Origin of the sequence: Veillonella caviae (assembly GCF_003992125.1) — a bacterium.
In the GTDB taxonomy this organism is placed as follows: Bacteria; Bacillota; Negativicutes; order Veillonellales; family Veillonellaceae; genus Veillonella; species Veillonella caviae.
Map to the genome: position 1 here is coordinate 1 of NZ_RQUY01000006.1, position 57,671 is coordinate 57,671.

Here is a 57,671-nt window from a genome sequence, read left to right on the forward strand (position 1 = left end):
TGGAATGAGCTACATATGTCTACAAATTTTCCAACTTATTGGGATTAGTCACACACACTTTTTGTCCTATAACCCCGGATATAGCTTTTATAAAATGACCGTAATGTGCAAGCGCATCAGCCGCTAGGGAAGTAAATTCATCTCGGATAGGGGATTTTTGTCTTTTCGTAGTAATTGCCGTTGGTGTTTTTAGTAATCGGAACGTTGGGGAAGTAAATTCATCTTGTAGGACATGTTTTTTTATGCTGCGGATATAGCTTTTATAAAATGACCGTAATGTTTTTGGTGTAAGTTGTATTTGACAAATATCCGTTTTTTACAATATACTGAGTATTATTAAAGCATAGTTATATGATAGGTTTTAAATTCCCGAATGTATGAGGGAATAAGAATGCGCCTACAGTAGGCGAGGAGGTTAGTATGAGCGATAATAAACAGAAAGAGCATCATTGTCAGTGTGGTCATCATCACCACGAGCATAATCATGAACATGGTCATCATCACGGACATAGTCATCATCACCATCATGAGCATGACCATCATCATGAGCACGGACATGACCATCATCACGAGCATGAGCATTCTCATGACCATAGTCACGGAAAAGCTATGCCAACTGATAAATGGGTACCACACACGCATGCGCCAGGTGAGGTGCATGAGCATGGTGTAAATGATTACATGCAAGCTGTTGCGGAATATCGTAAAACATGGCCTACGAAACAAGATGTGATTGAGCAAACTCCAGATCCTGCTGTGCGTGAAATGATTCTTCGCATGGAGCAGCTTGGTTGTGATACTGTATTTGACCGTTTTGATAAACAACAACCGCAATGTACATTCGGTATTGCTGGCGTATGCTGCCGAATTTGTTTCATGGGTCCTTGTAAAATTACCCCTAAGAGTCCTCGCGGCGTTTGTGGTGCTGATGCAGATCTCATTGTGGCTCGTAACTTAACACGTGCTGCTGCAGGTGGTTTAACGCAACATGGTGCGCATGCTCGTGAAATTTTGATTTCTTTGAAAGCTGCCGCTACTGGTGAATTAGATATTCCTATTATGGGGGAAGAAAAAATCCGCACTGTATGTAAAGCCTTTGATATTCCAGAAGAAGGTCGTACAGTCCATGAAGTCGCAAACGATTTAGCAGACGTGCTATTGGAAGATTTGAGCCGTGCATTGCCTGGGGAATATAAAACAATTTCGGCATTGGCACCAGCTGAGCGTCGCGAAGTGTGGAAAAACTTAGATATCTTACCGATTTCTGCATATAATGAGGCATTTGATGCATACCATCGTACATGCGTAGGTACTGATGGGGATTGGAAAAGTAATATGCAACAATTCTTGCGTTGTGGTCTTGCTTTCACATTTACTGGCGTAGTAGCAGCAGATATCGCTACTGATGCATTGTTTGGTTTAGGTGGTCGCCGTACATCTAAGGTTAACATTGGTGCTTTGAAAAAAGGTTATGTTAATATTGCGGTTCATGGTCACTTGCCAACATTAGTATCTCAAATTTGTACTATCGGTAATTCCGAAGAATACCAAGAAAAAGCGAAAGCTATTGGTGCGAAAGGCATTCAATTCTATGGTATTTGTTGCTCTGGTTTGTCCAGTATGTATCGTTATGAAAATGTGATTCCATTGTGTAATGCTGTAGGTGCGGAGCTTGTTCTTGGTACTGGCGCCCTCGATTGCTGGGTTGCGGATGTACAAGATGTGTACCCTGCTATTATGGATGTAGCTCGTTGCTTTAATACAAAAGTAATTACTACTTCTGATGCAGCTCGTTTACCTGGGGCTGAACATATTGGTTATGACCATCACCACAGTAATTTGAGTGAAACAAAACAATTGGCTAGAACTATTCTTGATCGTGCGTTAGAAGCTCATGAAAAACGTAAAGGCATGCCAGTATACATTCCACCATATGAAATTTCCGCAGAAGTTGGTTTTTCTCCAGAATCTACAGTGAAACATTATGGTTCTTTTAAACCGTTGGCAGATGCCTTGAAATCTGGCAAAGTGCGGGGCATCGTAAATATCGTAGGCTGTTCTAACCCTCGTGTTATTTATGAAAAAGCTACTGTTGATATTTGTGAAGAACTCATCAAAAATGATTGCATCATTCTCACTAATGGTTGTGCATCCTTCCCATTGATGAAATTAGGCTACTGTAATACAGATGCTATTAAGAAATGCGGTAAAAACCTTCAAGAATTCCTTGGCGATGATCAACCACCTGTATGGCACGTAGGGGAGTGTGTGGATAATGCTCGCTCCTCCGGTATTTTCGCTGGTATTGCTGGTGAATTAGGTTTTAATTTGCCACAAATGCCGTTTGCTATGTCCAGCCCTGAATGGTCTAATGAAAAAGGCATCGATGCATCACTGGGATTCCGTTTGATGGGGATTAACACATACCACTGCGTTGAGCCACCAACACAAGGTTCTGATGCGGTAACAAAATTCTTAAAAGAAGATACAAAAGAACTTCTTGGTTCCGTTATGTATGTTAACACTGATCCTGCTGTAGTGGCAGCAAAAATTATTGATGACATCAATAAAAAACGGGAAGCACTTGGTTGGCCAGTATAATTATATATAACTGACTTATAGGTTTTGATTAGTATTGTTAATGGTGAAAGCAGTCTCCAGTGAGATAGCTTGTGGCTGTTTTGAATCTTAGAGATATATTTAGAATATATAATTAAAAATAACCAATTCTTCTAATCGGAAGAATTGGTTATTTTGGTGTATTTGTAAGTTTTTACACATTCATATTCGCGCCTTTACGAACGTAGAACCAGTAGCATACAGCTACGGTTACAATATTAAACGCGAGAAGGACAGCGAAGGCTGGGTGAATGTTACCAAATGTGGTGTAAGTGAAACCGAAGATTTTTGGTGTTATGAAGGCACCGTAAGCAGCTACGGCTGCGGTAAAGCCTGTTACGAGAGAACCTTGTAAGCCATCTGTGAAGATATGTGGAATCATACGGAACGAAGCCCCTGTAATGAAACCGGTAAATACGAAGGTGATAACGGACATCGCGAAGAAGAATGGGAAGCTGTGTAAATCTACACCTACTGCGATGAGAGCGGTGCTTACGCAGAGGCCGATGAGACCAAGGAAGGTAATTTTCGTACCGCTGTTGATTTTATCAGCTAACCAACCGCCTACAGGGCGAAGTCCAGCAGATACGAGGGGACCTACGAATGCAATGTAGGCGAATGGAATTTCAGGAAATTCTTTGCCTACCAATAAGCCGAGGGCGGCGGCATAGCCGGAGAATGCACCGAAGCCGCAAGTATAGATTAATGTCATTGCCCATGTATGTTTATTGCCGAAAATTTGAGCCAAGCTTTTAGGATTTGGTTTGGCTAATGGCAAATTATCCATGAATTTCAAAATTAATGCTAATGTAATAATGAGCGGTATTACCCACATAAGGGCTGCATTGGCAAGATATACAGCATCGCCATTGATGATGGCTGGTGTAACGCCGAATACACTTCCTAGGGCTGCACTGCCCATGGCAAATGCTGCTAAGAAGTAGAGAATGGAAATGCCAAGGTTGCCGATACCACCGTTGATGCCGAGGGCTGTACCTTTTTCCGATTTAGGAAAGAAGTTACCGATATTCGCCATCGATGCGGAGAAGTTGCCTCCCGCCAGACCGATAAGAGCGGTTAAAACCATAAATGTTTCATACGAGGTTGTTGGGTCTTGTACCGCTTGGCCTAACCACACTACTGGGATGAGAAGAATCAAAGTGGAGAAGAATGTCCAGTTTTTACCACCTACGAGGGCGGGCATATAGGTGTACACAAATCGCAAAGTGGCACCTACGAGTCCAGGAAAGGCGGCGAGGGTAAATAATTGATCTGTTGTAAAATTGAAGCCAGCTCCATTTAACTGTGATGCAATGGTACTCCATAAATACCAGACACAGAATGAAAGCGTGAGGGCCAACGTGGACACTACGAGGTTTTGTTTGGCGATTTTCTTGCCATAAGACTCCCAGAAATCCTTGTTGTCTGGTTGCCAATTTGCCACGATATCGCGGCGTGATGTAAATGTGGTACTTGAGCTCATAAGAAATTTCCTTTCCATTCTTTATACTCATGATTACGGTTACTTTCACACATAGTAGAATCTATAGGCTAGTCATAGTATAATAAACTTATAAAATATATGGCTTTACTATATACGGCTTTACTATGTGCACGGATTCTCAGTTAACATCGTTATCAAATGGATTAACATAATGAAGATATGCAGCTGTGATTAAAATTACACGTTTATCATACTAAAGATAATATAATATGAATGTGAGAAATAGCACACTTATTTGAGAATAAATACGTTATAATATGGATTAAGGATGCGCGGTGATGGTATGAAGAAAGAATTGATAAACCAATTACTCGCTTTGCCAGGTGAAACAATTAATTTAGTAAAAGGTGAATTTTTGTTTCATGAAGGTGATATAGCAGAACATTTTTATATAGTTCTTTCCGGACGATTGAGTATAAAAAAATTTGAGGCTAGTGGTCATATTTTTGCACTTCGTCTCGTAGGTCCTCAAAATGTAATGGGTGAGATTCCGTTATATGAGGAAAAACAACGAACCTATGTGTTCAATGCTATTGCTCGGGAAAATAGTTCTGTTTATGCTATTCGCTATTCTGTATTAGAGGGGGCTATTGCTAAGGACCATTCATTGGCTATTGCGATGATGAAGATTTATACACTTCATATGCGGCGGCAACAAGCTAAGTACAGAGATTTGCTGCTATATGGCAAAAAAGGCGCATTCTATTCTACATTATTGCGTTTAGCCAATAGCTATGGTATTCAGCGTGACGATGGTATATTCATCGATATCGCCTTGACGAATCAAGAGTTGGCTGAATTTGCAGCCACATCTCGGGAAAGTTTGAACCGTATGCTCAGTGAGTTGCGTAAATTGGGCTATGTTGCCTATGATAATCACCACTTAGTCATTCGAGATTTCGATGCTCTTATTGCATTGTTAGATTTAGATGTTGATAGTATTGATTCTGATATTAGCAATATAGAATGATGTAAGACCCTTGTTGTTGGCTTTGCTAACGCAAGGGTCTTTTTGTAGTTTGTAAGGAGGATTACGATGAGCTTGTTATCACAGAAATTCAAGTTTCTTCGCAAAAAAGACGTATCTCGTAGTGGGCATCAAATCACAGAAGAAGGGGGGCGACAGTGGGAAAATTTTTACCGTGATCGCTGGTCTTATGATAAGGTGGTTCGCACTACGCATGGCGTAAACTGTACTGGTTCTTGTAGTTGGAATATTTACGTTAAAAATGGTGTAGTAGCATGGGAAAACCAAGCTACTGACTATCCTGAAACTCCTGATGATATGCCGGATTATGAACCTCGTGGATGTCCTCGTGGAGCTACTTTCTCTTGGTATTTGTACAGTCCGTTGCGTGTGAAATATCCGTATGTGCGCGGTGAATTAGCTGAATTATGGCGTGAAGCGAAGAAAAACGCTAAAAACCCTATAGAAGCGTGGAAATCTATCGTTGAAGATCCTGAAAAATGTAAAAAATACAAATCCGCTCGCGGTATGGGTGGTTTCGTGCGTTCCACATGGGATGAAGCTACAGAAATTACGGCTGCATCCTTACTCTATACAGCGAAAACATATGGACCTGACCGTAATGCAGGTTTTTCTGTAATTCCTGCTATGTCCATGTTGTCCTATGCGGCAGGTGCTCGTTTCCTCAATTTGATGGGTGGCACGCCCTTGTCCTTTTATGATTGGTATGCAGATTTACCGCCATCTAGCCCTCAAGTTTGGGGGGAACAAACGGATACACCTGAATCTGGTGATTGGTACAATGCTGGTTATATCATTACTTGGGGCTCCAATGTGCCGTTGACGCGTACTCCGGATGCTCATTTCTTGACAGAAGTGCGCTACAAAGGAACTAAGGTTGTCTCTGTATCCCCTGATTATGCAGAATCGACGACGTCTTCTGATGCATGGCTTAATGTGAAAGCTGGTACTGATGCGGCTTTGGCGATGGCTATGGGTCACGTTATTTTGAAAGAATATTACGTTGATCAAGAAACGAAATTCTTCACTGACTATGCGAAAGCTTTCACGGACATGCCATTCCTTGTACGAGTAGAAAATATCAATGGTGCTGTACAACCAGGTCGTTTTCTCAATGCTAAAGACCTCGGCAGAAATGAGGAAGGCGCTGAATTCCAACATCTTCTCATCGATGACAATACGAATACCCTCGTTGTGCCAAATGGTACATTAGGAGATCGTCATAGCCATCCTGAAAAATGGAATTTGCGTTTAGAAAATCGAGATACTGGTGAAAACATCGCCCCTCGTTTGTCTGTATTCGACAATCGCCAAGATGTAGTGATGGTTAAATTGCCATATTTCGGTGACGAACAACACGAAGGTATTATTGAACGCGCTATTCCTACCATTACGGTACAAACTGCAGAAGGGCCTGTACAAGTGACGACCGTATATGATTTGATTTTGGCGAATTACGGTATCGACCGCGGTATTGGCGGTGAAGCGGCTAGCAGCTATGAAGAAGATGCTCCATATACGCCAGCGTGGCAAGAAAAAATCACTGGTGTATCTGCTGCTATTGCTATTCGTACAGCTCGTGAATTTGCTGATAATGCAATCAAAACTAAAGGTCGTTCCATGATTATCATGGGCGGTGGAATTAACCATTGGTATCATGCAGACGTCATTTATCGCACCATTTTGAACATCATCATGTTCTGTGGCACAGAAGGTGTTAACGGCGGTGGTTGGGCTCACTATGTAGGGCAAGAAAAATTACGTCCTGTTGAAGGCTGGGCTGGTATTATGACTGGTAATGACTGGAGTAAAGCGCCACGTTTACAAAATGGTACATCTTGGTTTTACTTTGCTACAGAACAATATCGTTCTGACTGTATCGATTTGGCAGATCGTACCTCTAAATTAGCTACACCTCGGTATCGCCATCCTGGTGACTACAATGTTATGGCTGCTCGCTTAGGTTGGTTACCATCGTATCCTACGTTCAATAAAGGAAGCCAAGAGCTCATCAACGAAGCTCGTGCTGCTGGTGCTGGTTCCGAAACGGAGATTAATCATTTCGTAGCTCAAGCGTTGAAGAATAAAGAATTACAATTTGCTATCGAAGATCCAGCAGCAAAAGAAAACCATCCGCGCAATCTATTTGTATGGCGTGCGAATCTTATCGGTTCTTCCTCTAAGGGGCACGAATATTTTCTTAAACATTTACTTGGTACAAAACACGGCGTTTTAGAAGATGATGATGCATCAGTAAAACCAGAGGAAATTAAATGGCGTGAAGCTGATGGAGCAGGTAAATTAGATCTTCTCATCGATATCGATTTCCGTATGGCATCTACAGCACTCTATTCTGATATCGTATTCCCAGCGGCAACTTGGTACGAAAAAGAAGACTTATCTTCTACAGATATGCATCCATATGTACACGTATTCCAAGCTGCTGTTGATTGCGCATGGGAAACTAAATCCGACTGGGATACATTCCGAACATTAGCTGAAACGGTATCTCGTGTAGCGAAGGAGTCTGGTTTTACTGAATACGAAGATATTGTAGCAGTACCATTGCAACATGATAGTCCTGGTGAAATTGCGCAACCAGAAGGCAAGGTTCTCGACTGGAGTCGCGGTGAATGTGAGCCGATTCCTGGCAAAACTATGCCAAATTTAGTTCATGTAAAACGAGATTACAGTAAAATTTTTGAAAAATTCATCGGCTTAGGTCCAAATATAGAACAAAAAATGGGTGCTCATGGTTTGTCTTGGGATGTATCCGATGCGTACCAATCCTTGTATGAACAAAATGGTACCATTGATAACCCAGAATTCGTATCTCATGGACGTCCGAGCATTTACGAAGCTCGAGAAGCATGTAATGTAGTATTAACATTGTCATCTTGTACGAATGGTAAATTAGCCGTTCGTTCCTGGGAAGCGATGGAGCAGAAAACAGGCATTGAAGGGTTACAAAAAAATGCCATCGGTCGTGAACAAGAACAAATCACCTTTGATGATATGGTAAAACAACCACGCTTTATCATCAGCTCTGTAACAAGTACTGGCAAAAATGATAAAAACCGCCGTTACTCGCCGTTCACTACATCTACAGAAGATAAGGTACCATTCCGAACCGTTACAGGTCGTCAATCCTATTACTGTGATCATGAAATTATGCGCGATTACGGCGAGGCTATGGCCTTGTATAAACCTGTATTGTCCTATAAGCCAGTACAGAAGGATTACAAAATTGAAGGCGTTCCGGAAATTACATTGAAATACTTAACACCGCATCATAAATGGTCTACTCATAGTATGTATTTTGATAGCCAACAATTGCTCACCTTATTCCGTGGTGGTCAAACTATTTGGCTTAATGAAGACGATGCAGCAGAAATTGATGTGAAGGACAATGATTGGGTGGAAGCTTTCAACAAAAATGGTGTCGTAGCAGCACGTGCCGTTGTATCACCACGTATTCCACGCGGCATTTCCTACATGTACCATTCCCAAGACCGTCACATTAATGTGCCAGGTGCACAAGTGAAAAAACAACGGGGCGGTACACATAATGCACCAACTCATATTCATATGAAACCGACTCACATGATCGGCGGTTACGGTCAGTTGAGTTACGGATTTAACTATTATGGCCCTACTGGTAACCAACGGGATATGACCATTGTGGCTCGTAAATTGAAGGAGGTAGATTGGCTTGAAGATTAAAGCTCAAATATCTATGGTCCTAAATTTGGACAAGTGCTTAGGCTGTCATACATGCTCTATTACTTGTAAAAATACATGGACGAACCGCGAGGGTGCAGAATACATGTATTTTAATAATGTAGAAACGCGTCCTGGTGTAGGATATCCTAAAAATTGGGAAAACCAAGAAAAATGGAAGGGTGGCTGGAGTCTCGACAAATCTGGTCATCTAGCGCTCGCGACAGGTTCTAAAACAAATCGTTTAATGAAATTGTTCTATCATCCAGAACAACCAGAATTGACCGATTATTTTGAACCTTGGACTTACGACTATGAAACATTGATTCATTCTGGTCGTAAAAATAATCAACCAGTAGCAAGACCTCGCTCTCTTGTGACGAAACAAAAAATGGAAGTCACTTGGGGACCTAATTGGGATGATGATTTGGCAGGTGGCGAACATGCTCGCGCTGACGTGAATCTCAAAAAAATGGGCGACCATATTGTATTTGATTACGAAGAGGTATTCATGCGTTATTTGCCACGTCTTTGTAATCACTGTTTAAATCCTGCTTGTGTAGCAGCGTGCCCATCTGGGGCTATCTATAAACGTGATGAAGACGGCGTAGTTCTCGTATCCCAAGACGTATGTCGCGGTTGGCGTCATTGCGTCCCTTCTTGCCCGTACAAAAAAATCTTCTATAATTGGGAAACTAACAAAGCAGAAAAATGCGTGTTCTGCTATCCACGATTGGAAAATGGGTTACCTCAAATCTGTGCTGAAACTTGTGTAGGTCGTATGCGCTATGTAGGTGTTGTATTATACGATATGGACAAAGTAGAGGAAATGGCGAGCACTGTTAATGAGCAAGATATTTATGAACATACAGTAGACTTGTTGTTAGATCCCAATAATCCAGCTGTGATTGATGCAGCTCGTGAAGCAGGAATATCAGAGGCTTGGCTCAAAGCGGCTCAAAAATCTCCAGTATATAAATTGGTAAAAGAATGGAAGGTGGCATTGCCATTGCATCCAGAATATCGTACATTACCAATGGTTTGGTATATACCACCGCTTAGCCCAATTTTGCAACGAGTTACATCTGATGTGTATTTACCAGATGCTCACGAAATGCGTGTACCTGTTCAATATTTGGCAAATATGTTTACTGCAGGCAATGTGGAAACGTTGAGCAATACATTGCAACGGATTCTTGATATGCGTGAATATATGCGCCGTCGTGAAACGAATGATGAGCCAATCGCTCACGACGTAGATTTAACGGAAAAGCAAATGTATGCTATGTATAAATTATTAGCTCTTTCTAAATACAATGATCGCTTCGTTATCCCTACGGATATTGATATGTCTCAGGAAGGTCGTCAACACATGCAACACAATCGTGGCTTTGCATGTCCTACAGGGGGATGTAAATAATGAAAGATGCTCAAAAAATTGCTCTCATTGCATCCTTCTTGCTTCGATATCCTGATGCAACCTGGTACGATGAGATTGGCGAATGGAAAGTGGATACTCACACTGTTGGACATCCGCAACTTCGACAAGGTCTTCTCGAATTCTTTGATTACATTGAGGAAATGCCTAGGAAAGCATTTGAAGATCAATATGTCCGCACTTTTGATTTTAGTCAAAATACAACCATGTACTTGTCTACCTATGAATTGCAAGGTACAGGGGAACAAGCAGAAGAACTGGTAAAATTCAAAGCCTTTTTCCTTGAAAATGACTATGATTTGCCGAAAGAAATGCCTGACTATATTCCGGCTCTTCTCGAATTATGCGCCGTTATTGACGAAGAAAAAGCTCGTGAAATTTACGATTATTGTAAGCCAAAATTAGAATACATTCGGGAACGCTTTATTGAAGCTAAATTGCCTTATGCATTCTTGTTTGATATTATTTTATCTGTTGCTAATGGATTGGAGGACGATGGACGATGAATCTATTTCTTTGGGGGGCATTGCCTTACATTGCTTTCACATTTCTCATCGTTGGGACTGTAGTTCGTTTTTTATATTTTGAAAGAAATTGGACTACTAAATCTAGCGAATTTTTAGAGAAGAAACAATTGCGCATCGCCAATCCATTATTTCATTTTGGTTTGCTGTGCGTTATCGGTGGACACGTAGTGGGCGTGCTGATACCAAAAACATGGACTGCTATGATGGGCATTGATGATCATATGTATCATCAAGGTGCCCTATACATGGGGGCCATAGCGGGTTTGCTGTTCATTGCAGGGTTCTTGTTACTCATGAAACGTCGTTTTACCGTGCCTGCTATGAAAGCTAACACATCTACCACGGATAAATGGTTATATCTGTTCCTAACTCTCGCTATTTTTAGCGGCATGGCAGGAACACTATTAAATGCCTCTGGCTTCTTTGACTATCGTGTGTCTATTGGACCTTGGTTTAGGAGCTTATTATCCTTTATGCCTAATCCATCTTTGATGGAAGGTGTACCATTTATGTTTAAATTCCATATGTTGGCATGGATGGCCGTGGCAATTTTATTCCCATTTACACGGCTCGTACATTGCCTCAGTGTACCGCTTAATTATCTAACACGTCCGTTTATTGTGTACAGAAAACGAGATAAGTTCTAGTACAGTGTACAAACCGCCACTGATTTCCACTACGCGTATGGCCTTTAGCCTACGTAAAGTTGAAAACAATCAGTGGCGGTTTTTTCATTTTAACATCTCATTTTATGTTCTATATGGCGTAACTAATGACGCCTATAAAACGCATATTAATATAGGAAATGCCTAAATTTTAGGATACAATAGAGATATACAATTATATAGTTAATTTGAAAGTAGGTATATTATGGATACATCGTGGAAACGATTGTTGTATTTAATATGTGCCATTCAAATAGGTGCAGGTATTACCATTGTAGGCATCCTATCGTTTATACCTTTATATTTAGTTGAGTTAGGTCTACATGATCCTGGTGAGGCAGCTGTGTGGGCTGGGCTTGTGTCTGGTGTAACTCCTTTTATGGTAGCGCTTAGTGCACCTTACTGGTCTTTGCAGGCTAATAAACGAGGGCCACGCCCTGTTATGATGGCTATTTTAGCTACCTTGGCTACGGCAGTAGCGTTATCTGGTTTTGCACAAACACCGATGCAGTTATTAGTGTTGCGTACATTACAAGGCTTAGTTGGTGGATTTGTTCCTATAGGTTTGGCGATTATCGTTTTTGCCATACCAGAGGAAAAACATCCTTGGGCAATGGGACTATATCAGGCATCACTTGTGATGGGGCTTGTATTTGGACCATTATTAGGTGGTTTGGCTGCAGATGTATTTGGTTATCGCACACCATTCTTTATGTTCTCTGCTCTATCAGCAATATGTTGCTTAGGTGTATACAAGTGGATGCCTACGCTTAGTTTTCCACATAAAGAACAAGAGTCACAGTGGTCATTGTTGCGATATTTCTTAGGCATATCAAAGGTAAGAATGTTAGCCATATTGATGTTTTTATGTAATTTTGGCATTACTGGGATTGGTCCTATTTTGCCGCTGTATATTAAACATTACATGCCTGTCGACGAGTCTTATCTTGCTACTATAGTTGGTATTATTATTTTTGGAGCTGGTATATGTAGTGCATTAGCATCATTATCTATTGCAAAAATGACGAAACTGATGGGTATGCATCGGATATTATTGATTGCTACCATCGGCGTATCAATCTTTTTTATTCTTCAATATATGATGCCCGATGTATGGAGTCTTGGTATTTGTCGTAGTATAGCAGGTTTTTTTATGGGCCTCATTACGCCAGTAGCAAATACATTGATATCTTTATCGGTACCAGTAGAAAGAAAGGGGATTGTATTTGGCGCGCTATCTGGTTTTGTGATGATGGGCAATGTATTAGGTCCCATGATTAGTGGTATGGTTGCAAATTGGTTTGGCTATGGTATGGTTTTTTGGATGACTGCTGCTATATTTGCAGTAGCTGCCATTTCGGTAGGACGTAAACAATCGTAATATTATGATTGGATATAATTTTGATGACTATATGATTGTTAATAATAACATGGTGCCGTCTATACATAATTTGATGCCATACATAATGAGTATAGTGCCACAGATGCGGTTAATCCAAATGAGATGGGATATTTTGATGTTCTTCGCTAATAGATAGATAATAGTTGCTAATGAACAAAACCATATCGGTGTCATTGCAAGAAAACCAGCAAAAAAATGGTAAATGTATTCGCTAGGTATATTGGCACGAAAAGCACCGAGCATCATGGTGGCGTCAATGATGGCTTGGGGATTGCCCCAAGTGACGATGATGGACATAGTGATAATTTTTTTTATAGGAATATTGGTGTTCACCTTTTCTAGGGAGGCTTCATTGCGAATCACAGTATATCCCATATAGGTGACGATGGCGCCGCCTACTATGAGGATCACTAATTTTAACAGAGGCCACATTTCAATAAGGGCACCGATACCAAAGAAAGCGGCAGTACTCAAGGTCATATCGAATAAACCAACGATAGCTATCGTTATCATAATGCGTGACCAAGGTTGGACTAAAGCGGTGTTAATAACAAATAAATTTTGCATCCCTATAGGCGCAAAGGTGGCGAGCCCGATGAGTAGGCCTTGTAAGAAATACATAGAATCTCCTTATAATTAACCTGTTTTAATTAATAAATGGCAGAACCCTTAATATATTGATAATTTATGGTAAATGATAAGTGAATAGTAGATATACGAAAATTACCCTCATATATAGTGAGGGTAATTTTTTATATATTCTATTTTACCATAAACCAATTATATGTTGTGCCACTAGGCTAACAATGGCGATGGCAATCCAGCAAGCAGCTCCTAAAGCAAGGGCAGAACCACCAGATTTGAGAAGTTTTACAATGTTGGTGTTTAAACCGATAGCTACCATTGCCATGGTGATAAAATACTTGGAAATAGTTTTAAATATATCGAGGAAGTGAATATCCACGTTCATATAGGATAAGATAGTTGTAATTAATGAGCAAATTACAAAATATAGTACGAATTTTGGGAATATAGAGGCTACATTGACGGAAGCGGCATCACCAGAGTTGGCAGCTACTTGTTTTGCCTTATATACTTGATAACTAGCAAGGCCTAAGCAAATTGGAATAATAGCCAATGTACGGGTCAATTTAACGATGGTAGCGTATTCGAGAACTTGTGTGCCTGTTCCTTTCATACTATCCCAAACGGCAGCGGTAGCTGTTACCGATGATGTATCGTTAACGGCGGTGCCTGCAAATAGACCAAATCCCATATTGGATAGATGCAATGCATCTCCAAGCGGTGGGAATACGAATGCGGCTACTACGTTGAAAAAGAATACTACAGAAATGGCTTGTGCAATATCTTGATCATCAGCATTGATAACAGGTGCTGCGGCAGCAATGGCAGAACCACCACAAATTGATGAACCAACCCCGATGAGCACCGCTGTATTGGACTCTATATGAGTCATTTTGAAAATGATATAAGATACAATCAATGATGTAGCAATGGTGGAAATAATAACAGGTAAGGAAATCCAACCTACATGCAAAATTTGCGTAATATTGAGCCCGAAACCAAGTAAGATAACGGCCCATTGTAAGATTTTCTTCGATGTGAAAGCAATGCCTGCGCCTGTTTTTTCTCGTTTCCACGATGTAAATAGAGAACCTATTATTATACCTAGAATGATAGCAAAAATAGGACTCCCTATAAGATGAAATTGTTGTCCTAATAACCAGCAAGGAATGGCGAGAATAAAGCAAAGGGCAATGCCAGGAAATGTTTTTGTATTGATACCCATCATAATACCTCCTATTGTACATACAGCATCTCTGTGGTGTAACGCAGGGGTGCATTTATATTTATGAGTTAATAGTACCACATTCATGGGAATTAAATCCAATTGAAAAATTTCGATACATAGAATTTAGTATGAAAGTAAAGCTGTTATGTATACATAGCTTTTTTTTATGTATAGTTTTATAATCCATAGTGTAACTTATAAAAATAAATGCATAGTTTAGGGAAATGCCAAAGCTGTGTAATTGCGAGGTGCTCTATGATTAATATCAATAAAATGATTGAACATAATAAGGCGTATGTAGCTACGCATCCTGAATTGTCTATGAAAGGGCTTACAAGTCATCCTACGAAAAAGTTGGCTATAGTTACATGTATGGATACGCGTCTTGTGGGAATGTTGGAAGAGGCACTTGGATTTGAGCGTGGTGAAGTGATTGCTATTAAGACAGCTGGCAATAGTGTAACCCAACCGATTGATAATGTTGTACAAAGCCTTCTCGTTTCTACTTATGGTATGGGAATCGAAGATGTGCTCGTTATCGGTCATGAAAACTGTGGGATGATTGATTTTTCTGCAGAACAATTTATGGAATCTATGAAGGCGAAAGGCATTAGTGAAGATGCTATTCGTATGATTGAACCTGGGCTTATCGATTGGATGGACCGTTTTCACATTTCCGAAGAAAATGTAAAATACACCGTACAGTTTTTACGTCATCATCCATTATTTCCTAAGGGAATGGGGTTTTATGGGGGAATGATGGATCCTGATACAGGAGAGTTCCGATATATTGAGGTTTAATAGATTTGTATTAATGTCCCCCATACTATTTCGTAATTGATGTATGGGGAGCAATTCCCTTGTATTTGGCCATTATGGAGCATCCTTTTTGTTAAGCTGCATGATAAAATATAGTTGACTAAATATCTGTGACGGCGGTATACTGCAATTAGATTGTTAACCTAGATGTGCAATATGGTTTTCAATGACGATGGTTTTACTGATGAGAAACAGCCTATAATTGATGGTCAAATCACATTTTTGTAATGATATGTGGAGAATAGTAGGCTGATGAATCGATTTCTATAAGACATATGTATTCTTAGGAGTGCTAGAGAGGAGCAGTTATGAAAGGTTTAGCTTTGTCGGTCATTGGCACGGATACGGATGTAGGAAAAACGTTTGTTACAGGGTTGTTAGGGGCCTTGGCGGTGGCGGATGGCTTCGATGTGGGCATGGTTAAGCCCGTATCATCTAGTGCAGTGCCATTTCCTGAGTGTATATCCACAGATGAAGATAATTTAGCGATTCATTTAGAGAGCAAAGATGCTACGTATTTGATGCGTGCTGTGGGGATTCCTGAGTCACGTCGACATGAAGTGAATCCATATGCACTAGCAGGGGATTATTCACCACGCTTAGCTGCTGAATTAGCTGAGGTGGATATCGATTATGATGAGGTAGTTCATCATATTCAACATGTGGTGCCGAACTATGACATTACTTTCATAGAAGGAGCCGGAGGTATTACAACACCTCTCATTGGGGATTATACGTTTTCAGACCTTATGAAAGATATTGCCTATCCTGCATTAGTTGTTGCAGATGGACGTTTAGGGTCCATTAATCGTGCCGTACTGACTTGTGCATATGCTAAGCAGCATAATATTGATGTAAAAGGCATTATTGTTAATGATACTACATTGGTAGACCCATTTTTGTTGAAAACGAATATAGCCGATATGGAACGATATACAGGCGTTCCTGTGCTTGGTGTGTTGCCACCTTATAAAGGACCAGACCAACAAAAAGTGCTCCTCGGCTGGGGGCGGTCTTTCTTGGATACAGAGCGTATTTGGACGGCTATTTGGGGCGATAATTTTAAAGGACAGTAATACATTAAGAGTAGGATGTTATTAGAGAGCTTAAATTTTGTACTTGCTATGTATGGATGAATAATAGTTAGTGGAGATTAATCGATAATAGTTGATATAGGTTGATAAATAACAATTAGTATAGTTTAGTGTGGGTTACTACATGAGGTGACAAAATGGCGGAACGGAAACTTTCACAAGTAGCAAAATGGGATCATGAATTTGTATGGCATCCATTTACACAGATGCAAGACTGGTTGGCACAGGAGCCAGTGGTTATAGAACGTGGCGAAGGAGTTTATTTAATTGACGAAAATGGTAAACAGTATTATGATGGCGTATCGTCATTGTGGGTAAATATTCACGGTCATAATCACCCTACGTTAAACCGAGCATTGAAAGAGCAAGTCGATAAAATCGCGCATAGCACATTGTTAGGGCTCGTGAGCCCTCCGTCAGCACAATTGTGTAAAGAATTAGTAGAATTAGCACCAGAAGGGCTAAATAAAGTGTTCTTGTCTGATGATGGTAGTACGGCCATTGAAATTGCCATCAAAATGGCGTATCAGTATCGTCAACAAGTGGGGCAAACAGAAAAAACGAAATTTATATCTCTTAATGCAGGGTACCATGGCGATACATTAGGCACCGTGTCTGTAGGGGGTATCCAATTATTCCATCAAGTATTCCATAATTTATTATTCAAACCGATTACATTGCCGTCCCCAGGGGTATATCGGGATGTAGCAGATCGGGAGGCGGCTTTTGAAGAATCCTTAGCAGAATTGGAACGTATACTTGATGAAGAAGGCCATCAAATCACAGCTCTCGTTATGGAGCCACTAGTGCAGGCCGCTGCAGGGATGCTTGTTATGCCTCATGGTTATTTGAAACGAGTTCGTGAACTCACTGCAGCCCACGATGTATTCCTCATCGTCGACGAAGTAGCTACTGGCTTTGGACGGACCGGTACATTCTTTGCTTGTGAACAAGAAGGCGTGTCGCCTGATTTCATGACGCTATCTAAAGGGATTACTGGCGGTTATATGCCATTGGCGGCTACTTTGACAACACAACGCGTATTCGACGCATTCCTCGGTACCTTTGAAGAAAAGAAAACATTCTACCATGGTCACTCTTATACAGGGAATGCGTTGGCCTGTGCTGTTGCATTAGCATCGTTACAAGTATTCCGCGATGAAAAGGTAATGGAAGGGCTTCCTCGCAAAATCGAGGCTTTTACCAATGCATTGAAACCGATTGAACAATTGGAACATGTGAAAGAAGTGCGTCAACGAGGACTTATTGTTGGTATTGAATTGGAACAAGATGTAGCGACTCATACACCATATCGACCTAATGACGCAGTAGGCGCTAAAGTGGCCGTTCTCGCTCGTGAACGTGGTCTTATCTGCAGGCCTATCGGAGATGTAGTTATCCTCATGCCTCCATTGGTATCTACGGTGGAACAAATAGAGGACATGGTGCGCATTGTTGGTGAAAGCATCCGCATTGCTACAGAAGAGGAACATGTGTTGGAAGGTATGAGGCCGATTATTTTGTAATTGGCAGATATTGTTATCTTATTTTACAAATAATATTAATATGTTGCTTTAAAGCCTTAATCTACTAGACTTGGTAGGTTAAGGCTTTATTTTCATGACTAACCTCCCTATATATGTTAAGATAGGTACATAAGGAGGTCATAGTATGGACATTTATGTAATTATGCAAGTCGTCATTTTGTTTGGCGCTATTTTCCTCGGAGTACGTCTCGGCGGTATGGGTATTGGTTATGCTGGTGGCCTTGGCGTAGTGTTATTGAGTTTAGGTATGGGAATGTTCCCAGGGCAGATTCCGTGGGATGTTATTCTAGTCATCATGTCCGCTATTGCAGCCATTTGTGCATTACAATTGGCAGGAGGGCTAGATTACTTGGTACGGATTGCAGAAAATCTTTTACGCAAGAATCCAAAGCATATCAATTATTTAGCTCCAACGGTGACGTATTTCTTGACGATTTTAGCGGGCACAGGTCATACGGCGTTTTCCATGATTCCCGTTATTGTGGAAGTGGCAAAGAGCGAGAATATCAAGCCTTCGGTACCTTTATCCATTGCCGTAGTAGCTAGTCAAATCGGTATTACCGCCAGTCCTGTATCGGCAGCGGTAGTCGCAATGAGTGGATTTTTAGAACCTTTTGGCGTTAGTTATCCCATACTCCTTGCTATTTGTATTTCCACCACTTATGTAGCAGTGCTCATTACAGCTTTTATCATGTCCAATCTTAGTAATAATGATTTATCTACTGACCCTGTGTATCGTGAACGTTTGGCTGCTGGTCATGTGTCGGTGCCACGCGAAAAAAACGGAGATTTTCAATTAAAACCACATGCGAAGACATCGGTATTAATCTTTCTCATCGGTGTTATAGCCATCGTATTTTATGCAACGGCTATCTCTAAAAATATTGGGCTCATTTCACCAGTTATTTTCGGCCGAAATGATGCCATTGTGGGCTTCATGATGACTATCGCCACAGCTATCACATTATTCTGTCACATCGATACAGCGGATCTTGTGAATACTAGTACATTTAAATCTGGTTTGTCCGCTTGCGTCTGTGTGCTAGGTGTGGCATGGTTAGGGGATACTTTTGTAAAAGGTCATATTCCTGAAATCAAAGCAGTAGCAGCTAATCTTGTAACTGCTTATCCATTTTTATTGGCAGTAGCGTTCTTTTTTGCTAGTACCTTACTGTACAGCCAAGCGGCTACTACACAAGCTTTAGTGCCAGCTGTTATCCTAGCTCTCGGCATTACACCAGAGCACACAGATAATGTGTATATTATTATTGCATCTTTTGCAGCTGTGTCTGCATTATTCGTGTTGCCAACATATCCTACATTACTAGGGGCTGTACAAATGGACGATACAGGAACGACAAGGATTGGTACATTTGTATTTAATCATCCATTCTTTATTCCTGGTGTATTGACAATTGCTATTGCAGTAGCTCTTGGGTTCGTTGTGGCGCCATTGCTGCTATAGAGGCAATGAAATAGCGATTATGATATAACAGTATATATCACGTTAGTACAGTAGTGATATTATATGAGTATAATAATGATACTATAGTAAAGATGATATTATAAAAAAACGTAGCACCCTGTGTGGCATCTAATGATTAGCGTACAGATACGTCATCGTTAGGATGTATAACACAGGGCGCTACGTTTTTATTTTTTTCTATTAAATTCTGTTGTAGCGCTTATTTTTTAGTACAGCTATTCTAGGGCAACTATTGGGGGTAGTATTCTGCTGTAGCTACTTTTTCTGTTACTACATCGAGAAATTTTAACGCCACTTGGCTCATGGCACTGTCGCGACGCCATAATAATTGGAGTGGCAAAGAGATGGGATCTTCAATAGGGATAAACCGTAGATTGCTTTGGCTCGTATTGAGGATAGCATCCTTGCACAAGGCAATGCCTAATCCCGCTTGTACGAGACTAGATGCGGTGTACGGAAAGGTGTATACCGATGATACATTAAGCATCTCCAACGGCATGTTGAGCCAGCCTGCTACGATTTTGCGAATCATAGGGTGATTTGGCAAAATGAGCTGCTGTGTTTCAAAATCCTCGTGTTTTAAGACTTCTTTCAAATATAGTGGAGAGGAGTCCGGTACAAGGGCAGAGAATATATCCCACCATGGTAATGGCAAGGTGTTATATTTTTCCGTATCTACAGGGCCTAAGATGATGGCGAAATCGATATCACCACTATCTAATCGTTTAAATGTGTCTTCTATAGTACCACTTAGGAAATTGAGATTAATCTGAGGATATTCTTGGCGCAGTTGGTGAAAGGTTTTGAATAATTCTTCATTATATTGGCTATCTGTACCGCCTAAATACAATGTGCCATTGATTTCAGAAAAGCCTTCTAATGTTTCTCGCGTAAAATTGACGAGACCTAAAATTTCACGGGCTTTTTGATAAAAGAAATTGCCTTCTGTGGTTAAGGTAATATGTCTGTTACCGCGATTCACTAATGGAGTACCCAGTTCTTCTTCTAAATCTTTTATCTGAATTGACAAAGCAGGCTGCGTCATATGTAACGCTTGGGCTGCTTTTGTAATATTGCCTTCTTTAACAACGGTTACAAAATATTGTAATGTGCGTAACTCCATAGTGTCTCCTTATACCTAGCTAAGTTGGGGGAATGTCATCACATCGATTTTTCCGATAATTATTATACTAAAAAAAGCGATAATTTCGTGAGTATCTTTTAAACAAATTAATAGCATCAATTTATTGTTTTAAAAAGATACAAGTACTCTTTTCTATTTGGAGATACAAGCTTTGTCATAAGTCTTTTAATCTAGTTAATATACTTATCAGCAGAGGTATCGAAGGCATATATAAATAAAATTTATACATGGCTATAGATTTGATAAATTAGTGTTTTTAGATACAGATTGCTATACTAACATTATTAGGCAATAATATATGATGTAAATATTATATATTAGGCTTGAATGCTTACTTTTACAAATGTAATGACATAAAGGAGTGTATGTATGAAGAATGTATTAATTGTGTCTGGTCACACTAATTTACAAGACGATTCTTTTGCCAATAAATTGATTTTAGAAGATGTAGCTAAAGCATTGCCAAATGCAAGTTATGATTATTTAGATAGCCAGTATCCAGATTTCAAAATCGATGTAGCCGCTGAGCAAAAGAAATTGGAGACAGCCGATATTATCGTGTTGCAATTCCCTATTTTTTGGTACAGTATGCCAAGCATGATGGCTAAATGGATGGAAGATACATTCCAACATGGTTGGTCCCATGGTACTACAGGACACGCATTACAAGGTAAAAAATTGTTGATTTCTTTTACCACTGGTGCATCAGCAGATATGTACGTAGAAGGGGGCATCCAAATGTTTCCAGTAGCAACTATGATGACTCGTTTTGAGCAAATAGCAAACCTTACAGGCATGGTATACGAAGGTTATGTATTTACTGGTGGCGTATCCTATGCAGGTCGTAAAGATTCTGAGCAAGTAGCTGCTATGAATGCTGCTTGTCACAATCATGCAAAACGCCTAGTGGCACGTATTGAAGAATTGGCTAAATAAGAAAGAGTTACATTATGTATACTATTTATATTGAAATTGATGTTAATAAAGTTCCTACAGGTAAAGCAGAAGAGATGTTAAATCAACATCGTGCATGGTTCAAAACATTTTTTGATGCAGGTAAATTTTTAATGCTCGGTCCATGTCCAGATGTGCCTGGTACAGGTCTCATCATTGCTCATGCTGAATCTCGTGAAGAAATTGAAGATATGCTTACATCCGATGCGTATTATGTAAATCAACTAGCTACTTACACCGTACATGAGTTTACAGTAACTATGTTCAACGAAAATATTAAGAATTACGTAGGTTAATTGTATAGTCGTCCGAGGTCATATAATTTATATTGCAATTTAGGATTATAAGTTTATTTTTTGCAGTCTTTACAAATTCCTGCAATTTCTAAATGGTGTTCTGTTACGGTAAACCCTGAGTCGATGAGTTCTTGTGGCATTTCCACAACAGGGCAATGGAGGAGGGGAATCATAGCACCGCATTCGGTACATACCGCGTAGTGGCGGTGTGTATGCGGTGTAATTTCATAGTATGCTATGTCGCTACCACGGAGTGTTGTTCGCGTTACGAGACCCTTAGTTTCTAGCATTTCCAAGGTACGATAGATAGTGGACATCCACGTTGTACTGCCAGTCCCTAATTGCTTTGCAATATCGATGGCAGTAATAGGTTTAGTGGATCTTGTTAAAACAGACCAAATGGCTTCGCGCTGTTTGGTCTTTTTTATGCCTTTTGGCCAATTGGGATGAGACATTGGTTTCCTTTCTATGATAATGTTACTTCTTAATGTATGTATTTTCGGTACTGGCATTGAGTGTTACACATCGATTGTGCATTGTATTTATCTAACCCGTAATCGGCTCATGATAATTCGTATATTTTTAATCACTAATACTACTAACAAGATACCTACTGAGGTGAGTGACACAAAACCACCGGGTGCTACATTGAGGTAGTAGGATCCAAAGAGACCGATGACCATAGATAGTAAACTAAATCCAATGGAGCATAGTAAGGTGGTGCGAAATCCTTTTTCTAGTTGTAATGCAGAGGCCACTGGTAATGCAATCATAGCGCTCAACACGAGGACTCCGACGATTTTGATGGAAATAGAGACAGCTGCTGCCATGAGAATGGCGAAAATATAGTTAATCAAATCCACCTTGACGCCAGCCACGCGGGCCGCTTCTTCGTCGTAAGCGATATAGAGAAGCGAGTTATATAAGAAATAGAGGGTCAGTATAGATAATACCGTAAGGGCTGCAATGCTAATCATATCGGTCGCATTTACAGTGAGGATGCTGCCAAAGAGAAATACATTGGCGTTAGCTTTCAGATGACCAGAACTAATCAATGTAATGGCCGTACCGATACTGAGGGATAAGATGATGGTGAGGATTAAATCGAGATGATGAGAGAAGTATTTTCTAAGAAATTCGATAAGGGCGCCACAGAGAGCAGTAAATAGGAAGGCTCCGATGATGGGATTCGTATTTGTCAATAGTCCTAAGGTGATACCTGCTAGTGATGCATGGGACATAGTGTCACCAATCATACTGGATCTGCGGAGGACCATGAAAATACCGATGCATGGGCAAATGAGGGAAATACAAATAGCTACAAAGAAGGCATTTTGCATAAAATCGTAATTAAACATGGTGCACCTCCTTTGTAGATACAGCACTAGTGGGTGTACTGTTTTGGCAGACCTCGTTTGGTCCAGGTGTAGTACGATCTGACACATCAGTAAAGCATGAACAATTTGTATGTTCCGCCGAATTGGAGCGGTGCATGATTTCCTTCACATATTGTTCTGGCGAGCAAAGATGACCCTGGCCATTGGCAATGTGGTAAATACTTGTGGAGTTAGCGATAGCCATTTCAAGATTGTGTTCTACGGATAAAATAGCAATGCCGTACTTTATATTTAACTCTTTTAACAGACTATAGATACTTTCTTGGCTTTTTCTGTCAATGCCAGTGGACGGCTCGTCTAAAATGATGAGGTCTGGTTCACCGATGAGAGCGCGTGCAATAGATATGCGTTGTGCTTGGCCCCCCGATAATTTGCTAATGAGACGATTTTTGTAATCTGCCATATTCGTAAGAGCAAGGACTCTGTCCACCTCGTTTTTATCTTTTATATGCAATAATTTGCGGTATGAATCTAGGATTTCTTGTACAGTAATAGGAAATCCAGCGTGAGAAAAATCGTTTTTCTGTGATACATAGCGTAAATTATGGGTGCTCTTTGTAATGTGCCCTTTTATAGGTGTTAGGAACCCTAGAATGAGGCGCAAGAGGGTGCTTTTACCACAACCGTTATCGCCGACGATGGAAATATAATCACCACGATGGACCGTGAGATTCATATCATTTAAGATATACGGCGGTTCATTGTGATAGGAGAAATAAACGTGGTCTACAGTTAACATACTATACTCTTTCTAATTGACAAAATAATGGTAATGTTTATACTATAACTATAATACAAATGCAACTGAGTCGCAAATGCAGTTGCGGTTGTAGTATGTAAAGATAGGAGGTAACTATGGTTAAAAAATTGGTAATGTTAATGATTGGTGTATTAGTGACTGCATGTCTAGCAGGATGCGGTGCGGATACATCGAAGAATGCAGGTAGTACGAAAGTTCAAGTAGTAACGAGTTTTAATGCCATGACGGAATTTGTAAAAGCTATTGGCGGTGATAAGGTAGAGGTATCTACAATCATTCCAGATGGTACAGAGCCACATGATTTTGAATTAAAACCGGAGAATATGAAACAATTAGCTAGTGCTAAAGTATTTGTCATGAATGGTCTTGGTATGGAACCGTGGGCAGAAAAAGCCATTGAGGCGGCAAAGAATAATCAACTTACTACAGTTGTTGCTAGTGATGGCGTAGAGGCTATTAAAAATGAGGATCCAGAAGAAATTGAGGAACATGGTGATTACGACCCACACACATGGCTATCTTTAAAAAATGCAAAGGTAGAGGTTAAAAATATTAAGGATGCCCTTGTGAAAGCAGATCCTAATAATAAGGATTACTACGAAAAAAATTATAATGATTATGTAGCTAAACTAGATAATATGATTCAAACATATGAATCTCAATTTGCTAGTGTACCACATAAAAATTTTGTTACTGGACATGCTGCATTTGCATACCTTTGTCGTGATTTTGGTTTAGCACAAAATAGCGTAGAAGATGTATTCGCTGAAGGGGAACCTAATGCGGCACAATTGGCAGAACTTGTGGCGTATTGCAAAGAGCATAATATTACTACTATCTTTGCCGAAGAGATGGCAAGCCCTGATGTATCTAAAACATTAGCTGATGAAGTAGGGGCAAAAGTAGAAACTATTTATACTATGGAAAGTAACGAAGATGATAAAACATACCTTGAAAGAATGGATGACAACTTGCGCAAAATTTTGGCAAGTTTAAAATAATGTATTGCATTTATTCTTTAACTGCTATGTGATTGTCTCATAATTAGTAAATAATAATTCTACATTATCTTCATCATATTCAATTTGTTCTGACCACCGTCTAATTTGCTCTGGCAAGTTATCATACATACTAGCGGATAGAGTAATAAAGTGAGTAGCGTCTGTTGCATATTGGATTAATGCATATAAGGAATATTCGGACAACATATCAATTTGCCTATACATAATATATTGATAGATTTTGTTTAGTTGTGATGCATGGGTTTTAATATATGATAACAAGTTTGACTTACATTTAGTGTCATTCGTTGCATGGGCAATTCTTGGAGTATCCATTTCACCGTTATATTCTGAGTCTTCTGTAGTGGTAAGATAATGTTTTAGATTTTCTAATTGCAGAGTCCATTGGTCATCGATGGGCTCTGTTTTGCTATACGTATTTATTAACTCTTGATAATATGTTAGTTCTAGTATAGGTTTAAAATTACAGAACTGAGGGTCTATGTCTAATGCCAATAATTGGAATATATTTTCTAGTATAGGCCTTTCATCGGCGTTGAATTCGCCATCGTCATCTTCGATGGTGAATGATAGATAATTATTCTCGTCGCTTAATAGACCTTCTACAGAGGCTTCGCAGGATAGGCCAACGCCACATAACTCCAAGTCTTCCACATACTTATAAAAACGAGGATGCATATGGCAAGTCTGACACAAAGCATCTTCGCCTAGTTCTAATACAACGTGACAAAGACCGTCTTTGTTTAATAGAGCGCAAGAAGGCTGCTCATGGGAGAACACAAAATGGTGACCATCCTCATCAATAGTGATAGCTTTGCGAAGTGTATCACCTAAGGGTGTATTTAGCTGTTCATAGAATTCTGCCGTGTCCTTATCAATATCAATAGTCCATTTTTGACAACATGTATGATTACAATCACCTGCTTTGCATTGGAAGGTGTGATAAAAGGTGGGGTATAAGGAAATCATAGTATTTACTCACTTTATATAAACAATATATATGGTACAAATTGTATCATAAGAATAGGTGTGTTGTGTATATACTAAGCCCCCTAATGGTATAGTTGTTATAGCATTAGGGGGCTGTGTATTATATATATTGTCGTGGTACTCGTTCTGAGAAACCGCAGAATATTTCATATGGAATCGTAGAGGCTAGTGCGGCGATTTCAAGGGCTGAAATGCTTTCGTGGCCTTGTGAACCTAAGAGGACTACTTTGTCACCTGGTTTCACAGTAATTGTACTCGGTACAGCTACCATAAACTGATCCATGCAAATACGCCCTACTACAGGGCAACGGGTGCCGTGTATGAGGACTGTTCCACGGTTGGATAAACTGCGTGGATAGCCATCAGCATAACCTACAGGGATAGTTGCTATGGTCATAGGTTCTGGTGTAACAAAGGTGCTTCCGTAACCAATTCCTTCTCCAGCAGGTAATTCTTGGACATGAACTACTTCGCTATGAAATGAGAGCACTGGTTTTAAACCAAGACGATTTGGCACATCAAGGGAAGGCATGATGCCATATTGAATAATACCAGGTCGTGCATCGGTGAAGAGGCTGTCTTTTACAGACAGGAGCCCTGCACTATTAGCGAGGGAGAATCTATATTCATTATCTGGTCTGAATTGGCGAATATGGTCTACCATGGTGTGGAATTTCTCTGCTTGACCATGAGCATGGGTTTGATCTGCAGCATCTGCATTACTCATGTGAGAGAAAAAACCATCGATTTCAAGATATTCAAAGGATTCTACATATTGAATAAATTGGATTGCTTTTTCTGGTTGGATACCAATGCGATGCATACCTGTATCGACAGCAACGGCAACGGGAATCACCATATCGTGGTTGGCTGCTACTCGATTGAGCGCTTCTAAATCGGTAGATTCACATACAGCAGGGATGGAATTTGTATCTGCAACGAGTTCAAATGATTGAGGTCTTGTGAGTCCTAAGAGATAAATAGGCACCATAATCCCCGCATTGCGTAGAGGTACTGCCTCTTCAGGAATGGCTACCGCTAAGGATTCGTAGCCTTCTTCGACGGCGATGCGACCCATCATGACGCTACCATGGCCGTAACCATTGGCTTTGATGACTGCTGTCGATGTGCTCCATTCAGGGAGACTATCTTTAATTTTCCTCAGATTCTCGCGAACGAGGCTAGTATCTATAGTTAAATAGGTTGGTCTCATGCTAGTATTCACTCCTCATATACATTATCTTTATTGTATAACTTTTTCGAAAATACTCAATACTTTTGTGAAAGTTTCACTTAAATTTTCAGATTTGCATGATAAAAAATCATAAAAGCTATTCTCCTGAAGAGGATTAGGCAAAATTCATATAATAGGATGAGACTATGATGTATAAAATAATGGGAACGGTAGTATAATTAATATGTAAATTCTTTGATATGATATGGATATTTTGGGCTTGTAAGGAGGTTTTTATGAACGAACGAGTTGTAGTAGTAAACGCAAAGAAAATGAATTATGACCACTTATTAGATTTTTCTGTATTATCTCGTGATGTTGCAGTTTATGATGATAGCACCGATGAGGAAATCATTGAACGCATTCAAGGCGCTCGCGTAGTTGTAACTAAGGAATTGCCTGTAAGCGGAGAATTGATACATCGATTTCCTAAGTCTGTAGAACTTATCGTAGAGGCAGGCACAGGATACAATAATATTGACCTTGATGCGGCTCGTGCAAAGGGAATTACCGTATGCAATATTCCAGCATATAGTACAGAGAGGGTAGCCCACACGGCGATTATGATGATCATGAATTTTGCGTCTACTATGCACCAGCAAATAGCTATGCTTGCTAGAGGTGACCGCAGTAACTTTACGAACCATTTGCAAGTACCCCACACTGAAATTAATGGTAAAACATTAGGTATCATTGGTGCAGGTCATATCGGTATGGAAGTGGTGAAGGTAGCGAAAGCACTTGGCATGAATATTTTGATTTATACGCGGACACCAAAAGAGGATGGCGATGGTATTAGATATGTGAGCCTTGATGAATTACTCGCTCACAGTGATTATATTTCTTTGCACTGCCCGTTGAATGAACATACGAAATATATGATTAATAAGGATACAATTGCTAAGATGAAACCGACAGCAGTCATTGTTAATACAGGTCGCGGTGCACTCATCAATGAAGCTGATTTGTGCGAAGCTTTGAAAGCACATAAGATTGGCGGTGCTGGTCTGGATGTACAAGAGGTAGAACCACCGAGAGAGGATAGTCCTTTGTACACTTTAGACAATGTAATTATTACACCACATATGGGGTGGAAAGGATTAGAAACACGCCAACGCCTCGTAGGTATTATCAAAGATGATATTCATGGATTTTTCGCTGGTAAACCAATCAATGTTGTATCTTAATAGAATTACTTATTAAACAAAATAGCCCCTCCTGGTTGTAGGGAGGGGCTATTTTGTTGTGCCTCGATTAGGGCCATAGTATAGATCGAGGCTTGATATACATACTATTAAGAAGATAGTGATTTTAAAACTTGATTATGATTTGATTGTGTTTTGATGGGGCTCCACCAATGCCTACGATAGGCTTTGATGCCTTCGACTACTGTTTTCGTCGCCTTTGATGCTACATCTTTCGTAGCCGCAGGGACGCCTTCTAGTCGATAGGTAAGGCCTAATTCTTTATATTTTGATACGCCCATTATATGGTACGGTAAACAGTCGATGGCTTCTAAATTGTTCAGGGAACCTAAGAAAAATCCTAAACGATAATGATGTTCTGCATTATCCGTAATAGTGGGAACTACTACGTGGCGAACCCAAAGGGGAACGTTTTCGTTTGCTGTAAGACGAGCAAAGTTTAAGATTGGTTCTAAGGGCTGACCAGTAAGCCATTTATGCACCGTTGGGTCTATATCTTTTATATCTAATATGACAAGGCTAGTCGCGCTGAGTAGCTTGCGGTAGGCCACCTCTTGGTGGGGATCAAAACAAATTCCACTTGTATCTAAACAGGTATGGACGTTTCTTTCACGGAAGTACATGAAAAGCTCGGTTACAAAATCGATTTGCAACAAAGCTTCCCCACCTGTCACGGTAAGACCACCGTTAGTGTAAAACTGACGGTTACGTTCGAATTGTTGCCATATGTCTTCAACGGTCATGAATTTTACATTATCTGAGTTTTCATTCCACGTATCTGGATTATGGCAGTAAGCACAACGCATGGGGCATCCCTGAAGAAATACCACCATGCGCATGCCTGGACCATCAACCGTACCCATCGTTTCAATAGAATGAATACGTCCAGTCATAGGAAACCTCGATTAGATTTGTTGATGGAATGTACGAGAAATAACTTCGTCCTGTTGTGCTTTAGTCAATTTGTTAAAGTGTACAGCGTAGCCGGATACACGTACAGTTAATTGTGGATACAACTCAGGATGTTGTTGAGCGTCTAACAATGTTTCGCGAGTAAACACGTTAACGTTCAAATGATGACCACCTTTTTGGGAGTAGCCGTCTAGTAATTCTACTAAATTATCAACTTGTTGTTGGTTGCTCATAGGTATCCTCCTTTCAACCAAAATAGATATTGTATCGGGGCTGGTGAAAGCCTTACGATACGCTGGAAAATACTATTTATCTTCCTCTATAGTAACATTTGGTTCACTGCATGCGAAGTTAGTATTGGAATTAGGCAATTGAGAAGGGTCTAATTCAATATCAAAATCAGATACAGATACAAATGTTTCACCAGATTTACCTAATGCGTCAGGAACGATAGAGAAGGTATTAGAAATACCATCAGAACAATCACGCCATGGCATTTTAGCTACCGATGCTAACGAAGAAATGGCGCCGTGAGAATCACGACCATGCATAGGGTTTGCACCAGGAGCGAAAGCCTCACCAGCTTTACGACCATCTGGAGTAGAACCTGTAGCAGTACCATATACTACGTTAGAAGTAATAGTTAACAAACTCATAGTTGGCACAGATTGACGGTATGTAGGATGTTTGCGGATTTTGTTCATGAATGTGGATACAACCATGGACGCTAACTCATCTACACGATCGTCATCATTGCCATATTTAGGGAAGTCACCTTCGATTTCGAAATCAACAGCGATGCCGTTTTCGTCACGAATCGGTTTTACTTTTGCATATTTAATAGCGGACAAAGAGTCAGCAACTACGGAAAGACCTGCAATACCAGTTGCAAACCAACGAGTTACTTTGCGGTCATGCAATGCCATTTCAAGTTTTTCATAAGCGTATTTATCGTGCATGTAGTGAATGATATTTAATGCATTTACATATACGCCGGCAAGCCATTCCATCATATCATCAAATTTTTCCCATACTTCGTCATAATCGAGGTATTCCGATGTAATAGGGCGATATTTTGGACCGATTTGTTTTTTCAATTTTTCGTCAATGCCACCATTGATTGCATAGAGTAAACATTTTGCAAGGTTGGAACGAGCGCCGAAGAACTGCATTTCTTTACCGATACGCATTGGGGATACGCAGCATGCAATAGCGTAGTCGTCGCCGGAATTAGGGCGCATTAACTCATCATTTTCATATTGAATGGAAGATGTTTCGATGGATAATTTCGCACAGAAACGACGGAAGCCGATAGGCATACGTGGAGACCACAATACAGTGAGATTTGGTTCTGGAGCAGGCCCTAGGTTCGTTAATGTATGTAAATAACGGAAGGACATTTTGGAAACTAATGTACGACCGTCAGTGCCCATACCACCGATAGATTCAGTGGTCCAAACAGGGTCGCCAGTGAATAAGTTGTTGTACTCATGGATACGAGCAAAGCGAACCATGCGCAATTTCATGATGAAATGGTCAACGAATTCTTGGATTTGTTCTTCTGTGTATGTACCGTTACGCAAATCGCGTTCTGCATAAATATCGAGGAATGTAGAGTTACGACCGATGGACATGGCCGCACCGTTTTGTTCTTTAATAGCTCCAAGGTAACCGAAGTAAATCCATTGCATCGCTTCGCGTACGTCTTTTGCAGGGCCAGAAATATCATAGCCATAAGACGCTGCCATTTCTTTTAATTCTTTTAAAGATTTAATTTGTTCTTTTAACTCTTCTCGATCGCGAATGACATCTTCTAACATGTCGCCCATAGTGATGTTGAATTCTTGGTTCTTTTCTTCGATGAGATAATCAACACCATACAATGCGATACGACGATAGTCACCGATGATACGGCCACGACTGTATGCGTCTGGCAAACCTGTTACGATATGAGCTGTACGGGCTGCACGCATTTCTGGAGTATATACATCGAATACGCCATCATTATGTGTTTTGCGATGTTTTTTGAAGAAATCCTCTGTTTGTGGATCCATTTTGAATCCGTATTCTTCGATAGCAGATTTTGCAGTACGTAATCCACCATAGGGGAACATAGCGCGTTTTAATGGTTTATCAGTTTGTAAACCTACAATTGTTTCGAGGTCCTTGTCAATATATCCTGGCGCATGCGCAGTAATGTGTGTTGCTACAGAAGTATCAGCATCAAGCATGCCACCTTTTTCACGTTCTTCCTCATACAATTTCATAACTTGATCCCACAATTTTGTCGTTCTTTCAGTAGGACCAACTAGGAAGGAATCGTCCCCTTCATAAGGGACATAGTTTCTTTGGATAAAGTCACGTACATCAATGGCTTTATCCCACACACCTGTGTTAAAATCTTTCCATGCAGTATGTTGCATTTTGCACCTCCATAATTGGATATAACTATAGATTTTCTATGTCTATAGTGTACACAATCTATGACGATTATACAATGATTTAATGATATGTATTTTCAATAAATAGCATGCGAAATGCGTAACAATCATTGCGATGTTGATATGACTACATTCTTTTGTGATGCTTGTGAAAGTGTATCTACAGCTACATACGAGGAGTTATAGATATGTTATGATGAAGAAATGCTGTATACTCTGAAAAGCATATAAATGAAATTTAATATCAGTAATAAAATTCGGTATTAGAGATGAAAGGCAACTCGTGGTTGGCGTATGATGGATTGTGAACTTTGAGAAAGCTCTGATTTCAATTGTGTTGTAGTATTATATATATCGGAAGTGGACGTGATATGATGTCGAATAAAGCAAAAATGATTATAGGTGCCTTAGCTACCATTGCTGTATGGGCCACCGCATTTCCATTTAGTAAGGTAGCACTACTGTATATCGACCCATTGTCATTATCGGTGGCTAGGGTTTTGATAGGTGCTATATTTATGCTCATCATTGGTGTAGCCAAAGGATTACACATACCTACAACTTGGCGAGAATGGGGGCTATATATACTATTAGGGATAACAGGAAATTTCCTGTACCAAGTAGTTTTTAATGAAGGGTTACGCACGATTCCTGCTGCCACATCAAGCATTATTTTGGCATTGACGCCAATGACTACCGCGTTGTTGGCATTAATAGTATATAAGGACAAAATGCGCCCATTAGGGTGGGCATTTACTATGACTGCTTTCATAGGTGTTGCCATTATTATTTTATGGCATGGTGCGGTGTCGATTCCTATTGGAGCCTTGTGGACATTACTAGGTATGTCTATGTTTGCAGGATACAATATTATTAATCGTGGTCTTGCTATGAAAGGTCATAGCGCTATCACCATTGCCACTTGGTCCATGTTTACCGGTGCTGTTATGACACTGCCCTTTGTGAACCACGCGGTGGATACTATCATCGCTGCACCACCTACAGCATGGTTTGCCATTGCATACCTTGCTATTTGCTCTAGCGCCTTGGGATTTGTATTCTGGAGTTATGCTTTAGAACACGCCGAACGCGTATCTGACGTAACTAACTTTATGTACCTATCCCCTGTGGTAGCAGCCATCGTAGCTGCCCTCTTATTGGGCGAAATACCAGATTTAGGGTTGTATATTGGGTCGCCCATAATATTGGGGTCGCTGTATATGTTTAATAAATGCAGGTAGATTTATTAAACTCATGTTGTAATGCTAATAACGTTATGCTAATTAGCTTTACATATTTTGATGGGACTTATTTATAGCTACAGTAAAAACAAAAATCCTCCTACCTGTGAGTGACTTTACGTAGCACGAAGGTGCGTTAAACGTATGGAACGAACAGGTAGGGGGATTTTGTTTCATCTAAATGTAGTTGTAATATTGTGGTCCCATCAAAATATATAGGAGTTAAATGGAATGGAAGTTAAACCGACATACCAGCTGCATAATTCGTGTACAGTTCTTTATATCTCCCATTAAGCTCAATGAGTTCGTGGTGGGTCCCTTTTTCTATAATAGTGCCGTTTTCTACGACTAGTAGGAAATCGGCATTTTTTATTGTTGAAAGGCGGTGAGCAATAACGATACTAGTACGACCTTGTAACAATGTGTTCATCGCTTTTTGTACTTCTACTTCTGTACGGGTATCGACGTTAGCGGTGGCTTCGTCGAGGATGAGAATTTTTGGATCCGCTAGGAAGGCGCGGGCAATGGTAATTAGTTGTCGTTGCCCTTGAGATAGGTCATCGCCACCTTGTTTGAGTACTGTATCATAGCCTTGAGGTAAGGTTCGGATAAAATGGTCTGCCATGGCTAATTTCGCAACGTATTCGATTTCTTCTCGCGTTGCATTCGCTTTACCATAACCGATATTTTCTGCAATAGTACCAGTGAAAATCCACGCATCTTGCAGTACCATGCCGATTTCCTTGTGTAAGCTTTCACGGGACATATTTCGAATATCAATGCCGTCGATGGTGATGCGGCCGCCGAGAACTTCGTAGAAACGCATGATGAGGTTTACCAAGGTGCTTTTACCAGCACCAGTAGGGCCTACGATGGCTGCCATAGAACCGCCAGGGATATGAATGTTTAAATCCTTCATGAATACGTTGCTTTCAGAATAGCCAAAATCAACGTGCTCAAAATCGATAGTGCCGTTGTGTGTCGCTGTTGTGATAGCGCTGAGGGTGATGGTGCCGTCGTTCGATTCTGATGGTGTATCAAGGACTTCGTAAATACGACCGAGGGCAGCCGCTGTTTCTTGGAATTTCGTAATGATGTAGGAACTGCGGGCGATAGGGTCAGATACTTGTCCTACATAGAGGAAGAATGCTTGAATATCGCCGATACTGATAGCGCCGCGGAGCACCATGATTCCCCCTTGGATAGCGACGATGACATAGCTGATTTGGCTCAAAAATGTGACCAGCGGATAAATGAGTTGGCTCATAAATGAGGCAGAACGCATGCGTTTAAACAAGGTGGCGTTCAAATTATCCACAGTATGGGTAGTCTTTTTTTCCAAACCAAAAGCTTGGATAACAGATTTACCCACCACGATTTCTTCTACACCGCTATTGAAAGCGCCCAATGCTTCTTGGTTTTTTAAATACACTTGTCGCGCTCGTTTCGATGTCCAAACCAGACAAGCCATGCCTACTACAACGATGCCGATAATGGAGAATCCCAATAGCGGGCTAATCCACAGCATCATGGCTACAGAACCGACGATTCCGATTATAGCGGAAATGATGCCAGGCACACCTTCTTGGACAGTTTCGCCGATAGCATCTAAATCTGATGTGAGGCGACTGAGGATATCACCTCGTTGGTGATTGTGAAAGTAGCCTACTGGCAATGTATAGAGATGAGCGCTCATGCGATTGCGCAAAGCTAATACCATAGAGGCGCCGATGGAGGCCATCATATACTCTCCAAAATAGGTGAATAATGCATGCCCTGCATAGAGGCCGATGAGCCAGAAAATAATAGTATCTACAGAGCCCATGATGGTGGACATATCTTGGTTGTTCGTTAAACCTTGAATGATGGCATCTACGATTTTACCTAATAGCACAGGAGCAGATACTTCAAATAGAGAGGCGCCGATAAGGGCCATGATGAGGAGGATTAACCAGCCCCATTGATTTCTTGATTCTATGAGGAATCGTCTTAATGGATTCATGGTGTTACCTCCTGGGATGCTAAGATTTGTTGATATACAAGGGATGTTTGGGATAATTCCTCGTGAGTGCCGTAACCGGCCACTTGGCCGCGACTGATGATTAAAATGTGATCTGCTTTTTTCGCAGCGCTTACTTTTTGCTCTATGCTGATAAGGGCTGGTCGATTGCCTTTTGAAAGCTCACCTTCTAATGCAGTGCGCACAGCTCGTTCTGTAGTGCCGTCTAAGGCGGAAAAACTGTCGTCAAAGATAAATAGTTCCGGCTGTCTTACCAAGGCGCGAGCCATAGCTAACCGTTGTCGTTGACCGCCAGATAGATTACTCCCACCTTGAGCTACCATGAATTGGTAGCCACCGTCTAGGCGTGGTATAAATTCGTCAGCTCGCGATAAACGGCATGCTTCTTCGATGCGGTCCATCGAAATATCTGGACTATCTGTGCCGAATACGCCGTAACGAATATTCATCTCTACGGTGCCCGTAAATAAATAGGCGCGCTGTGGTACATAACCGATGAGAGCGCGTAAAGCGTTAACGTTCCATTCGTAAATGGATTTGCCTTTGAACAGAATATCGCCGGATTCAATGGAAAAAAGACGTGGAATCAGATTGGTAATAGTACTTTTACCAGAACCAATATCCCCCATGATGGCTAATGTTTCACCGTGGCGCACTGTAAAAGAAATATTTTCTAGCGCAGGTGCTTCTGCATTGTCATAGCGGAACGTAACATTGCGGAATTCTAATAGTGGGATATCGTCGGTTGTGTTTGTCAATGTCATTTTAGCTATAGCTAGGATTGATGCGGATGTTGTGTTTGATGTGGTAGTTGTTATGGCGTTATTAGCTGCTGCACCTATACCATACACGTCAGTATTTTTATGTTCTAACAATTCGTGAATTCGTTGGTAGCATATCATGGCTTCTGGTACGTCGACGATGACGAAAACGGACATGAGCAAATTGAGAAGGATAAGGTTGGCATATTCGATAACTGCCATAATATCACCGATTTGAAATGTACCGATGCTGACATTGTAGCCGCCAACCCATAGAATACAAACAGAACTCATGTTAAACATGATAAGGATAGTAGGCAAACCGATGGCATAGGTTTGGCGCACCGATTTGGATAGACCTGCAGTTTCACCGAATAGTTCTTGCTCCTTATGGTTTTCATCATGGCTGCGGTTGAAAGCGCGGATAACGGACATACCTACGATATGATCGCGTACCATATCGGCAATGTCATCTAATTTCAATTGCATTTTTTTTACTAATGGTAATGCTTTTCGTTGTAATAGCATTATACAAATAACCATGAGTACCATTACGGTGAGAATGATGAATCCTAATTGCCAGCTTTTAAAAAATGTAAGACCTAGCCCTAGGAGAATCATAAGAGGCGTAGGGAAAATCATATTGAGGCTTTCATCTATAACAGATTGAATTTTCTCTACATCACGGCTTGTGCGCATGAGAATTGTGCCAGTTCCAAAATAAGTGAAATCGCGTAGTGAAAAATTCTGTATGGCATGGACTAAATCATTGCGCATAGTTTCACCAATACGGGCTGAAATATGGGCACTTAAAGCAACACCTAATACGGCTGCTAATACTGTAATGAGTGCTGCAATGAGCATCGTTACGCTAGAGTGGGTAATAAAATCTAAATCCCCACGCAACACTCCATCATTGATGATAGTTGCTGTAAGGGTAGGGATGTATAAAGACCCTACTACACTGATGAACGTAGTAAGCGATATGGCTATGATGGACCATATATTCGGTTTTATATATGATATAAATGGTTTCATTATAACTCCTTTCGTCTGAATATAATATTATATTGCATACAATCTTTGAAATCAATGATGGGATTATTTATAGATTAAATATATACGCAGTATGTACATTGGAATGGAAACGATCAGCGTATTGAGCGGAGAAGAATGGATTTGTCAGTAAATTAATATACCTATATCGATTTTTTTGGTATACTAGAAAAGCATTTTTATTGCAATTTTTTTCTTTAAGTAAGGAGAGTTTCTAATGAAAGTAAATTGGAAATTATTTGCTCCGCTTATTGTGGCCATTCTTGTATGGCTCATTGGAGCACCTGAAGGGCTAAGCGCTGATGCTTGGGTTTATGTGAGTATCTTCGCAGGTCTCGTAGTTGGCTTGATTTTAGAACCAATGCCACCTGCATTTATCGGTATTATTGCTATTACTGTATCTGTTTTATTTAAAGTAGGCCCTGCTCCTGTCGTGGATAAGGCAACAGGGGCCGTGAAAGCAATCACTGGTGCGCAAGCCATTAACTGGGGGTTAAGCGGTTTTTCTAATGCCATTGTGTGGTTGATTTTTGCAGCTTTTATGATTGGTATTGGTTATGAAAACTCTGGTTTAGGTAAACGTATTGCGTTGTTCTTAGTTCAAAAACTTGGTAAATCCTCTTTGGGCTTAGGCTATGCTATCGCTATTACTGACCTCGTGTTAGCTCCGTTTATTCCAAGTAATGCGGCTCGTTCTGGCGGTACGATTTACCCTATCGTATCTAGTATTTGCCCGATGTTTGATTCCTATCCAGATAAAAATCCTCGCCGTATTGGTTCCTATTTAAACTGGGTAGCATTGGCTACGACTTGTATATCTAGTTCTATTTTCTTAACAGGGCAAGCACCAAATCCATTGGCCCTAGAACTATCTGCTAAAGCTGGTATCGTAGCAGCTAACTGGGGAACTTGGTTCTTAGCATTTTTGCCAGTAGGCGTTATTTTGCTTGCCATTACTCCTTTGTTGGCATATTTGTTCTGCAAACCAGAAGTTAAAGGCTCTCCTGAAATAGCACAATGGGCAAAAGAAGAGTTTGCTAAATTAGGTGCTATGTCTGGTAGCGAAATTTTTATGGCCTTGATTTCTTTATTAGCACTTGTACTGTGGATTGGCGCTGATGCGTTGAAAGTAAATCCTACTACTACAGCGCTTATCGTTATTATTTTAATGGTATTTTGCAAAATTATTACATGGCAAGATTTCCTTGGTAATAAACCAGCATGGAATGTGCTGACTTGGTTTGCTACATTGGTACCAATGGCAGCGGGGCTTAAAAATGTAGGTTTCCTTGATTGGTTGGCTAAATCTGCTGGTGGAGTGTTACTATCCTTGGACCCATTTATGGCTGTTATTGGATTATTGCTAGCATTTTGTTTGTTACGTTACTTCTTTGCATCTGGCACAGCTTATGTAACAGCAATGGTTGGTTTATTTGCTACATTGATTCTTCAAATTCCTGGTGTAGATCCAGCTACAGTTATGCTCATTATTTTAACTCCTATGGGTATTATGGGGGTTCTCACACCATATGGTACAGGGCATAGTCCGATTTGGTTTGCTAGCGGATACAATAAAGGGCCTGAGTTTTGGAAACTGGGCGCTATTTTTGGTATTATCTACTTGGCTATCTTTATCCTTGTAGGCATTCCTTGGATTGAGTATGTATTGCCGATGTTAGGCTAATAATAAAAACTGGCTTATTTTATGATGAGCCAGTTTTTTTGTTTTACTAATGTATAAACTTGAGAGGAAAGTGTAGCTACAGATACAGACAGCGTAGCTTTCATTAGATACAATAAGCTCATGAAAATTGATGAAGTAGTTCTGGAGGTACCTATGCGTAAACATATTAAGAAAAATGTATCTTGGGTCGGCAAAATCGATTGGGAATTACAGGAGTTCCACGGATCTGACTACAGTATAAATAATGGTTCTAGCCAAAATGCATATTTAATTGAAGAAGAGAAAACTGTTCTCATCGATACGGTATGGAAACCTCATTCTACGGAATTTATCGATAACCTAGAGTCTGAAATCGACTTGGACAAAATTGATTTTATCGTATGTAATCACGGTGAAGTAGATCACAGCGGTTCTTTGCCAGCGTTGATGGAAAAAATTCCGAATACGCCGATTTATTGTACGGAAAATGCGGTGAAGTCCTTGGTGGGTCAATATCATCATCCAGAATGGAATTTTAAAACTGTAAAAACAGGGGACTCTGTTGATATTGGGAACGGAAAATCCTTAGTATTTGTAGAAATGCGAATGCTTCATTGGCCGGATTCTATGGCGACGTACATGACAGGAGATAATATCCTATTCTCCAACGATGCGTTTGGTCAACATTTTGCAGTAGAAGAATTGTGGGCGGATAAAGCTGATCAATGTCGTTTGTGGGAAGAGGCGATGAAATATTATGCCAATATTTTGAATCCTTTCTCTCCATTGGTGAAAGCTAAAGTTGAGGAAATTCAAAAACTCAATTTACCTATTGATATCATCGCTACTAGCCATGGGTGTATATGGCGCGAAAATCCATTGCAAATTGTAGAAAAATACTACGAATGGTCTCAAGCATATCAAGAAGACCAAATTACTATCGTGTACGATACTATGTGGGATGGCACTAAGAAATTGGCGCACAAAATTGCTGAAGAAGTTTCTAAACAATCGCCCAATACACGGGTTAAAATTTTCAATATTAGTAAAACGAATAAAAATGATATTATGACGGAAGTATTTAAATCTAAAGCCATTGCAGTAGGGTCGCCTACTGTAGGTAATAGTGTGCTTTCTGCAGTGGCTGGATGGCTTGATTTTCTTCGAGAACTTAAGTTTAAAAATAAAAAAGCTGCTGTATTTGGTACATATGGTTGGTCTGGGGAATCTACAAAAGTGTTGCGCGAAGAATTGAATAAATTTGGGTTCTCTGTAGTAGAACCAGAAATCAAATGCAATTGGAATCCTGAGGTGAGTGATTTAGATAAAGCAGAAGCATTAGTAGCTGCGCTGATTGCAAAATAACAGATAAAGCTCGTATTATAAAAGAATTATAAGAAAAACAGCACTGAACTCGTAATGAGTAGTGCTGTTTTTTTGTATTGTTAAATTTATTTTCTATGATTTGGTAGAGCAGGAGGAAGAATCTTTTTATTATTGAATGGTAATGCCGTGAATTTCTTCCGCTAATCGTTTAAGTGCTTCTACAGTACGTACGCCAGGTGTGATTTCAGAAAGTTTTACACGTATGAAATGGTTTTCTTTAATCGCCGTAATGTCTTGTAATTGTGGATTTGATTTCAATTTAGCAATTTTTTGTTGGAAATCGTCATCGTTTCGGATGGAGTTGCCATAGTCTGCAATGATGATATAATCAGGATTTTGGGCGATAACCGTTTCCCAAGAGCCTTTAGCCCATGTTTTATCGACGCCAAGACCGCTCATAACATTATCGGCACCGATAAGGCGAAGTATATTCGTAGTGTAACCTTCAAATGCTGTAAATGGTTGACCGTCCTCGGAGTCGTAAATGAATACGCGTTTGCGTGGCAAGTCTTTTAATTGTGTTTGGATTTGTGTTAATGTATTACGTTGGTTTTGTACCCATTCATTGGCTTTGTTTTCGACGCCAAAGATTTTACCGAGCATAATCATATCTTGGAAATTAGTTTCCAAATCTGCTTTTGTGGACCGCATGGATTCAGGAACCCAAATATTAACCTTTTGAGCGATCATTTTGTCCGCAGGAATAGCACGCTTGCTGAAAGAATCAGGCCAGCCAGTAGCAAAATCTGGTTTAGCAGACATAAACACTTCGTAAGATGGCCATTTCTCAGCTAATATTTTTACTTTGTCGTATTCTGCTTGAAGCGGTAGATAGATTTCTTCTTCTTTGAATGCAGTACCTGCCATTTTATCAGCAAGGCCTAATTGTAACATCATTTCTGTAGTAGCCTGTGACATAGATACAGCATGTGTTGGTGGTGTTTGGACAGAGAAGTTTGTTGTAGTACCATCGAATGTTTCGCTCCAATTAGCGATAGCTTGTTGGCTTTGTGTAGTCGCTTGGTGGTCAGCACCACAACCGGTGATGGCGAATACAGATCCTGTTACGAGAAGGCCGAGAATAGTAAATTTTTTGATTTTGTTTAACATGATAATTCCTTTCTATACATATGCACATAGGGTGCTAATAAAAAACTAAATTCTCTTCAAATATGAGCTTTTCTTGATATAGGACATTACATAACTAATTCAAAAGGTACTTCAAAGACTGGTTCTAGTAGCTCTGGTGTTAACACCTTTTGTGGGGTCCCATGAGCTACTATTTTGCCATGATTCATTAATACGATGTAATCGCAATAGTTAGCAGCTAGTTTGATATCATGTAATATGGTGATGACCGTACCTTTGAATTCTTGAAGTAAGTTCATGAGTCCCATTTTATGTTTTAAATCTAGATGATTGGTTGGTTCGTCTAATAGTAAAATAGAGGGCTCTTGTGTTAATGCTTTGGCAATAAATACACGCTGTAGTTCGCCACCAGAGAGATGTTGTATCTCTTCATTTGCTAAGTGCTCAATACCGACTTTGTTCATATATTTAGCGGCAATAGCGTAGTCTTTTTCGGTATAGTTGCCAAATCGTGTTTTATGTGGGTAACGTCCTATGAGAACAATATCCTTTACAAGGAAATCGTCAATCATAGAATCACGTATTTGGGATAATATGGATACAGACTTTGCAAAATCTGATGATGGAATTGATTCGAGTGGTATATTTCCTAAAGTAATATGTCCTTTTGTAGGGAGCGCGCGGGACAAATGTTTCAATGTTGTTGATTTGCCGCATCCATTGGGACCGATAATAGCAGTCATGGTATCCTTTGGAAATGTGATAGATATATCTTGTAAGACGTCCTTATTAGGATATCCGAAACTGAGATGTTGTATAGTAAACATAAAACTCCTATATACAATGACTCATATTGTGTAATTAAACTGGTACTTTCTGAATGTTATGGAGGTTGATGTATGACTTGATGAAATTAGTTGTTGTATTGGTAGCGTTTCATAATAATCCATATAAATAGAGGCGCTCCTAATAAGGATGTGAGGACCCCAATTGGAATTTCCTCTGGACTATAGAGAAATCTGGATAGTACATCAGCCCAAATCATGACGATGCTACCGATAAGTATACTAAATGATAATGTATGACTGTGTTTTGGCCCGCCTGTTATTCTCGCTAAATGAGGAATGATGAGCCCAATAAAGCCTACAACACTGACCTTTGATACTAAGGTGGCAATGACAATAGATGATGAAATAACGATGGATAATTGTAATGTTTTTACAGAGAGCCCCATATTAGTAGCTTCTTGGTTACCTAAAAGGAGTAGGTCTAGATCTTGTTTATAGATGTAAATAAATAAAGCGAATAGTGTGACGATACAAGTAGATAATGGTAAATCGGACCATTGTATACCGGCAAAACTACCTAATAGCCAAAACATGGCGCTCCGAACTTGGGCTTCGTGTTTTGCACCATAGATAATCATCATCGTAAGGGAGGAAAAGATGCCAGTCATCCCCATACCAATGAGTACCAATTTTACAGGGCTACTACTTTTACCCACACAGAGCAATACGGCGATAATTGAGAGCGCAGCACCTAAGGTTGCGAAAAATGGTGTATTATATGTGCCTAAGAATGATAGACCGCCACCTATGATGGCGAACACCGCACCTGTACTGGCCCCTGATGAAACTCCTAGAATATACGGGTCTGCCAGTGGATTACGAGTTACCGTTTGCATTAATAGACCTACCAAAGACAGGCCGATACCTGTTATAATGGAATACAACAATCGAGGTAATCGTATATCCCATAGGATAGTGTCTGTCATATGTGGAACTTTTAATGTTTCTAGCCCTATGTGGTATCCTAAGCTACTGAATACTTGGTTTAGGGGAATATAGGTAGAACCGAATTGTAGTGATGACACCAAAGATAAAAATAAAATGATACATAAAAAAATTATTTTGATGGTGATATGCATAGTATCCTCATGACAAACTAGAAAGTACATTATCATTAAGTATAAGAAAAAATTCTGTATTCTTCAATATTTATACTAGTATAGGTATGGTGGAACCCGCATTTATTAGTGCGTGTAGGGCTTGTCAGTTCAGTATAGGGACGTTGTAATAGTATTCGTAGTAATATATGCAAAAGGAGTTTTTATGTCGGTTTTTGAAAGAATTATGCAATCGATTGTATTTAAATGAACGAGGGAGGGTATATGAATATAAAAGCTTTGACAGGTACAGCTATGCTATTAGCCATAGCTTTAGTAGCGCAAAGTTTGCGTCTCTTATTTCCATTTATACCACCTCAAGTGAGTGTGTTTGTAATCGGTTCTGTCGTTTCTGCTACTTATGTATTAGCTACATGGCGATTTGGTGTTAAATATGGGCTCCTTCTTGCTTGGATTACGCCTATCGTAGCATATCTGCAAGGGATGTTGCCTATAGCACCACTTATTCTTATAACCGGTTTAGGTACATCGGTGTATGTTGTGTTGGTATATGTATTGCGTCATAAGCTGTTGTGGTTATTAGTAGGTGTATCGGCGTTGTGCCGTATGGTGGTTCTCTATGTTGGCGCATTGTTGTTGTTACAATTTTTACATATTACAGGTCCTAAAACGGTGCCCATTCTTATGGCTTTTAGCTGGCCCCAACTAGTAACATCTAGATTGGGTATTGGTATGGCTATGGTAGTTATGAAACGATATACAAACTAAAACTTCATAGATGATAATTATATGATGGTTAAAACTTAAAGCTATGGCAAACCATGCGAAATACATATGACGAAACAGGGCTTCTCACCGCTGGTGAGAGGCCCTTTTAATTGACTAATTATAAACGTCTTATCTATAATGAATGTATTGCATTATAGGATAGTTTAATAGTAGGTATAGAATAGCCTTTATCAAGGTAGGATTTTGTATGTAGAGGATTGTTATTGTCTGTGGAACCGATAGCAATAATAACACTACATTAATAATAGATAATTATACCTATGTAATAGAGAAGGAGACATATAATGAAATTTAATACAAAATGCGTACACGGTAGTGGTAAACCAGACAGTACAGGAGCGATTTCGCCGGCTATTTATATGTCTAGCACATTCTCTCACCCAAGTCTTGGTGATACATCGGGGTATCAATATACCCGTGAATCCAATCCGACTCGTGACAGGTTGGAACAATTGATAGCAGGGCTTGAGGAAGGTACTGATGCATTGGCATTTTCCTCTGGTATGGCGGCTGTTGATGCGGTGTTCCATTTGTTCTCTCCTGGAGATCACATCATTTTAGGCGATGATTTGTACGGTGGTTCTATCCGTATGTTTACCAATATTTATGAACAGAATGGCATTGAGTTTACTTATGTAGGTACATCTGATTTAGATGCTGTGAAAGCAGCTTTCAAAGCAAATACAAAGGCTGTATATATTGAGACACCTACTAATCCAATGATGGAAATCACTGATATTCGCGCATTGGTAGGGATCGCTCATGAACGCAATGCGTTGGTGATTATTGATAATACATTCTTGTCCCCATATTTTCAAAAACCATTGACACTAGGTGCTGATATCGTTGTTCATAGCGGTACGAAATTTATCGGTGGTCATCATGACGTCATTTCTGGTTTCACTATTGTAAAAGATGTAGATATAGCAGCTAAATTACGTTTAACTTATAAAACAGTAGGCGCTTGTTTATCTGCTATGGATAGCTGGCTTGTAATTCGCGGCGTGAAAACATTAGCTCTTCGTATGGAGCAACATCAAAAGAACGCTATTGCTCTAGCGGAGTGGTTGAAAACACAACCGAAAGTAACTAAAGTATTGTTCCCAGGCTTGCCAGAACATCCAGGTTATGAAGTGAACAAATCGCAAACTACAGGTTTTGGCGGTATGCTGTCTTTTGAAGTAGATAGCGAAGAAACGGCAAAGAAAGTCTTGGAAGGTATTGAATTAATCCAATTTGCAGAAAGCCTTGGTGGTACAGAGTCTTTGTTAACATACCCTGTGACACAAACGCATCCAGATTTAAAACCAGAAGATGCTGAACGCAAAGGTATTACACGCCGTTTGTTGCGTTTATCTGTAGGAATTGAAGACACAGACGATTTAATTGCTGATTTAGATCAAGCTTTCAGTAAATAAAACAATTAACGATTCCCTCATATTGCTAGTTAAAGTGATTCGTTAATTGGTGATGAAGTAGAAAGGTGCCTATATGGGACATTATAATTTTGACAAAATCATTGATAGAAAACATACGAAATCCTTAAAATACGATTTTGCAGCGGAGCGAGGTAAACCAGAGGCTGTATTGCCATTTTGGGTGGCAGATATGGATTTTGAAATTCCTCAGGAATTGAAAGAAATTCTTTTAAATCGCGTAAATCATGGTATTTTTGGATATACAGAGTCTGATGATGCCTATTTCAATGCTCTTCATAACTGGTTCAAATCTCGTTTTAACTGGAACATTGAGAAACGATGGGTCGTGAAAACTCCGGGTATTGTATTTGCCTTGGCCATGGCAGTACGTGCTTTCACAAAAGAAGGTGATGGGGTTCTCATCAATCAGCCTGTGTACTATCCATTTAGCATGGTAATTGATGACAATAATCGCAAATTGGTAAATGTACCTCTCGTCTGTGGTGAGGATACATATACTATCGATTTTGAGGGAATTGAAAAAGCCATTGTGGAACAGAATGTTACATTATTCCTATTGTGTAATCCACATAATCCGGTGGGGCGCGTGTGGACTCGAGATGAGTTGAAACGCTTAGGTGATATTTGTATTAAACACAATGTGCTCGTTGTTAGCGATGAAATTCACGCCGATTTTGTATGGCGTGGTCATGAGCACACAGTTTTTGCCGCTCTTGGTGAAAGCTACGCAGACCATTCTGTTATCTGCACAGCGCCGAGCAAAACCTTTAATATTGCAGGCCTTCAAGTATCGAATATCTTCATTCCAAATGATTCCTTGCGCCGCCGTTTTGTAAAAGAAATCGACAGAGTAGGGTATAGTCAACTTAATACCATGGGCCTCGTTGGCTGCCAAGGGGCTTACGAAGTAGGTGGGCGTTGGTTGGATGAATTGAAGGAGTATATTCAAGATAATATTCAATTTACTATTGACTATTTTAGAGAATATTTGCCTAAACTGCGCATGTATCGGCCAGAAGGAACGTACTTGATGTGGTTTGACTGTTCTGAATTGCCGTTAACACCACAAGAACGGGAACAATGGTTGTTGAATGATGCTAAACTTTGGCTTGACAGCGGTTCTATGTTTGGCAAAGATGGTGAAAATTTTGAACGTATTAATGTAGCCTGCCCTCGTGCTACATTAGTGAATGGATTAGAAGCATTGCGCAGCGCATATGAAGCAAAAGGGTTTTAAGCCCTTTTGGCTAGTATTACAATATGGCTTGATTGATATGTACATATAAGTTATATATTGGGTGTATTTAGAGATGTAATTAAATTCAATCAAAGATGAGGTGATGAGATGCCTATTAAAGTTATAAAAAATTTACCGGCCATTACAAAATTGGCGCAAGAAAATATCTTTGTTATGGATACAGAGCGGGCGGAAAATCAACAAATTCGACCACTCCATATTTTATTAGTTAATTTGATGCCTACCAAAGAAATTACGGAGACACAAATTTTACGGGCTCTTAGTAATAGCCCATTGCAAGTGAATTTAACCTTGTTGCATACCGCATCTCGGAAATCTAAAAATACAGATGAACAATATTTAGAAACATTCTACCGTACTTTTGATGAGGTGAAAGACGAGTTCTTTGACGGCATGATTATCACTGGTGCCCCTGTAGAATTAATGCCTTTTGAAGAAGTGGACTATTGGGATGAGCTCGTAAAAATCATGGATTGGAGCGAAGAACATGTATATTCTACGTTCTACATTTGTTGGGGGGCACAAGCTGGTTTATATCATCATTTTGGTATTAACAAAACGATTATGGATTCCAAGTTATTTGGTGTTTATGAACATGATATTTATAATGATAGACCTGTTTTACTGAGGGGATTTGACGAAAAATTTTGGATGCCTCATTCTCGACATACTACTGTATCACAGCAGCAAATCCTTGATAATAAGCAATTGGAATTATTGGCTGGATCAGAACCAAGCGGTGCGGCCATTGTACGTAGCTTAGACAATAAACACATTTTTGTATTTGGTCATGCTGAATATGATTGGGATACATTGAACCGTGAATATGTGCGAGATATTGCTAAAGGGGATGACATTGCCGTACCAGAAAACTATTTTCCTGATGATGATCCAAAACAACGTCCTATTGTAAGATGGCGATCTGTTAGTACCTTACTATTTACTAACTGGTTAAACTACTACGTATATCAAGAAACACCATATATTATCGAACAAATTCAAAAAATGAAATTTGAAAGAGATAAAAATTTGGGGGCTTATATTTAATACACAAATTTATATCCATTCCTTCTTAGCCATAACCTCAAGCTATGGCTAAGTCCATTAAAAATATAGTGGACATAGTTTTTAAAGCATAGTAGTATACTAGGTATAACAAATGAGGTTTATTCCCTTTAGAAAAAAGGAGTTGGATAGAATGAGCAAACAATACAAATTTGAAACATTACAATTACATGCTGGTCATACAGTAGATCCTACAGGTTCTCGTGCAGTGCCTATTTACCAAACTACATCTTTCGTTTTTAAAGATGCGGAAGAAGCTGCAGGTCGTTTTGCGTTGACAAATCTTGGCCCGATTTATTCTCGTTTAGGCAATCCTACTGTTGATGTACTAGAAGCTCGTGTAGCACAATTAGAAGGTGGTGCAGGTGCTGTTGCTACTGCATCTGGTTCTGCAGCAATCACCTATTCCGTTCTAAATGTTGCTAGTGCCGGGGATAATATCGTATCTGCTTCTACATTATATGGCGGTACTTACAATTTATTTACTGCTACATTGCCACGTTTCGGCATTGAAACAAAATTTGTTAACCCTGACAAATTAGAAGAATTTGAAGCTGCTATTGATGATAATACAAAAGCAATTTACATCGAAACTATCGGCAACCCTGGTATCAACCTTATCGATGTGCAAGCAGTGGCAGATATTGCTCATAAACATGGCATCATCTTGATTGTAGATAATACATTCGGTTCTCCATATTTGTTCCGTCCTTTTGAACATGGTGCTGACGTAGTTGTTCATTCCGCTACAAAATATCTTGGTGGTCATGGTACTACATTGGCAGGCATCGTTGTAGAATCTGGTAAATTCGATTATGCTGCATCTGGTAAATACCCTGGATTTACAGAAGGTGATGAACATTACAATGGTTTGCAATATGTAAACTTACCAATTCCGTTCACTGTAAAAGTTCGTGCTCAATTGTTGCGTGATACTGGTGCGTGCCTCACTCCGTTGGCAGCATGGCAAATCTTGCAAGGTATTGAAACATTGTCTTTGCGCGTAGAACGTCATGTTGAAAATACACGTAAAGTAGTGGAATTCTTAAATAATCATCCAAAAGTAGCATGGGTAAGCTATCCAGAACTACCAACTAGCCCATATAAAGCATTGGCAGATAAATATTTCTCTAAAGGTGTTGGTGCTGTATTTACATTTGGCGTACAAGGTGGTAAAGAAGCAGGTATCAAACTTGTTGATGCTCTTGAAATCTTCTCTAACCTTGCCAATGTAGCAGATGCTAAATCTCTTGTTATTCATCCTGCATCTACTACACATGCACAGTTAAACGAAGAACAACAAAAATCTGCTGGTGTAACACCAGATATGATTCGTTTGTCCGTAGGCATCGAAAATGTAGACGACATCATTGCAGATCTTGCACAAGCATTGGATAAAGCATAACCGCAACTTCTAATTCTACTTATCCATAGGCATATAACTACAGATATAGAAATTTTATAGATGATGGTTGCTAGCAAATAGATAATCATCATCACCCTTAGTGGGTTATGAGCCACTAGGTAAAAAGGAAACCTTATACATAAAAGACCTTGCATTCATTGATGCAAGGTCTTTTTAGTGTGTGTTATGTGTAAGAAAGGGTATCAAATGATGATACGCATGTTATGTTGTATGTAGTAATAAGAGTGTATATTGTACGTATTTACGGTTTCTTCATGGTGTGAGTCCATGTAAGGAAGGGCATTTAGCGTTTAGTATTTTTAACTTTTGCGCTTAATACTTTACCAGACATAGCGTCCACTTTCACGTCTGCTTCTTTGTCGGCACCATCGGTCATTTCCAGTTCGTAAACAACCTTGTTACTTTCTGTTTTTAATTCCCATTCCATAGTTTGGAATTCGGTACCTACTCGCTTAATCGCTTTCGTTTCAGCGCTTTCAGGAATTATAGTATTTTGTGGATTGAAGCTACGCAGTTTTTTTATGCTCTTCATATCGATCATTTTTACTTTGTTAGAAACAACTTGCCCCGTAGCTTCGTCGATTTTCATTTCAATTTTTTGTCTTTTGGTGAAAGCTTCTACTTCGTATGTTGGGTGATGTTTTGCATCGTAGGAAATAGATGTAACCATAGCATTTGGATAGTAGCGTTGCAAAGTTGTTACTGCACCTACATAATCTACTTGACTAGATTGAATGCCAGGCATTACGCTGCCAACGCCAGTTCCCATGCCTGGCATCATCATGCTATGTTTATTTATGCCGTTTATTGGCATAGCGTTTACTGGTTGTATATTTTCGGCGCTTGCAATCCCTGTAAGTAGGATAGTACTTACACCAAGAGCACATAATACTTTTGACAAATTATAATGTGTTTTCATTGTTACCTCCATAAAGGGAAAGTGTAAAAATATTGCCTAATAGATTTTATCAATGTAGATTTTTCTCAATCTACTTGTAAATAATTTAATATATATAAATGAATATGGAGTGAGAGTTGAGATGATAATGTACAACATAGAAAGGAGATATTGTACATTATATATTTAACTATAGCATACTATTACTATACTTGTGCATTGTTAACTTCTTAAAATGCAAATATGTTGACATTATAAACGCGAAGTGATTTAATAAACATAGAATTATTTCTGTAAATGGCTGTATATACATCTGATGGAGGGATACCATGAGCACCATGTCAAAGAAGCGTATTAGTACAAGAGAATTAACAATGACGGCATTATTTGTAACCTTAATTACGGTAGGGGCATTTATCCGAATACCATTGCCGAATTGTCCATTTACATTGCAAATTTTATTTACTACTTTGGCAGGTATTATCTTAGGTAGCCGTCTTGGGGCCGTCAGCGTTGGAATTTACATCATTCTTGGCCTTATTGGTGTGCCTGTATTCACCTCTGGCGGTGGTCCTGGCTATATCTTGCAACCTACTTTTGGTTATCTTGTGGGCTTTATGGTTGGTGCCTATGTGGTAGGTCGATTTAGCGAAGCATCGCCTAATCATTCTTTTAAACAATTGCTTATCGGTTCTATCCTAAACCTTCTCGTCGTTTATGGCTTTGGCATGGTTTATTTGTACATGATTATGAATGTTTACCTTGCTACACCGATTGGATGGTGGCCTGTGGTTGTATCTTGTTTTCTTATTCCTGTAGGGCCAGATATCTTTTTATGTACTGTTGCTGCTATGTTAGGTAGACGCATTATAGCACAATTACGGTAATAATCGTATGTACTAATATTTGTTATAACATATATTATCAAAACTAAATATGGCGATTAGAATCCCAGCATATAACGGCTGGGATTTTTTATAATTAGGATGATGGTAGCTACAATTTTGAGGCATAATGGTTAGAGAATCGTATCACATATTAAGGGTAGACATATCCTAAGACTGGTTCCGCATTTTTTATTTTCTGTACCTCAATATATGGTTGTTGTCGCCCATGAAAGTTCCGTGTTGATACGGACCCTTCTATGGTTACCCATTCGTCGTTGGAGATGGTGTCACCATTGTCTTTGTGCATGGTCATGCCGATAGGGGCGACGTCGGCAATACAGCAGGACATAGCCATACGGGACACGGTGAATTCATTAGCTTTTAACGTGTTATCGTCGCGATTGACATAGCCTGTCATGTAGAGTTTGTAACCTATATATTCTTCTGGATGGGAACCCATAGTAATGATGGTTTGGTAGTAATTGTCGGAGTTTAATACAATTTCTTTTTTTGATTTTGAAATGCCTGGTTCTTTTGCGGCATTGTTGATAGTGATGACTTCGCTAATATCATCTTGGGAAAAATTAAAATCGTTGCGATCTTCTGTCACAGCGCCAACGCCCTGTACTTGTATGGTGTTAGGTACGAGAATCGGTGGTACTACTAACAATACGATGGGCAATAGAATAGGTATGATAGATTTCCAAATGTGTTTATATTGTTTTGGCGGCGCCCAGGCAATAGTGAGAATGCCCATGCACAAGGTGGCGATACCGGCGAGGAGTAAAAATAACTCATATCGAGGCGATACATATAATTTGTATTGATTCGTAACGATGAGATAGAGAATACAAATTCCTAAGGTGCTATATAAGGCTCCTTTTACAAGACATAATAAATCCTTTGATTTCAGCTCTATTAACATATGCTCATCTCCTTAATTCTTGGGGAACTGAAATATTTATCACTAAAAATAAGGTTTGATAGTATTGGGATGTGTAATATATACATCATATAAACATATTGAGAGTATGTACTCAATATGGTGAAAATATTTGAAATACTATAATTGTTATAAGTGTAACGATACTAATGGTAAAAGCGAGCCGTCGTGTAAAGGCAGGTCCTATATATTGATTTAATATATAAGCATTTTTTATATCCATCATAGGCCCAAGTATGAGAAATCCTAGTACCGAAGAAAGGGGGAACAGGTTGGTCAAGGAGCGTCCGATGATAGCGTCCGATGTGGAGCAAAGGGAGAAGATGAAGGCAAAACCTAATAATAAAATATTATCAGCCCAAATGGGTAGTGCCCAATTTTGGGTTAGAATGAGTGGTTTTAACCATACTTGGAACATAGCGATAACAAAGGCCGCTATGGAGAAATAAGAGAGTAATTGCAGAAATTCTCTCTCTGTGTGAAATAGAACGAGACGTTTTTTTGTGCTTACCAAGGCTACACTATTATAGATATAATTGTTTTCATTTACAGAATTATTGTGATTTTTGGTAAAAGTAAATGGGCGAAATTTAAAAGTAAGCGACACTATGAGGGACACCAATAGACCTAATACTATGCGCCATAGAACGATGCTTTCATCATTAGGAAAGGCATAATAGGTAGCGAGTATGGCAATAGGGTTCATAATGGGGCTAGTCAACATAAAAAGCAAGGCTATATGTTGAGGAACACCCTTGTCTAATAAGGCCTTGAACATGGGGATAGTAGCGCAGTCGCAGACTGGTAAAGCGAGGCCACTACCCATGGCGAGGGCATAGCTTTTACAAGAATTTCCTTGTAAATGGTGCAATATCCAGCGTTCAGGCATGAATAGGCGAATAGCAGTGGTCACGATGGTGCCTAGCAAGAGGAAGGGGATACCCTCCAATATAAGGCCTAACGTAACAGCTAACACTTGATGATACTCATATGGAATGTCATGGCGGCATATGGTGGCTAACAGGATATACGCTGTCAATACAGCGATAATGCTGTATACCGTCCAAGGTAAACGAGGTTTACTTAATATATGGTGAAGCTCCTTTGCTGTTGGTGTTTGGAAATGACAGCTATCGGTATTGTAGGAAATATTATGCTCTACGTCGTTAGGATTATTGCTAGCATTATTCGGATTGTTAGGGAATGGTTGTTGATTCCTTACAACTACATCGGCACTGTATAGTTGTGAACGCAATATATCACCCATTCCCGGCAGTAATGTGTTCAGATGATAGTCGGTAGCGACGAAAATAACTCGCTCTATTCGGCAGTTTTCACTGAGAAGAGGATTGTAGAGAATAGATTCTAGTTGTGGGAATGGTAGTGTGCCGTTCCATTCAATCCAAATCTCTTTGGGATGGTGTTGTTCTATATAATTAGCTATCCTCTCCGGTATTGTTATACAATTTACTTCATCGATATTAGTACAATCTATTTCATTGATACTAAATGACATGATCAAATTTTGTAATGCTGTAGTGCCTTCTTCAAAGGCAAATACTGCAGTGGATGCCATTTTTTGGCGCAAGCGCAATTGTTCGTTGATGAGGGTGCTTTTACCAGCTCCTAAAAATCCACATACTACATAAATGGGAATCATAGGAACATCATCTCAACATTCAGTAGTATTGTCATCGATATACCTCCTAATGTACATAATCATATAATTAGTAACTAGTAATGATACCTGTTTGAGATAAAAGCGGCCTACGAATTACAGACTTCGTTGGCAATGAGGGGAATATCAAACTCCGTGCCAATCATGATGAGATTGTAATCTGTTAGCGTCGTTGGTGTTATGTGGCAATGATGTGTTGTATATTGCACCTCACGAGGACCATCAGTGGTGGGGATAATCCCTTTAGCTCGAAGCACTGTAAAAGGGAGGCCTTTTAGAATAGTGACCCATTGATTTGGTGTTAAGGTGCGTAAATCTCTAAAGGTATGACTTATAAATGGATTGTCATCGTGCAGGGTAGTTTCATCACAATGATATAGCCGTTTAATATAGTTACGTAAAGAAATAGTATCCCATGGTTCTTTGTGAATCGGTGTGTGCGGTGCAATGGATTGAATCATGGAAACCGCTAAATCTTGTTGCTGTACATCCTCGATATGGCTGAGGAAAATAGCGTCACAATGAGAGATCTGATCCTTGAAAAATGAGCTGAAATTGCGAATTCCTATAGGTGCTTGCATGGTATCTACGATGGTGATAGCTCCTTGAATATAAGCCTTCTTAGCTATTTCCTCATCTTCACAAGTATGGATGATTTCGCTTAATTTGCTAATTCCTGAAGGTTCGATGTAGATGGTATCTACATTTTGGGTGTTTAAAATTTCTAATAGTGTATTTTTAAAATTACCTTGTAAACTACAGCAAATACAGCCAGCCGTTACTTCTCGCACGGCTGCGCCGCGCTCTTGTAGTTGCATAGCATCTAGACTCGTTTCACCAAAATCATTTTCGATAATCAATACACGGTCATCTGGGCCGTGTTCTTCTAATAGGTGTTGTAAGAATGTTGTTTTACCAGCCCCTAGAAAACCGGATATAATAACGATAGGAATCATAGTATACCTCCTAAAGCAAATAGAATATTTCCATTCATTTTTATATATAAATATTCGTGGGTCATGTAAAAACAGTATACACCTATAAGCTAACAGATTAAATACATCTATGGGTATATGTATAGTTATGAATATACTGTAGATTTTGTGTAGGCAGAGTAGAATGTGGAGTGTATTCTATATGTGAGTATAATTTCATACATATTATGGTGTTAGATATTTAATGCGGAAAAGGCGTATGCCCTCATAGTGATATATGAGGGCATACAGTTTTATGTATAAAATTTACTTTCTTAGAGATGGTAAATTTTATATGTAATTTTTCGAAGCCTATAGGTCCGTCTCAAAATATATTATGCCATTCCACTAAAACCAACATTAGGTGTCTATTAAATAAATAGTATGATTGGTTGTATTAGTGTAATTTTTGCAACAGCGCTTTAAGGTATACATACACTCGTTCTACTGATGGCAAATGAACTCGCTCCGTCGGTGTATGTGGACTCACGATGGTAGGACCAAAGCTAATCATTTGTGTATTTGGTAAAATACCTTTTAGTAAACCGCATTCGAGGCCTGCGTGAACGGCATTCACCTTAGCAGGTACGTCGAACATTTCATTGTGCAATGCGATAGCTTGCTCTTCTAATTTGGAACCTTTGTCGTATTCCCATGCAGGATAACCGCCAGTACGTATTGCAGAGACACCTAATGTATCTGCTAATAGCAATAGTTTTTTAGACAAATACTCAAGGCTATTCATGTTGGAACTACGAACAGATACGAGAATGTTAATAGTGTGTGTGCCTTCGGAAACGATGGCGAGGTTGTTCGATGTTTCCACTAGATTGTCGATGGTTTGGCTCATGGAATGAACGCCATCTTCTGCAAGGTATAGATAAGAGATGAGGGCTTCTGCTGTATCATCTGCATACACTACGTCAGGTGTATCGATATCTTCAACGACGAAGACGAGGCCTGGATCTTGAACGGCATATTCGTATTGGAATTGTTTTTCGTAGAAAGCAATTAATGTTTTGATGGCTTCTACATCTTCAGTGCGTACCGACATGGTGGCTACTGCTTTAGACGGTACTGCGTTATGCTTTACGCCACCATCAAAGGAGGCAAGATTGTAAGCATATTGTTTATTTAAATCGTATAATACACGAGCTAATACTTGGTTTGCATTAGCTCGTTGCTCGATGATTTCAATGCCGGAGTGACCTCCTTTGAGACCTTTTACCGTAATTGATAGGCCTGCATTGTAACCTGGTAAATTGTTTTCGCGCAATAGGGGAATGCTCACCTCGACGTGGCAACCACCAGCGCAGCTCACTGTGAAATCGTGCTCGACTTCTGTGTCGAGATTGATGAGATAATCGCCAGTTACATCGCCTTCTTTGAGGGCTGCAGCACCATCCATACCAGTTTCCTCATTAGTAGTGAACAATGCTTCTAATGGACCGTGTTGTTGGTTTGAGTCTTCGAGGATGGCTAAAATCATAGCGCCCCCTATACCATTGTCAGCGCCCAATGTAGTGTGGTCCGCGTGCATCCATTCGCCTTCAATGATGTTGGCAATAGGGTCCTTTGTAAAATCGTGATTCGAATCGTGATCTTTTACGCATACCATGTCGATGTGGCCTTGTAAAATTACGGTAGGGCAATCTTCGTACCCTGGGGTAGCTGGTTTTTTGATAATAACGTTCCAAATATCATCTTGAATTACTTCGAGGCCTAAATTGTTGGCAAAATTCACGATGTAATCACTAATGGCTTTTTCATTGCCAGACTCGCGGGGAATTTGGCTCATGTGGTTAAAAATTTCTAATACGCGTTTTGCTTGAACGATTGTGTCCATAGGGTACCTCTCATTCTTAATCGTCATGCTTTTACGATTGGTGAAAGCATTTTTAACTATAATTGATTATTATAGTGGATAAACTCTATACTATAGTTATAACACATGTACTATGAATAGAAAAGACAGGCTACATAGTTTATAATGTTAACTACAGGCAATGAATAACGAACGTACTGTATAATAAATATTTATGTTTAAGTATGTTTAAGGATGGTGAAAGTATGCAACATGATGGACGCAATATTAGCATGCTCATGGATCTTTATGAGATGACCATGGCTCATGGGTACTTTACAAAGCAAGAGAATACAGATCGCGTTGCGTTTGATGTATTTTATCGTAAAAATCCAGACAAAGGTGGGTTTGCCATTTTTGGCGGATTAGAACAGATTTTGGATTATATTACTAATCTCCATTTCGATGAGGTGGACATTGGGTATTTTAAATCATTACATCTATTTAGCGATGAGTTTCTCGATTATTTGCGAGATTTTACATTCACTGGGGATGTATATGCTTTCAAAGAAGGCAGTATTATCTATCCAAACGAACCAATTATGACTATCGTGGCGCCTCTCATTGATGCACAAATCGTAGAAACAGCAGTGCTGGCCATGATGAATCACCAGTCCTTGATTGCTACGAAGGCGAATCGCATTGTTCGTGCTGCAGAAGGTCGTGTAGTATCTGATTTTGGAGCTCGTCGCGCCCACAATGTAGATGCTGCCGTTTATGGAGCTCGCGCTGCATATATTGGTGGTGTTTGTTCTACGGCTACTGTTATGGCAGGTCAATTATTTAATATTCCTGTAAGCGGTACTATGGCACACAGTTGGGTGATGTATCACGATTCAGAATACGAGGCGTTTAAAGCGTATGCCGAAGTCTATCCTGACAATGCCGTATTTTTAGTGGATACCTATGATGTTATTAATTCTGGTGTACCGAATGCTATTAAGGTTGCCAAAGAGGTGTTAGAACCAAAGGGATACCGATTGCAAGGTATTCGTCTTGACTCTGGTGATTTGGCATATTTAGCAAAACATGCACGTCGCATGCTAGATGAAGCGGGATTAGGAGATTGCAAAATTATTGCCTCTAATAGCCTTGATGAATATACTATTACATCTTTGATTAGCCAAGAAGGGCCTATCGATGGTTTTGGTGTGGGAGAACGACTTATTACTTCGAAATCGGATCCTGTATTTGGGGCGGTATATAAAATCGCAGGCATTGAAAAAAATGGGATTTGGGAACCGCGTATTAAAATTTCTGAGTCGGCTGTGAAAATTACGAACCCAGGTCTTAAAAAGGTATATCGGGTATACAGTAAGGAAGGCAAGGCTATTGCGGAACTTATAACATT

General features: G+C 39.7%; 47 protein-coding genes (1 of these 47 running past the window's edge). 25 read left to right on the forward strand and 22 right to left on the reverse strand.

Features of this window, described 5'->3' with window-relative positions; genetic code table 11:
• Positions 1-420 precede the first annotated feature (420 nt).
• The gene (gene cooS / locus EO120_RS03215) at positions 421-2,601 is read left to right on the forward strand and encodes an anaerobic carbon-monoxide dehydrogenase catalytic subunit (RefSeq protein ID WP_241234867.1); all 2,181 of its coding nucleotides are present in this window, start codon (positions 421-423) and stop codon (positions 2,599-2,601) included.
• 172 nt (positions 2,602-2,773) lie between these two features.
• On the opposite strand, the gene EO120_RS03220 is transcribed toward cooS, so the two are convergent.
• Positions 2,774-4,102: an MFS transporter gene (locus EO120_RS03220; protein WP_127134069.1), complete on the reverse strand. Its 1,329-nt coding sequence runs from the start codon at positions 4,100-4,102 to the stop codon at positions 2,774-2,776.
• A 304-nt stretch (positions 4,103-4,406) separates the two neighbouring features.
• On the opposite strand from EO120_RS03220, the gene EO120_RS03225 reads away from it, so the two are divergent.
• The 6 genes from EO120_RS03225 (at position 4,407) to EO120_RS03250 (ending at position 12,842) form a co-directional block, all read left to right on the forward strand.
• A complete protein-coding gene (locus tag EO120_RS03225) occupies positions 4,407-5,093 on the forward strand; it encodes a Crp/Fnr family transcriptional regulator (RefSeq protein ID WP_164725718.1) in 687 nt (228 codons plus the stop codon).
• Positions 5,094-5,159: 66 nt separating this feature from the next.
• Positions 5,160-8,834, forward strand: coding sequence for a nitrate reductase subunit alpha (locus EO120_RS03230; RefSeq protein ID WP_127134071.1), 3,675 nt, complete (start codon positions 5,160-5,162; stop codon positions 8,832-8,834).
• Positions 8,824-10,251, forward strand: coding sequence for a nitrate reductase subunit beta (gene narH, locus EO120_RS03235; protein WP_127134072.1), 1,428 nt, complete (start codon positions 8,824-8,826; stop codon positions 10,249-10,251). The genes EO120_RS03230 and narH overlap by 11 nt, the downstream gene beginning before the upstream one ends.
• The gene (gene narJ / locus EO120_RS03240; protein ID WP_127134073.1) at positions 10,251-10,775 is read left to right on the forward strand and encodes a nitrate reductase molybdenum cofactor assembly chaperone; all 525 of its coding nucleotides are present in this window, start codon (positions 10,251-10,253) and stop codon (positions 10,773-10,775) included. Before narH ends, narJ begins: the two co-directional genes overlap by 1 nt.
• Complete coding sequence (gene narI, locus EO120_RS03245) at positions 10,772-11,443, forward strand: respiratory nitrate reductase subunit gamma (RefSeq protein ID WP_127134074.1); 672 nt, start codon at positions 10,772-10,774, stop codon at positions 11,441-11,443. Before narJ ends, narI begins: the two co-directional genes overlap by 4 nt.
• Before the next feature lie 223 nt (positions 11,444-11,666).
• Positions 11,667-12,842: an MFS transporter gene (locus EO120_RS03250; RefSeq protein WP_127134075.1), complete on the forward strand. Its 1,176-nt coding sequence runs from the start codon at positions 11,667-11,669 to the stop codon at positions 12,840-12,842.
• A 27-nt stretch (positions 12,843-12,869) separates the two neighbouring features.
• On the opposite strand, the gene EO120_RS03255 is transcribed toward EO120_RS03250, so the two are convergent.
• Together EO120_RS03255 and EO120_RS03260 are read right to left on the reverse strand one after the other, a co-directional pair.
• On the reverse strand, positions 12,870-13,484 hold the full coding sequence (locus tag EO120_RS03255) for a LysE/ArgO family amino acid transporter (protein ID WP_127134076.1): 615 nt from the start codon (positions 13,482-13,484) through the stop codon (positions 12,870-12,872).
• Between the two features lie 145 nt (positions 13,485-13,629).
• Positions 13,630-14,673, reverse strand: a complete 1,044-nt coding sequence (locus tag EO120_RS03260) for a YeiH family protein (protein ID WP_127134154.1) — start codon at positions 14,671-14,673, stop codon at positions 13,630-13,632.
• A 258-nt stretch (positions 14,674-14,931) separates the two neighbouring features.
• Between EO120_RS03260 and EO120_RS03265 the strand changes: the two genes are divergently transcribed.
• The 4 genes from EO120_RS03265 (at position 14,932) to EO120_RS03280 (ending at position 19,601) form a co-directional block, all read left to right on the forward strand.
• On the forward strand, positions 14,932-15,477 hold the full coding sequence (locus EO120_RS03265) for a beta-class carbonic anhydrase (RefSeq protein WP_127134077.1): 546 nt from the start codon (positions 14,932-14,934) through the stop codon (positions 15,475-15,477).
• 326 nt (positions 15,478-15,803) lie between these two features.
• Positions 15,804-16,571 carry a dethiobiotin synthase gene (gene bioD, locus EO120_RS03270; protein ID WP_127134078.1) on the forward strand — a complete coding sequence of 256 codons (768 nt, stop codon included), beginning with the start codon at positions 15,804-15,806 and terminating at the stop codon, positions 16,569-16,571.
• A 155-nt stretch (positions 16,572-16,726) separates the two neighbouring features.
• Positions 16,727-18,115 (forward strand): adenosylmethionine--8-amino-7-oxononanoate transaminase, encoded by a 1,389-nt coding sequence (gene bioA, locus EO120_RS03275; protein WP_127134079.1) that lies wholly within the window; start codon positions 16,727-16,729, stop codon positions 18,113-18,115.
• Positions 18,116-18,260: 145 nt separating this feature from the next.
• Positions 18,261-19,601, forward strand: coding sequence for an anaerobic C4-dicarboxylate transporter (locus tag EO120_RS03280; protein ID WP_127134080.1), 1,341 nt, complete (start codon positions 18,261-18,263; stop codon positions 19,599-19,601).
• A gap of 250 nt (positions 19,602-19,851) precedes the next feature.
• Here EO120_RS03280 and EO120_RS03285 read toward each other — a convergent pair whose 3' ends face one another.
• Positions 19,852-20,745, reverse strand: coding sequence for a LysR family transcriptional regulator (locus EO120_RS03285; protein WP_127134081.1), 894 nt, complete (start codon positions 20,743-20,745; stop codon positions 19,852-19,854).
• Between the two features lie 390 nt (positions 20,746-21,135).
• Here EO120_RS03285 and EO120_RS03290 point away from each other — a divergent pair, with 390 nt between their 5' ends.
• Both EO120_RS03290 and EO120_RS03295 read left to right on the forward strand, forming a co-directional pair.
• A complete protein-coding gene (locus EO120_RS03290; protein ID WP_127134082.1) occupies positions 21,136-21,702 on the forward strand; it encodes an NAD(P)H-dependent oxidoreductase in 567 nt (188 codons plus the stop codon).
• A 14-nt stretch (positions 21,703-21,716) separates the two neighbouring features.
• Complete coding sequence (locus tag EO120_RS03295; RefSeq protein ID WP_127134083.1) at positions 21,717-22,016, forward strand: YciI family protein; 300 nt, start codon at positions 21,717-21,719, stop codon at positions 22,014-22,016.
• 53 nt (positions 22,017-22,069) lie between these two features.
• On the opposite strand, the gene EO120_RS03300 is transcribed toward EO120_RS03295, so the two are convergent.
• From EO120_RS03300 to EO120_RS03310, 3 genes are all read right to left on the reverse strand, one after another.
• Positions 22,070-22,471: a Fur family transcriptional regulator gene (locus EO120_RS03300; protein ID WP_127134084.1), complete on the reverse strand. Its 402-nt coding sequence runs from the start codon at positions 22,469-22,471 to the stop codon at positions 22,070-22,072.
• Between the two features lie 87 nt (positions 22,472-22,558).
• Positions 22,559-23,374, reverse strand: coding sequence for a metal ABC transporter permease (locus tag EO120_RS03305; RefSeq protein ID WP_127134085.1), 816 nt, complete (start codon positions 23,372-23,374; stop codon positions 22,559-22,561).
• Positions 23,367-24,152, reverse strand: a complete 786-nt coding sequence (locus tag EO120_RS03310) for a metal ABC transporter ATP-binding protein (protein WP_127134086.1) — start codon at positions 24,150-24,152, stop codon at positions 23,367-23,369. Before EO120_RS03310 ends, EO120_RS03305 begins: the two co-directional genes overlap by 8 nt.
• Before the next feature lie 116 nt (positions 24,153-24,268).
• On the opposite strand from EO120_RS03310, the gene EO120_RS03315 reads away from it, so the two are divergent.
• Entirely contained in the window at positions 24,269-25,174 is a 906-nt protein-coding gene (locus EO120_RS03315) for a metal ABC transporter substrate-binding protein (protein ID WP_127134087.1), read from the forward strand.
• A 24-nt stretch (positions 25,175-25,198) separates the two neighbouring features.
• Here the strand turns inward: EO120_RS03315 and fliB are convergent, their stop codons facing one another.
• Positions 25,199-26,164 carry a flagellin lysine-N-methylase gene (fliB, locus tag EO120_RS03320; protein ID WP_127134088.1) on the reverse strand — a complete coding sequence of 322 codons (966 nt, stop codon included), beginning with the start codon at positions 26,162-26,164 and terminating at the stop codon, positions 25,199-25,201.
• A 121-nt stretch (positions 26,165-26,285) separates the two neighbouring features.
• On the reverse strand, positions 26,286-27,398 hold the full coding sequence (alr, locus tag EO120_RS03325; RefSeq protein ID WP_127134089.1) for an alanine racemase: 1,113 nt from the start codon (positions 27,396-27,398) through the stop codon (positions 26,286-26,288).
• A 257-nt stretch (positions 27,399-27,655) separates the two neighbouring features.
• Here alr and EO120_RS03330 point away from each other — a divergent pair, with 257 nt between their 5' ends.
• Positions 27,656-28,606 (forward strand): 2-hydroxyacid dehydrogenase, encoded by a 951-nt coding sequence (locus EO120_RS03330; protein WP_127134090.1) that lies wholly within the window; start codon positions 27,656-27,658, stop codon positions 28,604-28,606.
• Positions 28,607-28,713: 107 nt separating this feature from the next.
• Here the strand turns inward: EO120_RS03330 and pflA are convergent, their stop codons facing one another.
• The 3 genes from pflA to pflB all read right to left on the reverse strand — a co-directional run bounded on the left by pflA (position 28,714) and on the right by pflB (position 31,959).
• Positions 28,714-29,517 (reverse strand): pyruvate formate-lyase-activating protein, encoded by an 804-nt coding sequence (gene pflA, locus EO120_RS03335; protein ID WP_127134091.1) that lies wholly within the window; start codon positions 29,515-29,517, stop codon positions 28,714-28,716.
• 12 nt (positions 29,518-29,529) lie between these two features.
• Positions 29,530-29,769, reverse strand: a complete 240-nt coding sequence (gene grcA3 / locus EO120_RS03340; protein WP_127134092.1) for an autonomous glycyl radical cofactor GrcA3 — start codon at positions 29,767-29,769, stop codon at positions 29,530-29,532.
• Positions 29,770-29,841: 72 nt separating this feature from the next.
• The gene (pflB, locus tag EO120_RS03345) at positions 29,842-31,959 is read right to left on the reverse strand and encodes a formate C-acetyltransferase (protein ID WP_127134093.1); all 2,118 of its coding nucleotides are present in this window, start codon (positions 31,957-31,959) and stop codon (positions 29,842-29,844) included.
• A gap of 389 nt (positions 31,960-32,348) precedes the next feature.
• Here pflB and EO120_RS03350 point away from each other — a divergent pair, with 389 nt between their 5' ends.
• A complete protein-coding gene (locus EO120_RS03350) occupies positions 32,349-33,218 on the forward strand; it encodes a DMT family transporter (protein ID WP_241234868.1) in 870 nt (289 codons plus the stop codon).
• Positions 33,219-33,456: 238 nt separating this feature from the next.
• On the opposite strand, the gene EO120_RS03355 is transcribed toward EO120_RS03350, so the two are convergent.
• The gene (locus tag EO120_RS03355) at positions 33,457-35,220 is read right to left on the reverse strand and encodes an ABC transporter ATP-binding protein (protein WP_127134094.1); all 1,764 of its coding nucleotides are present in this window, start codon (positions 35,218-35,220) and stop codon (positions 33,457-33,459) included.
• Positions 35,217-37,037: an ABC transporter ATP-binding protein gene (locus EO120_RS03360; RefSeq protein ID WP_127134095.1), complete on the reverse strand. Its 1,821-nt coding sequence runs from the start codon at positions 37,035-37,037 to the stop codon at positions 35,217-35,219. The genes EO120_RS03355 and EO120_RS03360 overlap by 4 nt, the downstream gene beginning before the upstream one ends.
• A gap of 235 nt (positions 37,038-37,272) precedes the next feature.
• Here EO120_RS03360 and EO120_RS03365 point away from each other — a divergent pair, with 235 nt between their 5' ends.
• Both EO120_RS03365 and EO120_RS03370 read left to right on the forward strand, forming a co-directional pair.
• On the forward strand, positions 37,273-38,739 hold the full coding sequence (locus tag EO120_RS03365; protein ID WP_127134096.1) for a DASS family sodium-coupled anion symporter: 1,467 nt from the start codon (positions 37,273-37,275) through the stop codon (positions 38,737-38,739).
• Between the two features lie 153 nt (positions 38,740-38,892).
• Positions 38,893-40,083 (forward strand): oxygen-binding di-iron domain-containing protein, encoded by a 1,191-nt coding sequence (locus tag EO120_RS03370; RefSeq protein ID WP_127134097.1) that lies wholly within the window; start codon positions 38,893-38,895, stop codon positions 40,081-40,083.
• A gap of 129 nt (positions 40,084-40,212) precedes the next feature.
• Here the strand turns inward: EO120_RS03370 and EO120_RS03375 are convergent, their stop codons facing one another.
• The 3 genes from EO120_RS03375 to EO120_RS03385 all read right to left on the reverse strand — a co-directional run bounded on the left by EO120_RS03375 (position 40,213) and on the right by EO120_RS03385 (position 43,120).
• Positions 40,213-41,214 (reverse strand): ABC transporter substrate-binding protein, encoded by a 1,002-nt coding sequence (locus tag EO120_RS03375; RefSeq protein WP_127134098.1) that lies wholly within the window; start codon positions 41,212-41,214, stop codon positions 40,213-40,215.
• 86 nt (positions 41,215-41,300) lie between these two features.
• Positions 41,301-42,020 carry an ABC transporter ATP-binding protein gene (locus tag EO120_RS03380; protein WP_127134099.1) on the reverse strand — a complete coding sequence of 240 codons (720 nt, stop codon included), beginning with the start codon at positions 42,018-42,020 and terminating at the stop codon, positions 41,301-41,303.
• 86 nt (positions 42,021-42,106) lie between these two features.
• On the reverse strand, positions 42,107-43,120 hold the full coding sequence (locus EO120_RS03385; RefSeq protein WP_127134100.1) for a FecCD family ABC transporter permease: 1,014 nt from the start codon (positions 43,118-43,120) through the stop codon (positions 42,107-42,109).
• 243 nt (positions 43,121-43,363) lie between these two features.
• Between EO120_RS03385 and EO120_RS03390 the strand changes: the two genes are divergently transcribed.
• The 5 genes from EO120_RS03390 to EO120_RS03410 all read left to right on the forward strand — a co-directional run bounded on the left by EO120_RS03390 (position 43,364) and on the right by EO120_RS03410 (position 49,055).
• Positions 43,364-43,867, forward strand: coding sequence for a hypothetical protein (locus EO120_RS03390; RefSeq protein WP_127134101.1), 504 nt, complete (start codon positions 43,364-43,366; stop codon positions 43,865-43,867).
• 305 nt (positions 43,868-44,172) lie between these two features.
• Entirely contained in the window at positions 44,173-45,306 is a 1,134-nt protein-coding gene (locus EO120_RS03395) for a trans-sulfuration enzyme family protein (RefSeq protein ID WP_127134102.1), read from the forward strand.
• 73 nt (positions 45,307-45,379) lie between these two features.
• Entirely contained in the window at positions 45,380-46,564 is a 1,185-nt protein-coding gene (locus EO120_RS03400) for a MalY/PatB family protein (RefSeq protein ID WP_127134103.1), read from the forward strand.
• 108 nt (positions 46,565-46,672) lie between these two features.
• Positions 46,673-47,632, forward strand: a complete 960-nt coding sequence (gene metA / locus EO120_RS03405; RefSeq protein WP_127134104.1) for a homoserine O-acetyltransferase MetA — start codon at positions 46,673-46,675, stop codon at positions 47,630-47,632.
• Positions 47,633-47,783: 151 nt separating this feature from the next.
• Positions 47,784-49,055 carry an O-acetylhomoserine aminocarboxypropyltransferase/cysteine synthase family protein gene (locus EO120_RS03410; RefSeq protein ID WP_127134105.1) on the forward strand — a complete coding sequence of 424 codons (1,272 nt, stop codon included), beginning with the start codon at positions 47,784-47,786 and terminating at the stop codon, positions 49,053-49,055.
• 304 nt (positions 49,056-49,359) lie between these two features.
• Here EO120_RS03410 and EO120_RS03415 read toward each other — a convergent pair whose 3' ends face one another.
• Positions 49,360-49,995 carry a PepSY domain-containing protein gene (locus EO120_RS03415; RefSeq protein WP_127134106.1) on the reverse strand — a complete coding sequence of 212 codons (636 nt, stop codon included), beginning with the start codon at positions 49,993-49,995 and terminating at the stop codon, positions 49,360-49,362.
• A 308-nt stretch (positions 49,996-50,303) separates the two neighbouring features.
• Here EO120_RS03415 and EO120_RS03420 point away from each other — a divergent pair, with 308 nt between their 5' ends.
• On the forward strand, positions 50,304-50,861 hold the full coding sequence (locus EO120_RS03420; RefSeq protein ID WP_127134107.1) for a biotin transporter BioY: 558 nt from the start codon (positions 50,304-50,306) through the stop codon (positions 50,859-50,861).
• A gap of 151 nt (positions 50,862-51,012) precedes the next feature.
• Here EO120_RS03420 and EO120_RS03425 read toward each other — a convergent pair whose 3' ends face one another.
• From EO120_RS03425 to EO120_RS03440, 4 genes are all read right to left on the reverse strand, one after another.
• Complete coding sequence (locus tag EO120_RS03425) at positions 51,013-51,786, reverse strand: TIGR03943 family putative permease subunit (protein WP_127134108.1); 774 nt, start codon at positions 51,784-51,786, stop codon at positions 51,013-51,015.
• A 112-nt stretch (positions 51,787-51,898) separates the two neighbouring features.
• A complete protein-coding gene (locus tag EO120_RS03430) occupies positions 51,899-53,464 on the reverse strand; it encodes a permease (RefSeq protein WP_127134109.1) in 1,566 nt (521 codons plus the stop codon).
• A 107-nt stretch (positions 53,465-53,571) separates the two neighbouring features.
• Positions 53,572-54,438, reverse strand: coding sequence for a CobW family GTP-binding protein (locus EO120_RS03435; RefSeq protein ID WP_127134110.1), 867 nt, complete (start codon positions 54,436-54,438; stop codon positions 53,572-53,574).
• 415 nt (positions 54,439-54,853) lie between these two features.
• Positions 54,854-56,302 (reverse strand): aminoacyl-histidine dipeptidase, encoded by a 1,449-nt coding sequence (locus tag EO120_RS03440; protein ID WP_127134111.1) that lies wholly within the window; start codon positions 56,300-56,302, stop codon positions 54,854-54,856.
• Between the two features lie 224 nt (positions 56,303-56,526).
• Between EO120_RS03440 and EO120_RS03445 the strand changes: the two genes are divergently transcribed.
• Positions 56,527-57,671, forward strand: the 5' portion of a protein-coding gene (locus EO120_RS03445) for a nicotinate phosphoribosyltransferase (RefSeq protein ID WP_127134112.1). 307 nt of this gene lie beyond the right edge of the window; 1,145 of the gene's 1,452 nt are visible here — the first part of the coding sequence; it begins with the start codon at positions 56,527-56,529; its stop codon lies off the right edge, out of view.

Excerpts from the sequence above, each read along its gene's own strand:
- fliB (WP_127134088.1), bottom strand. The coding sequence starts at position 26,164 with ATGATTTCCTTATACCCCACCTTTTATCACACCTTCCAATGCAAAGCA.
- EO120_RS03295 (WP_127134083.1), top strand. The coding sequence starts at position 21,717 with ATGTATACTATTTATATTGAAATTGATGTTAATAAAGTTCCTACAGGT.
- EO120_RS03400 (WP_127134103.1), top strand. The coding sequence starts at position 45,380 with ATGGGACATTATAATTTTGACAAAATCATTGATAGAAAACATACGAAA.
- EO120_RS03365 (WP_127134096.1), top strand. The coding sequence starts at position 37,273 with ATGAAAGTAAATTGGAAATTATTTGCTCCGCTTATTGTGGCCATTCTT.
- EO120_RS03265 (WP_127134077.1), top strand. The coding sequence starts at position 14,932 with ATGATTAATATCAATAAAATGATTGAACATAATAAGGCGTATGTAGCT.
- EO120_RS03300 (WP_127134084.1), bottom strand. The coding sequence starts at position 22,471 with ATGTCTCATCCCAATTGGCCAAAAGGCATAAAAAAGACCAAACAGCGC.
- EO120_RS03225 (WP_164725718.1), top strand. The coding sequence starts at position 4,407 with ATGAAGAAAGAATTGATAAACCAATTACTCGCTTTGCCAGGTGAAACA.
- EO120_RS03315 (WP_127134087.1), top strand. The coding sequence starts at position 24,269 with ATGGTTAAAAAATTGGTAATGTTAATGATTGGTGTATTAGTGACTGCA.
- EO120_RS03280 (WP_127134080.1), top strand. The coding sequence starts at position 18,261 with ATGGACATTTATGTAATTATGCAAGTCGTCATTTTGTTTGGCGCTATT.
- EO120_RS03330 (WP_127134090.1), top strand. The coding sequence starts at position 27,656 with ATGAACGAACGAGTTGTAGTAGTAAACGCAAAGAAAATGAATTATGAC.
- EO120_RS03370 (WP_127134097.1), top strand. The coding sequence starts at position 38,893 with ATGCGTAAACATATTAAGAAAAATGTATCTTGGGTCGGCAAAATCGAT.
- EO120_RS03355 (WP_127134094.1), bottom strand. The coding sequence starts at position 35,220 with ATGAATCCATTAAGACGATTCCTCATAGAATCAAGAAATCAATGGGGC.
- EO120_RS03305 (WP_127134085.1), bottom strand. The coding sequence starts at position 23,374 with ATGTTTAATTACGATTTTATGCAAAATGCCTTCTTTGTAGCTATTTGT.
- alr (WP_127134089.1), bottom strand. The coding sequence starts at position 27,398 with ATGAGACCAACCTATTTAACTATAGATACTAGCCTCGTTCGCGAGAAT.
- EO120_RS03260 (WP_127134154.1), bottom strand. The coding sequence starts at position 14,673 with ATGGGTATCAATACAAAAACATTTCCTGGCATTGCCCTTTGCTTTATT.
- EO120_RS03360 (WP_127134095.1), bottom strand. The coding sequence starts at position 37,037 with ATGAAACCATTTATATCATATATAAAACCGAATATATGGTCCATCATA.
- narI (WP_127134074.1), top strand. The coding sequence starts at position 10,772 with ATGAATCTATTTCTTTGGGGGGCATTGCCTTACATTGCTTTCACATTT.
- EO120_RS03410 (WP_127134105.1), top strand. The coding sequence starts at position 47,784 with ATGAGCAAACAATACAAATTTGAAACATTACAATTACATGCTGGTCAT.
- grcA3 (WP_127134092.1), bottom strand. The coding sequence starts at position 29,769 with ATGAGCAACCAACAACAAGTTGATAATTTAGTAGAATTACTAGACGGC.
- EO120_RS03420 (WP_127134107.1), top strand. The coding sequence starts at position 50,304 with ATGAGCACCATGTCAAAGAAGCGTATTAGTACAAGAGAATTAACAATG.
- metA (WP_127134104.1), top strand. The coding sequence starts at position 46,673 with ATGCCTATTAAAGTTATAAAAAATTTACCGGCCATTACAAAATTGGCG.
- EO120_RS03250 (WP_127134075.1), top strand. The coding sequence starts at position 11,667 with ATGGATACATCGTGGAAACGATTGTTGTATTTAATATGTGCCATTCAA.
- EO120_RS03255 (WP_127134076.1), bottom strand. The coding sequence starts at position 13,484 with ATGTATTTCTTACAAGGCCTACTCATCGGGCTCGCCACCTTTGCGCCT.
- EO120_RS03430 (WP_127134109.1), bottom strand. The coding sequence starts at position 53,464 with ATGATTCCCATTTATGTAGTATGTGGATTTTTAGGAGCTGGTAAAAGC.
- EO120_RS03285 (WP_127134081.1), bottom strand. The coding sequence starts at position 20,745 with ATGGAGTTACGCACATTACAATATTTTGTAACCGTTGTTAAAGAAGGC.
- pflB (WP_127134093.1), bottom strand. The coding sequence starts at position 31,959 with ATGCAACATACTGCATGGAAAGATTTTAACACAGGTGTGTGGGATAAA.
- narJ (WP_127134073.1), top strand. The coding sequence starts at position 10,251 with ATGAAAGATGCTCAAAAAATTGCTCTCATTGCATCCTTCTTGCTTCGA.
- EO120_RS03290 (WP_127134082.1), top strand. The coding sequence starts at position 21,136 with ATGAAGAATGTATTAATTGTGTCTGGTCACACTAATTTACAAGACGAT.
- bioD (WP_127134078.1), top strand. The coding sequence starts at position 15,804 with ATGAAAGGTTTAGCTTTGTCGGTCATTGGCACGGATACGGATGTAGGA.
- EO120_RS03440 (WP_127134111.1), bottom strand. The coding sequence starts at position 56,302 with ATGGACACAATCGTTCAAGCAAAACGCGTATTAGAAATTTTTAACCAC.
- EO120_RS03310 (WP_127134086.1), bottom strand. The coding sequence starts at position 24,152 with ATGTTAACTGTAGACCACGTTTATTTCTCCTATCACAATGAACCGCCG.
- EO120_RS03380 (WP_127134099.1), bottom strand. The coding sequence starts at position 42,020 with ATGTTTACTATACAACATCTCAGTTTCGGATATCCTAATAAGGACGTC.
- EO120_RS03395 (WP_127134102.1), top strand. The coding sequence starts at position 44,173 with ATGAAATTTAATACAAAATGCGTACACGGTAGTGGTAAACCAGACAGT.
- EO120_RS03230 (WP_127134071.1), top strand. The coding sequence starts at position 5,160 with ATGAGCTTGTTATCACAGAAATTCAAGTTTCTTCGCAAAAAAGACGTA.
- EO120_RS03425 (WP_127134108.1), bottom strand. The coding sequence starts at position 51,786 with ATGTTAATAGAGCTGAAATCAAAGGATTTATTATGTCTTGTAAAAGGA.
- bioA (WP_127134079.1), top strand. The coding sequence starts at position 16,727 with ATGGCGGAACGGAAACTTTCACAAGTAGCAAAATGGGATCATGAATTT.
- EO120_RS03390 (WP_127134101.1), top strand. The coding sequence starts at position 43,364 with ATGAATATAAAAGCTTTGACAGGTACAGCTATGCTATTAGCCATAGCT.
- EO120_RS03415 (WP_127134106.1), bottom strand. The coding sequence starts at position 49,995 with ATGAAAACACATTATAATTTGTCAAAAGTATTATGTGCTCTTGGTGTA.
- EO120_RS03220 (WP_127134069.1), bottom strand. The coding sequence starts at position 4,102 with ATGAGCTCAAGTACCACATTTACATCACGCCGCGATATCGTGGCAAAT.
- EO120_RS03385 (WP_127134100.1), bottom strand. The coding sequence starts at position 43,120 with ATGCATATCACCATCAAAATAATTTTTTTATGTATCATTTTATTTTTA.
- EO120_RS03375 (WP_127134098.1), bottom strand. The coding sequence starts at position 41,214 with ATGTTAAACAAAATCAAAAAATTTACTATTCTCGGCCTTCTCGTAACA.
- pflA (WP_127134091.1), bottom strand. The coding sequence starts at position 29,517 with ATGACTGGACGTATTCATTCTATTGAAACGATGGGTACGGTTGATGGT.
- EO120_RS03435 (WP_127134110.1), bottom strand. The coding sequence starts at position 54,438 with ATGATTCCTATCGTTATTATATCCGGTTTTCTAGGGGCTGGTAAAACA.
- EO120_RS03350 (WP_241234868.1), top strand. The coding sequence starts at position 32,349 with ATGATGTCGAATAAAGCAAAAATGATTATAGGTGCCTTAGCTACCATT.
- cooS (WP_241234867.1), top strand. The coding sequence starts at position 421 with ATGAGCGATAATAAACAGAAAGAGCATCATTGTCAGTGTGGTCATCAT.